Genomic DNA, 54,466 nt, shown 5'->3' with positions numbered 1-54,466 from the left:
TTCCGCGTCGTCGGCGCCGAGCTCTCCGCCACCGCGGCGAAGCTCGATGTGATCGGACGCGAGTGGGACCGCCGCCTCGCCGCGATCAAGGAGATCGCGGAAGGCCTGTAGGCCTCACTCCGCCTCGGGCGCCGCCTGGTCGCGCATCACGTCGCGCAGCTCCTCGTCGAGGTCGGATGCCTCTTCGATCGCGGCCGTCATCCCGGCGAGGAACCGCGTGACGACGGCCCGCTCCTGGTCGGAGAGCTCGTCCACGAGGGTGAGCATGCGATGATGCATCGCCCCGAGTGTGGCGCGCACCTCTTCGTCGCTGCTCACGGTCGGCACGACGACTCCGGCCCGCCGGTCGGTGGGATGCGCCTCGCGGCGGACGTGGCCACCCTTCTCGAGGCGGTCGATGAGCGTGGTCGTCGAGGCGGTCGAGATGTTGAGCATCCGGGCGATGTCGATCGCTCGCACGATCCGGCCGGCGCGCTGCTCGCGCAGGAGGAATCGCAGCGCCATGAGATCGGTCTCGTTCATGCCCATCGAGATGCGGGTGCGCTCGCGCATCGCGGTCTCCGCTGCCCGGTAGCGGCGCAGCATGTTCAGCACGTCGATGGTGCTCGCGCTCTTGCCGTCGGGGTACCAGTATCCGGAGCGGGCGTAGTCCTGAGGCTCGGCCATCATGCCACTCCCTCTTCGTCGCCGAGGGCGCGTGACGTGCTGAGTTCGAGCATCTCGGTCGCGCCCGTCGCCACCTCGGCGGGGACGACGAGGAGGAATCCGCCGGTGATGGCGTCGTTCTCGGCCTCGATGATGCGCGCAATGCGATCCCGCGAGACGGCGGGGAACCGCGTGTGGAGGTGATCCAGCAGATCGGCGAAGCCGATGTACCGCTCGTCCTTGAGGTCTATGGGCTCGACCATGACGTCCCTTCTCATCGTGATTCCATCCTCTCATCGACGGAAGGGCCTGATGGTCGGCCGATTTTGCTAGACGAACCGATAATCAGACGATCGAGGTAACATGGGCCGCCGGGGAAAGGCGAGGGTGTGATGGGCACGAAGCTGGAGATCGCGACGGCGCAACTCGCGCGCGAAGTCGAAGCTCTGCGCCGCGTGGACGCCAGGCTCGGACGCCGCCTTGCTGCGGAGCGCCAGCCCAACGAGACCGATCGCGCCGCCATGGGGTTCATCGCCGATGCGCCCGCCGACCGACCGGTCACGCCCGGCGATCTCGCCGCGCATCTGGGTGTGAGCACCGCGGCGGTCACCGCCCTGATCCGTCGGCTCACTGCGCGCGGGCATGTCGTCGTCTCCGTGCACCCGGACGACGCGCGGTCGAAGATCCTGCGCCCCTCGCTGCGCGACCTGCATTCGCCTGCCGGCGAGATCTCCCGGCGGGTGGCAGGCATCGAGAGCGAGTTCACGCCAGAGCAGCTCTCCGTGATCTCTCGGTTCCTCCGACGCCTCACGGAGGAGATCTCCGACCTCGCCGACTCGTCTCCGCGCTAGTACCGGCGTCCAGGAACCTCAGCCTCCGAAAGTCTCACCCAGCTGGAGAAACCCCGAAACCCTCGGCTATCATTTAGCTAGTTAAACTAGTAATCTAATCGTCGAAGTTATTTCTCGAGGGGGTGCCATGGGTCAGCTCAGCTACGCCAGTGAATCGCAGATCGTGGAGGTCGACGATCGGGTGCTCGCGCACCTGCGGCTCGTCACCGTCACCAAGCTGCGACGCGGAGAGTCGTTTCCGCTCACGCTGCGCACATCGCGTGCGGCGACCGAGACGCTGTGGATGCATGCGTCGATCCCGGTCCGCTTCACGCTCGATGAGGAGGTCGAGCTCGAGCGGCCGATGCTGGTCAAGATGATGGCTGCGGCGAGCACGGCCGGGGGGCTGGACCTCACTGACATCGACTTCGCGCCGCTGGGGTCCGCGCTCCCGGCCATGCACGCGGTCGCCTGACTGCAGACTCGCCTCCCTCGCCGGCGCATCCTGGGCAAAGCGGTGCGGCCCGCGGGCGGGAGGTGCACAGCGACGTTCCGGGGGGTACGTCGCTGTGGATGGCATCCGGTCACCGGGAATCGGGTCCCGGGACCGGATGCCATTCGATCAGAGAGCGGTGTATCCGCCGTCGACCAGGTGGTAGCTGCCGGTGACGAAGCTCGCGGCGTCGCTGGCGAGGAACACGATGAGGTTCGCGACCTCGTCGGCCTGGCCCAGACGTCCGATCGGGTGCTTCGACACGAGGAAGTCCTTCGCCTCGTCGCCCATGTTCGCCAGCAGCGGGGTGTCGATGAAGCCGGGGCCCACCGAGTTCACGCGCACGCCCTGCGCCGAGTACTCGAGCGCGGCCGACTTGGTCATGCCGACCACGCCGTGCTTGGCCGTGACGTAGGCGGGAGATCCGGCGAATCCGACGCTGCCGAGGATCGACGCGATGTTCACGACCGATCCGCCGCCGTTCGCGAGGATCGACGGGATCTGCGCCTTCATGTTGCGGAACACCGCGTTGAGGTTGATCGCGATGACCTTGTCCCAGGCCTCGTCCTCGTACTCCGCGGTGGGGGCGGATGCGCCGCCGATGCCGGCGTTGTTGACGCCGATGCGCAGCGGGGCGAGGGAGTTCGCGAGTTCGATCGAAGAAGCGATCCAGGCCGCATCCGTGGCATCGCCGACCGAGGCCTCCGCGATGCCGCCGGCCGCGCGGATCTCTTCGACGACCGCGTTCGCGTGCTCGGCGTTCAGGTCGTTGACCACGACGGATGCGCCGTTCTTCGCCAGCAGGAGGGCGGTCGAGCGTCCGATTCCGCTGCCTGCTCCCGTCACGATCGCCGAGCGGTTCGAGACGTCGTACTGAGCCACGAGTGACTCCACTTCCGGGCGGTCACGGTGCCGGGAGATCTTCTCGGACGGTCCGTCCTTCTCTCCAGCCTACGCCTGAATATCGGTGATGGATTCAGGTGAATGGATGCGGAGGATCTTCCGCCGCCCCTCAGACCAGCTCGCTCACCAACTGCTCGATGCGCGCCTTGATCTCGTCTCGGATGGGCCGGACCGCGTCGATGCCCTGACCGGCCGGGTCGTCGAGCTTCCAGTCTTCGTAGCGCTTGCCGGGGAAGAACGGGCAGGCGTCGCCGCACCCCATCGTGATGACGACGTCGGATGCCTGCACGGCCTCGGTCGTCAGCACCTTGGGCTGCTCGGCGGTGATGTCGATGCCGAGCTCGCCCATCGCCGCGACGGCGGTCGGGTTGATCTGGTCGGCGGGCATGGAGCCGGCGGAGCGGACCTCGATGCGGTCGCCGGCGATGTCGCGGAGGAATCCGGCGGCCATCTGCGACCGTCCCGCGTTGTGCACGCAGACGAAGAGCACGGAGGGCTTGGTGGTCGTGTCGGTCATGGCTGCTCCTTCGGAGAGGTGTGGTCAGGGAGAAGGTCGTCGACGAGTGCGCGTACGCGCCCGGCGATGTCGTCGCGGATGGCTTCGACGCCTTCGCGTGAAGCGAGGGCCGGGTCGCCGACGGCCCAGTCGTCGTACCGGACGCCGGGGATGATGGGGCAGACGTCGCCGCAGCCCATGGTGATGACGACATCGGCCGCGCGCACGGCGTCGTCGGTGAGCGGCTTCGGGAAGCGCTCGGCTGCGGCATCGCCCTCGATCTCGGCGAGCAGCGAGCGGACGTGCGGGTGGACGACGTCGGCGGGACTCGATCCTGCCGAGCGTGCGATGACCTTGCCGGCAGCGAGCTTGTTCACGAGCGCGGCGGCGAGCTGGGAGCGCCCGGCGTTGGCGACGCAGACGAACAGCACCTGGGGCACGGACGTGTCGCGGTCGCGGGTGAGATCGGCGAGGCGCTGGCGGGCGAAGCGCTCGGTGAGGGGCACGAGCGTCGAGGTGACGCGGGCGCTCCGTGCAAGGGCGGTGTACGACTCGCGCACGGTGGTGAGCACGACATCGTGATCGAGCTCGGGTACCTCTGCGGCGAGCTCATCCGCAAGACGGGTGACCCGGGCGTCGAAGTCGGGCCGTCGCTGATCGTCGTCAGTGGAGGCACTCCATGGCGCGATGCTGGCGGGAGCGAACGAATCGAGCAGCGCCGTGACGGCGTTGCGCCGGGACGGGTTGATCCGGTACCAGACCCAGGTTCCCCGGCGCTCCGAGGTGAGGACGTCGACGTCTTTCAGCACCTTGAGGTGGTGGGAGACCGTGGGTTGGGAGACCTCGGCGAGCTCGGCCAAGTCGCAGACGCACGACTCTCCGCGCGGGTCGGAGGCGATGGCCGACAGCATCCGCAGCCGCAGCGGATCCGACAGCGCCTTCAGCGTTGACGCCACGGACGAGGCTGCCTCCAGTCCGATGGCATGGGTGGCGACGGGGCTGCAGGTGTCATCCGTGGCGGTCAGCGTGACGTTCATGACGGCATCCTCTCGGCGGTGTACGGGGCGGCGGTGTACGGATCGGTGTGGAACCAGTGACGGGCCGCCCAGAGTGAGACGTAGACGAGTGCGACGAGGACGGGTACCTCGATGAGCGGGCCGACGACCCCCGCGAGAGCCTGGCCGGATGCCGCGCCGAAAGTGCCGATGGCGACGGCGATGGCGAGTTCGAAGTTGTTGCCGGCGGCGGTGAATGCGAGTGTCGACGAGCGGGCGTAGCCGAGCGCGAGCGCCTTGCCGGTGAAGAGTCCGATGAACCACATGACCGCGAAGTATGCGAGCAGCGGCAGCGCGATCCGCGCGACGTCCCACGGTCGGCTCGTGACCTGCTCGCCCTGCAGGGCGAACAGCAGCGCGATCGTGAACAGCAGGCCGTAGAGCGCCCAGGGTCCGATCCTCGGCAGGAAGCTCTCCTCGTACCAGTCGCGTCCCTTCGTGCGCTCGCCGATGAATCGCGAGGCGAAACCGGCGACGAGGGGGATGCCGAGGAAGATCAGGACGTTCAGTGCGATCTGCCCGATCGAGATGTCCAGCCCCTGCGCGTCGAGACCGAGCCAGCCGGGAAGGACCGTGAGGTAGAACCATCCGAGCAGTGAGAAGGCGATCACCTGGAAGACCGAGTTGATGGCGACCAGCACGGCCGCGGCCTCGCGGTCGCCGCAGGCGAGGTCGTTCCAGATGACGACCATGGCGATGCAGCGCGCGAGCCCGACGATGATGAGACCGGTGCGGTACTCCGGCAGATCGGGGAGGAGTGCCCACGCGAGGACGAACATCAACGCCGGGCCGACGAGCCAGTTGAGCACCAGCGACGAGACGAGCAGCCTCTTGTCTCCGGTCACGGCGGCGACCCTGTCGTAGCGGACCTTCGCGAGCACCGGATACATCATCACCAGCAGGCCGAGCGCGATGGGGATCGAGATGCCCCCGACCTCGAGGCTCGCCAGAAGTCCAGAGACCCCGGGGACGAACCGCCCGATGAGGATGCCGCCGACCATCGCCAGACCGATCCAGAGCGGAAGCCATCGGTCGAGGGTCGACAGGCGGCGTGCGGGCGGAGTGGCGGTAGGAGTGGTTCCCGTGCTCGCGAGGCCTTGAATCGACATGTGTCTATATTGACATCCGTCGATATCAGCCGCAACCGACGTGGGCGGAGTTCACCCGATGGTCACCTGCGCCGCGATCAGCCCACCGTGACGGGCCGTGCGCCGATCTGCAACACCGACGGCGCAGCGCAGCAGCTGCCCGCGGTGTCGCAGAACCCACCGGCTCCGCCGCACACCCCGGTGTCCGGGAGGGTCAGCTCGTTGCGGCCCGCGGCCTCGTGATCGCCGACGAGATGAGCGGCGACGCTGCGGACCTGCTCGTAGCCGGTCAGGGCGAGGAACGTCGGGGCGCGTCCGTACGACTTGGCGCCGACGACGAAGAACCCGGGCTCGGGCTGCGCGAGCTCCCGCGCTCCGGTCGCTCCCACCGATCCGCACGAGTGGATGTTCGGGTCGATCTCTGAGGCGATGCCCGCGACCGCTTCGAGGGCGGGATCGAGGTCGATCCGCAGCTCTCGCAGCATGCCGGTGTCGGGCCGGAAACCGGTGAGCGCGAACACGTGCGCGACTTCCGTCACCTCGCGCCCGTCTTCGGCGACGACCGTCAGGCCGTCGTCGCCGTTCCGGAACTCGGCGACGCGGAACCCCGTCACCAGCTCCACGACTCCCTCGTCGATCACCTTCCGTGCGCGGGAGCCGAGTGCGGCGCGCTCGGGAAGCTCGTCCCCGATGCCGCCTCCGAAGACGTTGGCGGCGCTGCCTCGGCGCAGCAGCCAGGTCACGCGCGTTCCCGGAGCCCGGCGCGCCAGCTCGCTCAGGCGCAGCACGGCGTGTGTGGCGGAGTGCCCGGCGCCTACGACGACGACGTGCGAGCCGGCGAGCTCGGACACGTCGGCCGGGATCCGGTACGAGATCCGATCGGATGCTGCGGCCTCGCCGAGCGCTGGGAAGCCGTCCGCCCCCGCAGGGTTGGGAAGGTCCCAGGTGCCGCTCGCGTCGATGACCGCGCGGGCGAAGAGGCGGCCCTCATCGCCGTCGGCATCGACGGTGTGCACGACGAACGGCTGGCTCTTGCGTCCGCCGTCGACGACCTTGTCCCGGCCCTGGCGCGCGACGCCGGTGACCGTGGTCGCGTAGCGGATCCGCTCGCCCAGAGCATCCGCGAGCGGCGCCAGATAATCGCTCACCCACTCCGCGCCGGTCGGGTAGCCCGACGCGGGTGCGGTCCATCCCGTCGGCTCGAGCAGGCGGCGCGCCGCAGCGTCAGTGAGCTCCGGCCATGCCGAGAACAGGCGCACGTGCCCCCAGTCGGCGACTGCGGATGCCGGTCCGTGTCCGCGTTCGACCACGATCACGTTCTCATCGCGTTCGACGAGGTGCGTGGCGGCGGCGAGGCCCTGCGGGCCTGCTCCGATGACGACGACGGGAAGCTCGGACATCACATCTCCTCAGATCGAAAAACTTCAATACGAAGACTGTCGCCCATCTATTGAAGATTGTCAATACGTGTCAGAATAGACCCATGAGCCTGCCGACGACCATCGAAGCGACCGCCTGCTGCGTCCCGCGCGTCACCTCCGCGCTGGCGGTCGAAGATGCCGAGCGTGTCGCGCGGGTGTTCAAGGCGCTCGGTGACCCCACGCGCGTGCGGCTGCTGTCGCTCATCGCGGCCGGCGCCGGGGGCGAGGCCTGCATCTGCGACCTCACCGAGCCGGTCGGTCTCTCGCAGGGCACGGTCTCCCACCACATGAAGCTCCTCGCCGACGCGGGCCTCGTCACGCGCGAGCAGCGCGGCAAGTGGGCGTACTTCGCGCTCAACGCCGACGCGATGGATGCCGCCGCCGACGCGCTTCGGGTGGCGGCGCCGGCGCGGTCGTAGAACCGGCTCGGCGGACCCCGGTCAGGGGCTCGGGTCGGGTCGGGCCTGGTTGCTGGAGGGGCCTTCGGCAGCGGGTCGCGCCGGGCTTCTTGCCTCGTCCGGACCCCCTTCGGCACTGCGGGTGGGGAAGAGGATGGGGCTGAGGAGGTGGCGACTCCGTGCGGCGGAGGGTTCGTGCCCCATGTGCGGGACGATCGCGTCGCGGAGGTCGTTGATCAGCTGTTCGCGCTCGTCGGGACTGAGCCAGATCGAGTGCTGGCGATAGCCCACGAGGTCGGCTGTGGGATCGGCGTCCGGGCGATCGAGATAGGCGTTGAACTCCGTCAGCAGCACGGCGGCCGCGGCGGCGAATGCGCGACGATGTTCGGCGATGGAGGTAGACGCCGCCATGGCCGGATCGATGACGGAGGCGGCACGGTTGAGGCGGTATCGACGCTCCACCGCGCCCCGCACCCGCTGCTCGGAGTCGACCTCGAGAACGCCTCCGTCCGTGAGTAGCGCGAGGTGCCGATACAGCGTGGCCTTGGGAACGTCGGCGAGCGCGGCTCGGATCTCGGAGCCGGTGGCGGAACGCCCTCCGGACATGGCATGGATGATACGGAGGCGCACCGGGTGCGTGAGCAGATCGCGCTTGGTCACGAGTCCATGGTCTCATGGTTTAGATTAGTCTCAGAAATGAGACTAAGGAGTCCATGATGGGAACCATTCCGATGGATGACAGGCGCCAGCGTCCGCCGCTCGGCGCGCTTCATGAGTACGATGGCCGCCGGCTGATGCTGCACCGATCCGGGGTCGAGGGGCCGGCCGTGGTCTTCCTTCCGGGAGCCGGCCTCATCGGCTACGACTTCCTCAACCTGCATCGGGAGGTCGGGAGAATCACGACGAGTGTGCTCTACGACCGTGGCGGCACGGGCTGGAGCGACCCGGTCGACCTGCCCCGCACTCCGACCGATGTGGCCGAGGAGCTCCGTTCGCTGCTCCACGCGGCCGGTGTCCCCGGGCCGTACATCTTGGTCGGGCACTCCCTGGGTGCCTTCTACGCCCGCCGCTATGCCCAGCTGCATCCGGAGGAGACGGCAGGCCTCGTGCTGCTCGACCCCGGGCACGAAGACATCATGTCGTTCATGCCCCCGCAGGCGGCTGAGCTGAATGACCAGATGACATCGGGTCTCGACGAGCTCCCGGACCTGACGGCCGAGCAGGTGCAGGAAGCCCGTGAACAGTACGCCGAGATCTATTCGGCGTGGCCGGAGGAGGTTCGCGTCCCGCTCATCGAGGAGCATCTCCGATCGTGGCGCACGCAGATCGCCGAGACGAAGAACTTCGAGACGACGGTCTACGACGAGCTGCGCGCCGGCGGGCCTCTCTCGGACATTCCCCTGATCGTCCTCACCGCGGGCGGCGCGAACCCCTATTGGGCGAACTTCATGACCGATGCGCAGATGCGAGAGGCGCTGGACGGGGTGCGTCGTATGCAGGCCTCGATCGCTGAATCGGTGCCGCGGGGTGAGCAACGCGTCCTCGAAGGCACCTCTCATCAGTACCTGCACATCGAGCGCGAGGATGCCGTGATCCGAGCCATCCGCGACGTCGTCGGACGCTGAGCGCCCGGGCGCTCGGCTCGGTCACTGAGCGCCCGGGCAGTCGGGGCGGGTATGTCACCGGCGGTGGATGTCGAGATCGGTTCGCCCGGGAAGGATGTCGGCGCGCAGCGCCCGCGTGCCCCGGTAGTCGCCGTCGCGCAGGGCCCGGTACGGCTGAGACGGCACTTCGTCTTGGATGCTCGCGAGCCTCGTGGTCAGCCGATTCTGCTCCGAGGCGACGGCCTCGGCGTCGAGGGCGTCGGCGTCGTGGATGACGTGCAGATCGAGTGATTCGATCCCCGTGTACCAGAGCGTGCCGTGCGTGATCGGGAACATCAGCGCATCGATGTCGCCGCTGACCCCTCGTGAGCCGATGCTCCGCGCATCCTCGCCCGCCGTCACGATGATGAGCGCGCGCTTGCCCTTCAGGCCGCCCTCGCCGTAGCGGAGCGGCAGCCCCGTCTCCGCGTCGACGCCGCCGTAGGCGAAGCCGTTGGTGAACACTCGATCGAACCAGCCTTTGAGGATCGCCGGTGCGCCGTACCACCAGAGCGGGAACTGGAACACGAGCAGTTCGGCGGCTTCCAGCTTTTGCTGTTCGAGGCGCACGTCGTCGGGGATGAGTCCGCTCTCGTAGACCTCGCCCATCAGGTCGACGATGTTGCCCTCGCGTCCGCCGACATCGCGCTGCGCGAGCAGGGGGTCGAAGCCCTGCGCGTAGAGATCCGAGGTCTGCACGTCGTAGCGCGGGGCGAGCGCCTCGGCCCCCGCTTGGAACAGCTGCCGGTTCAGGGATCCCGCTTGCGGGTGCGCGTAGATCCAGTGCGCGGTGGGCCGGAGGTCGGCGGTCATGTCTCTCCTCGGGGTGTGGCGTGCCGGTGGCATGCGGGATAGGCTGGTTACCTACCAACCGTAACTTACTCATAGTAGGTATGGGTCGCAAGGGGTGAGAGTGACGAAGGCGAAAGAGGGTGCGCGACCGCGGCTGTCCAAGGCGGACCGCCGTGCGCAACTGCTGGGCGTCGCGCGGGAGATGATCCGCGCCGAGGGTGCCGATGCGCTGACCCTCGGTGCCCTGGCAGACCGGGCGGGCATCACGAAGCCCGTCGTCTACGAGCACTTCGGCGACCGTTCGGGACTCTTCGCCGCGTTGTATCGTCAGTTCGACGAGCGCCAGGATGCCTCGCTCGAGACCGCGCTGGCGAGCGCCCGACCCGACGTGGACGGGGTCGTGGACGTCATCGCCACGAGCTATGTCGCCTGTGCGCGCGCCGAAGGCGTCGAGATGGCGGGCGTGGTCGCGACTCTCGCCGGCACGCCGGTGCTCGCGCGGATACGGCAGGAGTCGGTAGTGGCGTACGTGGAACGCTGCCGCACCGCGCTCGCCCGAGTGGTCGGCAGCGAGAACATCGATCCGATCGCGCTGGAGGCCGCGTTCGCCTCGGCGGACGTGCTCGCGGGCGCGGTGCTCGCCTCCCGCATCGACGAGGACGACGCGCACGAGACTCTGGTGCGGATCCTCCTCGCCTCGATCAGGGAGTGAGCCGAGGGGCGTTCCGAACGCAACGCGACTCCGAGATCCGATGTCGGATTCCGGCCGGAACGCACGACGGACGTGTCACTCGCCGAATGCCTTTCGGGAGAGGTATCGGGATTCGGGTTCGTTCGTCGTCATGTCGGCCGCAGCGAGGAAGTCCTCTCTCGCCGCAGTCGGGTCCCCCTCCGCTTCGCGGAGATGTGCGCGGATCGCGTGGGCACGGTGTCGGGTCAAGGGATGTTGGAGCAGTCCGTGCTCGCGATCCAGTTCCTCGAGCAAGGCGGTGGCGCGCGCGGGCCCGAAAGCGTGCGCCACGGCGACGACTCGTGCGAGCCGGACGGGTCCGCTGGGTTCGACCTGCTCGAGCGCCAGGTAAAGAGCAGCAATCTGTGCCCAGTCGGTCTGCTCGGCGACGGGAGCGGAGGCATGGACGGCGGCGATCGCGGCCTGCAGCCGGTAGGTTCCCACGTTCCCCTGGGACCACGCGGCACGGATGAGGTCGGATCCCTCTCGGATGGACTCCAGATCCCATCGAGCGCGGTCCTGGTCACGCAAGGGGATGAGGTCGCCATTCGAGGTGGAGCGCGTCGCGCGTCGCGAATCGATCAGCAGCATGAGCGCGAGAAGTCCGGTCGATTCCGGGTCATCGGGAACGAGGGCGTGGAGGAGTCGCGCGAGTCTGATCGCCTCGCCGGTCAGGTCGGTCCGGGTGAGCTCGGTTCCGGTGGTCACCGTGTATCCCTCGTTGAAGATCAGGTACAGAACCCGCATCACCGCGGACAGGCGGCCGGAGAGATCGTCATCGGCCGCGAACTCGAAGCGGGCGCCGCTCTTGCGGATCTGCTGCTTCGCGCGGCTGATCCGCACGGCCATCGTCTGCTCGGTCACTCCATAGGCATGCGCGATCTCCGCGGTGGTCAACCCGCCCACAGCCCGCAGCGTCAAGGCGATGCGGGAGGCGGACGACAGGGCGGGGTGACAGCACAGCAACAGCAGGTTCAGGCTGTCGTCGTGGTCGGCCGGGGCGGCGTGCGAGAAGGACGCGTGCGGTTCGGAGGCCACGTACTGCTCTTCGCGGCGGCGGTCGGCCGATTCGGCGCGCAGCGCGTCGACCATGCGGCGGTAGGCGACGCGGATCAGCCAGGACCGGGGCTGATCGGGGATGGCGTCCCGGCGCCACTGCTGGCTTGCGGCGAGCAGTGCGTCCTGCGTGGCTTCCTCGGCGATGTCGAAGTGACCGAAGCGGCGAACCAGAGCCCCGAGGACCTGCGGCGCTTCCATGCGCAGCAGGTCCTCGATCGCGTCAGGTCGAGCCGTCACGCGAAGTCGTCACCCATGATGGGACGGATCTCCATCGGTTCGCCGAGCATCTCGACCATCCGTGCGACGATGTCCTTCGCGCGCTCCACGCTGGACACCTCGATGACTGCGAACGACGCAAGGACCTCCTTCAGCTCGACGAACGGACCGTCGGTCATCACGATCGTTCCGTCGACCTTGCGCACGGTCGTCGACACGGCTGGGTGTCCGAGCCCTTCGGTGCTGACGAACTCCCCGGTCGCGCGCAGTTCCGCTTCGAACTCCTGATATGCAGCGAATGCAGCGAGCGCATCCTCGGTGGGGGCATCCGCGGTGGCGGCGTCCCAACTGCTGCTCGGCGTGTAGCCGAGAATGAGGAACTTCACGGTCTCATCTCCTTGAGTCGGCGAGTGTCCAGGCTAGCGAGACACACGCGGTGACTTCAGCAGGGAGATGGCCGTCGCGGTGCACCATCCGAAGGCGAAGAGCCCCGTGATCGCCACCTGGATGCTGGCGATGTCGGGAGCGACGGGAGCGAGGAGCGCGATCGCGACGATGCCGCTCCCGGTCGCTGCGGCCGCACGCCGCTCGCGGACGGCGCGGATGAGCGCGATGACGGCCGCCACGGCCAGGGCAGTGAAAGCGACGATCGCCGCCGCCATGTGGACGACAGCGTGCCAGGTGGGTTCGGCCGCGGGGCCGTCGGCCACGCCGAGCGGAAAACCGTTCGCGGGGTCCTGCGGGAAGAGGCCGGCGGCGATGAAGCCTGCCCCGCTGATGGTGATGAGGACCGGGATGGCGGCGCGGCCGAGCCCGTCGGTCACGACCCGCCGGTGACCGACCGCCAGGCAGATCAGTCCCAGTCCGACCAGGACGAAGGTGAGGATCTGGATCCAGCCGAAATCTCCCGTGGAGAGTTGGCTGAGGGGGTGGATGCGGATGTCGAATCCGGGGCGCGTGAGCATCTGCACGAGCGCGGACAGATAGAACAGCGGTCCCGCGAATGCGCCCGCGAGCAGCAAAGGGCGGGTCGAACGAGGGAGTGCGCTGATCTCCCTGTGCGCGAGGCGTGGTGCTGAGTTCGTGGTCACTGTGAGCTCCTCTTCTGGGTCGAGTGTTTCTGCACTGATACCTCGGAGCCGCGCGACGAATCTTGACATCGTGCGTTCGCGACGTGTGAGGGGGGCGCCCGGCGGATCGCTTCCGACGGATTCGCGCGCAGATGTCAATCCGCAGCGTTCGGCTCCGAGGTATCTGCAAGAGCGGCCCGCCGGGCTGCACGAGAAAGGACACCTCATGAACGAGAACGCGCTGGAGAACGTCACCGCCGAGCAGATCGACGGCTACGGCCTCGGTGAGCAGCCCACGCCCAGCAGCGCCGTCACGGCGCTCGACAGGCTCGTCGGGGAATGGACGGTGACGGGTGGCGCCGAGGGAGTCGTGCGGTACGAGTGGATGGGCGGACGGTTCTTCCTGCTCCAGCACGTCGAGCTGGAGCAGTTCGGTCAGGCCATCACCGGCATCGAGGTCATCGGTCAGCTCCGCCCGTTCGGCGAGCCCGCCGGCACGGATGTCGCTTCCCGGTTCTACGACTCGATGGGCAACACCCTCGACTACGTCTACGAGCTGGAGGGAGACACGCTCACCATCTGGGCCGGAGCCAAGGGAAGCCCGGCCTCCTTCACCGGCACCTTCAGTGACGACGATCGTGTACTCGACGGCGCCTGGGTCTACCCGGGTGACGGCGGATACGCGTCCACGATGACTCGCCGCTGACACCACCCACTTCTCGAAGAGAGCGGAATCATCATGCCGACGAAGACCCCTTCTCCCGTTCCCTCCCTGCACCAGGTCGTGTCCGCGGATGGCACGGAGATCTCGTATGAACGCCACGGAGACGGGCCGGTCGTCATCCTCGTCGCGCAGGCGCTGTCCGACCTCCGCGACAACCGTCGCCTCGCGGCCCTGCTCGCCGCGAGCCATACGGTCGTGAACTATGACCGTCGAGGGCGCGGCGACAGCGGGGACGTCGGCTCCTGGCGCATCGCTCGCGAGATCGCGGATATCGAGGCGCTCATCGATGCGCACGGAGGCAGGGCTGCTCTCTTCGGAGCGTCATCCGGCGCGATCCTCGCGGTGGACGCCGCGGCGGCTCTTCCCGAGAAGGTCGCGGGCGTCATCGCCTTCGAGCCCCCGGTGATCGTGGACGATCGACGCGCACCCGTCCCCCGCGACCTCGCCGACCACCTTCAGCAGCTGGTCGACGAGGGGCGGGGGTCGGACGCGGTTCGCGAGTTCCACCGTGTCGCCCTCGGTGCATCCTCCTTCATGATCCACGCCATGCGACTCATGATCGGCCCGTGGCGGACCATGGTCGCGATGGCCCAGACGGCCGTCTATGACACGCGCCTCTGCGTAGGGTTGCAGGACGGGACGCCTCTCACCGGCGACCGGTGGAGCGGGCTCCGGGCGCCCTCTCTCGTGCTCCTCGGAAGCAAGAGTGCGCCGTTCATGGACAGCGGGACGCGAGAGCTGTCGACGCTGATCGGAGCCCGACACGCGACGATCGAGGGCGCACATCACGCGACGCCGATGATGAAACCGGTCGCGCTGATGCCTTCGATCGTGCCCTTTCTCGGCGAGGTCCTCCCGTGATCGCCACCTGCGCGGAGCGCCGATGTCCGTGATTCCCGACGAACTCGGTCGCAGCGAGACGGACCGGGTCTTCCGAGCGCTGGGAGACGCCACTCGGCGCGACATCCTCGCCCGCACGCTCGTCGAGGGGCAGTCCGTGACCGAGCTCGCGCGTCACTATGACATGGGTTTCGCGGCCGTGCAGAAGCACGTCGCGGTGCTCGAGCGTGCGGGACTCATCGTCAAGTGCGCGCGCGGGCGGGAGCGGCTCGTGCGCGCAGATCCGGAGATGATCCGGCGGGCGTCTCGGCTGCTTCGCGCTTTCGACGACAGGTAAGAGTGCGCCAAGCCGCACCTCTGATGCGCCGCAGAGTCATTCCCGGGCTGACGGCGAACGCGGCGATGTTCGCAACCATGACCAGGCGGACGTTCGTCCGGATCTGTGCAGTAGATCGCGTCGAAACGGGAGGCTGAGAGGGGCGCGCGGGCGGCTAAGCGACCGGGTCGCTCGGTGCTTCGTCGTCCATCATCGGGTAGGCACCGGACTCGAGTCGGGCGATGAGGCCCTCCGTCCAGGCGATGGCGCTGTCCGCCGAGTGCGCCCAGAACTGGATCGCCTCGACGTGGTGGCCCCAGTCTTCGTCCTGGTGGTTCTCGTATTCGCGGACCACCCGCGCGCGCCGCGCCCGGAATGTCTCGATGCGGAGCCGGAGCAGTTCGACGGCTCGGTCGCGAGTGAGGGTGGTGATGAATCCGATTCCTGCCATCGTCTCGGCGATGTCGCGACCGTCCGAGGAGAGTGCGCGTTCGAGCAGGGTGACGAACTCCGCGCGCCCCGCGCTCGTCACCGTGTACTCCACGCGCGCGGGACCTTCGGTGCCGTGGCCGGAGTCGGTTCTGTCGATCAGCCCATCGTCCGCCAGGCGACGTAGCGCGTGATACACGGATCCCTGGCCGATGTTGCCCCAGAGGTCGACCTGCCAGGATTCCAGGTCTTTGCGTACCTGGTAGCCATGCGCGCTTCCGCGTTCGATGATCGCGCCAAGGATCAGTAGTCGCGTCGCTGACACAGCATCCTTCCTTCGGTCCGTTCCTGTCGTTGACGTCACTCTATCGTGCTAGTACAGTTGTACTAGCTGAGGTCATGCTCAGTGTTCAAGTCGTTCGAGGCGAGGGATGTGTACATGCACGTCGTGGTTGCAGGCGCGTCCGGCAGAACCGGACGATTCGTCGTCGAGCAGGCCCTTGCCGCCGGTCATCGAGTGACCGCGATCGTGCGCGACTCCGGCCGGTACGACCGGCCGCCGGGCGTCGTCGTGCAGCGGGCTGAGGTGGTGACCGATGCGGAGCTGACGTTGCCGGCCGACGCCGACGCCGTGATCTCGACGCTGGGCAAGCGTTCGAATCAGGATCCCGCGCCCGTGTGCGCGGCAGGCACGGCGAACCTGGTCGACGCCATGCGGCGCCACGGCGTGCGACGCCTGGTCGTCGCCTCGGCGGTGCCGGTGCTCACATCGGGTGCGGGCGAGCCATGGTGGTTCCGCCACGTGGTGCGCCCGCTCGTCCGCCGCAGTGCACCTCGCATCTACGACGACCTCGAGGCGATGGAGCAGATCGTCCGCGGCGGCGGACCTTCCGTCGACTGGACGATCGTGCGGCCCGGTTATCTGATCGACACGGAGGCGACCGACTATCAGCTCGTCCCTGAGGCGAACGGGTCCACGAGCGTGTGCCGCGCCGATCTGGCCAGTGCTCTGGTGGCTGCCGCCACCGATCCATCAGCGATCGGCCGGTCGTACGGACTCAGGCGAGGTCGGATCCCGCAGCGCATGACAGCGCGGGTAGCGACATGAGCCGCGACGCCCGGCCGCGCCGCGTCAGCTGGCTCCGGGTCGGGTTTCTCGCCGACGGCGTCTTCAAGCTGCTCGTCGCGTCGATATACGTCGTGTTGCTCCAGGTGATGACCGATTTCCTGGATGCGCCGCCCTGGCTGCTCGTCGCTACGGCGGCGCTCGTGGCCACCAGCGGTATCGCCGAGATCACCTTCGCGCTCCGGAGCGGCGCCGGTTCGCACACCCGCTACCTCGTCGCCTACGACAGCGGATGGGTCATCGTCACCTTCATCGCGGCGCTTCTGGCGTTCAACGATGTCCTCGGTGCGGGCACGTTCTGGCTCGCTTACCAGTTGCTCGCCTCGCCGCTCGTCGCTGCGGTGTTCGCCTTCGGTGCCCGGCGCGCCCAGACTGACTGATCGTCACCTGCGCCACTCGCGGCGGACATGTGTCCTCGCACACCATCTCGACAAGAAGAGGACAAGAAGAACCGACCCCTTGACATCCCCTCCGCGCAGGAATAACGTACAACCAAATGGTTGCACAAAGAGAACTGAGCGAAGCGGAGGTCGACCGTGTCTTCCACGCACTGGCGACGTCGACCCGGCGCGACATCCTGCGTCGGACGATCGAGCGTGAGCAGTCCGTCTCGACCCTCGCCGCCGATTACGAGATGTCGTTCGCCGCGGTGCAGAAGCACGTCGCCGTGCTCGAGGCCGCGAACCTCATCGTCAAGCGCGCCGAGGGACGCGAGCGGCTCGTCCGCGCGAACCCCGAGATGATCGCCCGCGCCAGGGCGCTTCTCGCCCGATACGAAGAGCTGTGGCGGTCGCGCATCGCCCGACTCGACGACCTGCTGGCCGAGACCCCTCGGCCCGGCTCATCCGACAACAGCGACACCAAGAAGAACGAGCAAGGAGACTGAAATGCCTGTCACCGACGTCACCACCGATGCCGATAACCTCACGATGACCGTGGTCGCCGACTTCGCGGCCCCCATCGAGCGGGTCTGGAGCGCCTACAGCGACCCGCGCCAGCTCGAGCGCTTCTGGGGTCCTCCCGGATGGCCGGCCACCTTCACAGCCTGGGACCACACCGTCGGCGGACGCGCGGTCTACTCGATGAACGGTCCCCGCGGCGAGAAGTCGTCCGGGTCGTGGGAGTTCCTCTCCATCGACGCGCCGAACTCCTTCGAGGTCATCGACTCGTTCGTCGACGAGTCCGGCAAGCCTCTGGAGGGCTTCCCCGCGCAGCGGATGTCGTTCTCCTTCGAACCCACCGCCGAGGGCACGCGCATGGTCACGACCAGCCACTTCGACTCGGTCGATGCACTCGAACAGGTCGTCGAGATGGGTCAGGTCGAGGGCATCAAGATGGCGATGGCACAGCTGGATGCCGTGTTGCAGGACCTCCGCGAGTACGCGCAGGGCAAAGGCACGCGGGTCGAGCTGCTCGACGACACGCACGTGCGCATCACGCGCCTGGTCGAAGGACCGCGCGAGCTGGTCTGGCGTGCGCACTTCGAGCCCGAGCTCATCCGCAAGTGGATGCTCGGCCCCGACGGCTGGGAGATGACGGAGTGCGTCGCCGCCACCGAGGTCGGCCAGTCGTACCGGAACTCCTGGGCGCCGGTCGGTGACACCGAGGGCGAGCCGTTCGGCTTCGAGGGGGAGGCGCTCCTGATCGACGCCCCGCGCCGCGCGGTCACCACCGAGCGGATGCAGGGCCTGCCGACCGAGACCCTCAACGACCTGAACCTGTACGAGGAGGACGGCGCGACCCTCGTCACGGTGCTCATCGAGTACCCCGACAAGGAGACGCGCGACATGATCCTCGCCACCGGCATGGCCGACGGCATGGAGTCGTCGTTCGCCCGCCTGGAGCGGGAGCTGCTCGCCGTCTGACCGCGGCGCCGCGTTCACAACTCCTCAAGAACTGGCCGGATCCGCTCGGATCCGGCCAGTTCTCGGCGTTCTGCATCCGTTTCTGAGGAGTTGTGCGCGAGTCGGGCACCGCACCGCACCGCCCCCCGAGCCAGAACAGGCCCGCTCGGGACAGAAGAACGGGCCGGCTCGGGATAAAGTGGCGACACGATGAGGATCACGCGCCGCACTCTGCTCCTCGGCGCCGGAGCCGGCGTCGCTTCGGTGCTTCTCGCCTCCTGCACCCCCGAACCCGCGCCCACGCCGACGCCCACGCGCACCCGCGAGCCCGAGCCTCCGCCCGGAGTTCCCGCGCCGGCCGGCAGTATCCGCAGCACCTGGAGCACCGACCCGTTCGCCCTGGGCGCCGCCAGCTTCACCCCCGTCGGTGTCGTCGCCGGCACCCGCACCGCGCTGGGTCTGCCCATCGACGACCGCGTGTTCTTCGCGGGTGAGGCGACCGACGAGGATGCTCCCGGCACGGTGCGCGGCGCGATCGCCTCGGGTGTGCGTGCCGCGGAAGAGCTCATGATCCCGTCGAGCTCGGGCGAGCGGGTGGCCGTCGTCGGCGCCGGACTCGCGGGCGCGACCGCGGCGGCACTGCTCGCCGAACGCGGGGTGCAGGTGACCGTGTTCGAGGCGCGCGACCGCGTCGGCGGACGCGTCCACTCGCAGGTCGACGACTCTTGGCCGGTGCCGGTGCAGCTCGGCGCCTGGCTCTTCGGCGAAGACGACTCCGAGGTCCTCGATCAGCTGACCAGCGGCGATGTCGGCATCGACGAGCTGACGGGCGAGCTCTGGCGCACACCGGATGCCGACATCGACCCGGTCGACCCGCAGCCGTTCGACGCGGCGATGGCTACGGCGCAGGCGGCCCCCGAGGACTCCTCGGTCGCCGACGCCCTGACCGCGGCGGGCGTCGATCCCGCCGATCCCGCGACCGCCGCCCTGCTCGCGATCCTCGCCACCCGCACCGGAGCCGATGCCGACGCGCTCTCCAGCTGGCTGGCCCCGCCCCTGCCGACCGGCGATCCGAAGGCGGCGCGCGACGACCTCACCCCGTTCGTGGAGCACGCCCTCGACGGCGTGCAGGTGGGGCTGAGTTCCCCGGTCGCGCGCATCGCGTACGACGACTCCGGCGTCAGCATCCGCCTCGGCACCGGCGAGGCCCTGTCGTTCGACCGGGTCGTGGTGACCGTGCCGCTGGGTGTGCTCCAGAAGCGCAGCATCGAGTTCGAGCCGGCGCTGCCGTTCTCGCAGCGCGGTGCGATCGCCGCTCTCGGCATGGGTGCGATCGAGACGGTCTGGCTGCGGTGGGACGAGCCGTTCTGGGAGAACGAGGAGTCGGTCTGGCACGCCGTGGGAGCCGACGTCCTGATCCCGACGTGGATCAACCTGCAGCCGACCACCGGCGAGAACGTGCTCGTGGGGCTCATCGGAGGAACCGCCGCCGCGGACTTCGCAGCGCTCGACGAGAAGGCGGCGCTCGAAGCAGCCCTCGCCTCGCTCACGCTCTGGATCTGACCGCCGCTCCCAGACTGCGACTAGCTTCGCGCGGTCGCCGTCTCCCGCTCGGATTCCTCCGGCACACGCTCGCCGTTGGCCGCCGGTGACCCGTCCGGCGCATCCTCATCGTCATCGGCATCCGTCCGCAGGCGTCTGGGCAGCGGCATCCGGCTGATGAGCACGAGCAGGGTCGAGACCACGGCGAAGCTGCCGAGTGCGATCGCCGACGAGGCGAGGAACTCCAGCGGCCCGCTCACCTGCCGCGGGTCGAGGAAGTAGTAGGGGTACCAGCCGATCATCGGCCCGCGGATCATCGTCGCGATCCCCCACAGCACCGGATAGGCGAGCGTCACCGGGACCACTCGCCACGGCGCCGAGCGGTGGCCGGGCGCCAGCGCCCACGCGGCCACGGTCAGCGCCGGCAGCCAGAAGTGCAGCACCTGATCCGACCATGGGACATCGATGCGGATGCCGCGGATCCCGGCCTGCCAGACGAGGATCGCGAAGACCAGTCCGGCCGTGATCGTCCAGGTGAGCACGAGCGCCAGCGCCACCGTGAGCCATCGCGGATCCCGCGCGGTGCGCAGGGCGATCACTCCCGCGATCGAGAGCAGCACGACGAACGCGATGTTGGACTGGTTGGTCAGATAAGCGAAGAAGTTCTGGCTCGCGATCGTGTGCGACGCGAGCCCCCAGCTCAGCCGGTGGATCAGCGCCGCGAGGCAGACGGCGGCAGCGCCGAGGCGGAGCAGGCCGAAGACGGTACGCGCCTTCACCGCTGCGTCACCCGCCGTTTCCTCATCCGCCGAGTCTACGGATCGGATCTCGGCGCATCCGGCGCACCGCAGAGGGCGCCCGTCCTGACAGGTGTGGATCCGTGCTGGTGATTCGGCGTCGGCGTATCAGCGCCGGGGTTCGCGGGTCGACCACAGCGCGAGTGCGACGAGCGCCGGCTGGAAGAACAGCCGGACGAAACGCTTCATGTCCGTGTCGAGGCCGAAGCCGTCACGGTGGTGCATCCACTGCGCCACGTTGCCGGGGAACACGGCGACGAAGAACAGCGCAGCGATCGTGCCGACGGTGCGCCGACGGCGTCGCGCCAGCAGCAGGGCAGAGCCGAGCGCGACCTCGGCCACGCCGGAGGCGAGCACGGTCGTGTCGGGGTCGAGCGGGAGCGACTCGGGGACCTGGGCCTGGAATTCCTCACGAGCCACCGTGAGGTGGGAGACGCCCGCGAAGACGAGGGAGGCGCCGAGGAAGATGCGGCCGATGGTGCGGGCAGGAGTCGACATGGTGCGAGCTTACGCCTCAGCCACCCGGCTCAGATCAGGCGGCGGAGCGCTTCTTCGAGCGAGACGCCCTGGGCCTCGGCGCGGTCGCGCAGGCGGGCGTGCTCGTCCGACGAGAGCGGGATCCGCAGCTCGATCGGGTCATCGGCGGGGGCGTCCAGGCCGTCGAGCAGGTCGGAGGCCTCGGCCCAGAGCGGTTCCGCGAGCGACGCCGCTGCGGCGGGAGAGGGGGCGGATGATGCTGCCGCTGCCGCCGTCGAGCGGGCGCGGTCGTCGGTCGCGACTGCGCCACCGTCGCGTGCGGGCGCGGAACCTGACTCTGCCGCCGGCGATGGTGCGGCCGACGATGGTGCCGCCGGCGATGTTGCGGCCGACGCCGGTGCCGAGGCAGCGACGGAGGCCGATCCGGCGACGGCGGCACCGCCATCCGTCCCCATCGTGAAGCCCGGTCCTCGCCGCGGTTCCTGCTTCGCCTGGTAGGCCTTGGCGGCGGCGTTCGCGCGTTCGTCGGCCGCCTCGTTGAGGGGGTGTCCCGCGTGCCCCTTGACCCACGAGAACTCGACGTCACGGCCGCGGATCGCCTCGTCGATGCCCTCGAGCAGGTCGCGGTTGAGCACCGGCCCGCCGTCGGACTTGCGCCAGCCCTTGCGCTTCCAGCCCGGCATCCACTTGGTCACGGAGTCGATCACGTAGCGGCTGTCGCACTCGATCAGCAGCTTCTCGTCGGTGCCGGCCGTGGCGAGCAGCAGCTCGAGCACCGCGCGAAGCTCTCCCTGGTTGTTGGTGCCGTGCGGGGAGCCGCCCGCCGCCCAGTTCGCGTCGTCGATGTACCAGGCCCAGCCGTTGGGGCCGGGGTTGCCCAGGGCGGAGCCGTCTGCGGCGGCGGTGATCGTCATCCCTCAACCGTAGCCGCGCGGCGCTTCGTCGATTCGCACTCAGGGCGCCGGGAATCGATGCCTGCCATCCGTTGCCGTGGTGATCCCGCGACGGCGTGCCGGTGGGTCAGTCGTCTTCGGGTTCGTCTTCGGGCTCGGGCTCGCCGCTCTTGGTCGTGACGGCCTCGGGGGCCGGTGGTGCGACCGGGAACAGGACCGAGCTCAGGTCGCCGCTGGTCTCGGCGCCGAGACCGATCGACAGCGGATCGACGACGGGCGCCGTATCGAGCACATCCGCCTCCGTGCGCTCGAGCGGCTCAGAGGGCAGCACCCACTGGTTCTCTTGTTCTTCCGGCTTCTGCTGGAACAGTCCCATGGTCTCCATTGTGAACCTGCGCGTCGGCGGCAGGGCCGGATTCACACCGGATTGATCGGATGCCGGAGCGTGCGGGTTCAGCGCCGGGCGGCCGTGCGCACCGCTTCGACGAGCGTGCGCCACGGTCCGTCGAGTGCGGAATCGGGCAGGTCTCGCTCCCGGCGTTCGGAGGGTGTGCGGGCCCGGATGCTCCACACGTAGCGGTCGGCGCCGGTGCCGGCATCCGTTTCCTCGTCCCACGGGCAGCCGTCGATGAGGTCGATCCACTCCCCGGCGTCGTCGGGCTCGGCTTCCACCCGCCACTGACGGCGGATGCCGGCGATGCCGCCCGAGCGCACCACCGCGATCACGACGCGCGCGTCAGTCGGTGGAGGGGACTCGCTCATCCTCATAGACTCCCACGGCGCTCCAGGCGCGTCGAGCCGCTTCGGCTGTGGCATCGTCGATCGAGGTGGCGGCGGACACCGTGGCGTCGGCGAATTCCGTGAAGGTCGCCGTGCTCGACAGGCCTCCGGTGAGAGCCCGGTACCAGACCGTGCCGGCGCGCTCCCAGGCGTTGCCGCCGAGGTCGGTCGCGAACACGGCGAAGGCGCGGTTGGGGATGCCGGAGTTGATGTGCACCCCGCCGTTGTCTTCGGTCGTGCGGACGAAGCCGCTCATGTGGTCGGGCTGCGGGTCTTTGCCGAGCTCGTCGTCGTCGTAGGCGGTGCCGGGCGCGATCATCGAGCGCAGCGCCGCACCCTCGACGGCGTCGGTGAAGATCTCGGCGCCGATGAGCCAGGTCGCCTGGTCGGCCGTCTGCCCGAGCGCGTACTGCTCGGTCAGGGCCCCGAACACATCGGCGATGGACTCGTTCAGCGCGCCGGGCTGCCCCTGGTACTCGAGGTTCGCGGTGTGCTGCACGACGCCGTGCGCGAGCTCGTGTCCGATGACGGTGAGCGACCCGGTGAACCCCTGGAACACTTCGCCGTCGCCGTCGCCGAACACCATGCGCTCACCGTCCCAGAACGCGTTGTCGTAGTCGATGCCGTAGTGCACGGTCGCATCGAGCGGGGCGCCGGCATCGTCGAGGGAGTTGCGCTGGAACGCGGCGAGAAGCATCTCGAACGTGGCGCCGAGCCCGTCGAAGGCCTCGTTCACCGCGGTGTCTTCCACGGGGCCATCGTCTTCCCCGCGCACCACCGCGCCGGGGAGCTGCTGCGTATTGCCGGCATCGCTGATCGTGCGGTTCGGGGCATCCGACAGCTGCGCGACGAGGTCGCCGTTCTCGTCGATCGAGAGGTCGATGCGCGCGCGGAAGGGCGGCCGGCCCGCCGTGAGCGTCTGCCGGGCGGCGGCTGCGGCCTTGGGGAAACGCCCCGACTCGGCCAGGCGCGCGAGCAGGTAGGAGGGGACCACGCCATGACGTTCTCGGGATGCTGTGCTGCTCATGCTGCGACCCTACGCCGGGGTGCCGACGTTCGGACACTTCGTCCGTGGCTATGACGCGGAACGAAGGAGTTCGCCCGGAAGGAAGGAGTGATCTGCCTTGAGGCTCCTTCATGTCGAGATTTCTCCTTCATTCCGTGTGGCCCGTTCGGGAAGACCGCCGCGACTTGATAACGAGAATCGTTCTCAATAAAGTGACAGAGTCATGAACTCTCGCTCCCCTCGCGCCCCAGCCCGCACTGCATTCGCATCCCGGGCTGCATTCGCATCCCGCGCTGCATCCATCGCCACAGCCTCCCTCGCCGCCGCGGTCGCGCTGCTGCTGGGCGTCACCGCGTGCGCGCCGACGACCGCGTCCGCTCCGGCACCGGCGACATCGGCGGCCCCCGACGCGCACGGCATCGACGCGGGCGACGCCGCCGAGGTCGCCGCCCCGGCCCGCGCCCTCGTGATCGGCGACCGGCACGGCGAGCTCACTCTCCTCGACCTCGACACCGAAGAGCGTTCGACCCTCGCGCCAGGCCACGACGATGTCACCGGCCTCTTCGGCGACGGTCGCCTCCTCTACCGTGTGCACGACGCGCAGGGTGGCACCGCGGTCGAGGTGATCGACTCCGCCCGCTGGACCGTGCCGCACGGCGATCACACCCACTCCTTCCGCGGCGAGCCCCGCTCCCTCGGAACCCTCGAGGGCGAAGGAGACGTCCGGGTCGTCGCAGGGGAGCAGCGGGCGACGGTCGCCCTCGCGAGCGGGGAACTGATCCTGCTCGCCCACGACGCTCTCGCGGATGGACTGGATGCCGCCCCACGCGCGACCGTCGATGCCTCCGGCCCCGTGGCGTTCCTCGCCGACCATCTGCTCGTGCCGACAGCCGGCTCGACGATCGAACTGCTCGACTCCGCGGGCTCCCCGGTCGCCGACGCTGCGACCCCGTGCACCGACCCCTCGGACGCCGACATCACTCGCGTCGGCGCCGTGTTCACCTGCACCGAGGGGGCCGCGCTCTTCACCCGCGAGGTGGGCGGCGCCATCTCTGCCGAGACGATCCCGTACCCCGCGACGGCCGCCCCCGTGACCGGCCTCGCCGGCCGCCCCGACCGCCCCGACCTCGCGGGTGTCACGGGCGCGCAGGGTGCCTGGCTGCTCGATGTGCGACAGCGGCAGTGGATGCTGCTTTCCTCGGACGTGCCCCTGTTGCAGGCTGCTGCCCTCGGTGACGACGACAGCCGCACGGTCGCGATCGATGCCGACGGTCGCGTGCGGGTGCTCGCGCCGGACGGAACGGTACTCGCCCGCACGGAGCCGCTGCTGGCAGCATCCGTCACCGACCCCGCGCTGCGCGACCGCGTGCAGTTGCTCGTCGACGCCCAGCATGCCTACGTGACCGACCCGGCGACCGGGGCCGTGCACGAGATCGACCACGGTGACGGCACCGTCACCCGAACCTTCGCCGACCTCGACCCCCGGTTCGTGCAGCAGGTCGGCTGATCCCTCGACGACTCCGTCGTCGTCGCGCATCCCGCGCACCCACCCAGAAGAAAGAGAGACGATCCATGTCCCGACCCCGCAGCCGCCTCGCGATCGGCGCCCTCGGCGTGATCGCCGCCGTGGCGCTCGCCGGATGCGCGACCTCAGGTCCCGCCGCCGAGAACAGCGCAGGCGCCGCACCCGACGACCACCACGAAGGGGACACCCGCGTCGCCGTGACCTATGACGGTGGCGTGCTCGTGCTCGACGGCGAGACCCTCGACACCATCGGGCAGGTCGAGCTCGACGGCTTCCTGCGCGTGAACGGCGCCGGCGACCACGACGGCCACGTCTTCGTCACCGCCGAAGACGGGTTCCATGTGCTCGACTCCGGCCTCGCGTCCGGCGCGGTCGAGTTCACCGGCGAGGTGTTCGATGCCGAAGCCGCTGGCCACGCGGTCCCGCACGCCGGACGCACGGCCCTCTTCGACGACGGCACCGGCGAGGTGCGGATCTTCGACACGGATGCCGTCGGCACGGGCACGCTTCCCGAGGTCGACACGATCACCTCGGAGGCGGCCCACCACGGTGTGGCGCTCGAGCTCGCCGACGGCAGCATCCTCTCGACGATCGGCACGGCCGATGCCCGCAGCGGAGTCCGCCACCTCGCGGCCGATGGGGCCGAGCTCACTCGCAACGAGCAGTGCCCGAGCGTGCACGGCGAGGGCGCGCTCAAGCACGAGGTCGTGATGTTCGGCTGCGAAGACGGGGTGCTGCTCTTCGACGACGGGGCCTTCACCAAGATCGACGCCCCCGACGAGTTCGGTCGCACGGGCAACGCGTACGTGAGCGACACCAGCGCGATCGCCTTCGGAGACTACAAGACCGACCCCGACCAGGAGGGATACCTGCTGTCGCAGCTCGCGCGCATCGACACCGCGGCGCAGACGATGTCGATCGTCGACCTCCCGGAAGGCGTGGAGTACACCTGGCGCGGGGTCGGGCGCGACGCGCATGACAACGTCGTGGTGCTCGGCGCCGACGGCAGCCTGTCACTGCTCGACGAGTCGGGCGACCTCGTCGACACCTGGGATGTGATCGACCCGTGGGAGAGCCCGATCGAGTGGCAGCAGCCGCACCCGGGCCTGCACGTGGTCGGCGACATCGCCTACGTGACCGAGCCGGCGAAGGACCGCATCCTCGCGGTCGACCTGCACACCGGTGAGGTCTCGGCCGACGCGACCCTCGACGTCGTGCCGAACGAGTTCGTGGTGGTCGGCGCCGCCGGGCACTGAGCATCCGTTCGGCGTGACGATCCGCCGACGAGATGACGATGAACCGAGGGTTCGGTGCGGGAACCTCGGTGATTCGTCATCCCGTCGGCGAATCGTACGTCCCACCGGCGAGTACTGCCGGGCTCAGTCGGACTCGATGCTCAACACGGTCGTGCGCATGCCGTCGGCCTCGTACTGCACCGGCATTCCGGGGTGATCGACCGAGAACCAGAAGACGCCGTCATCCGTGTCGTATCGACGGCACGTGAGCTGCCCGAGCGGCGTCGTCAGCGTCACCGTCGACACGCTCGTCGTCCCCGCGTCGAAGGCCGCGTGCCCCTGCAGCTCCACCCAGGTCACCCGGTTCGAGACCACGGCCTTCGGGTCGGCGGCGGCCCACCGGTCGAGGGTCGCGCCCTCGTCGTCGGTGTCGTGGAAGCGGTTGACGTGTTCCCCCAGCGGGCCGTCCGGTCCCTCCAGGAGCAGCCGGATCGTCTTCCCCGATCCGGTGGCTTCGCGGATCTCGGCGGCGGTGAACGGCGTCGGCAGGAGTCCGGGGCCGAGCAGGTACGGGTCGGGTTCGGTCATGGTGCCAGTCTGCGCCCTGCGCGGTGCGCACGTCACATGCCGACTCCCGTACCCTGACCGGGTGAGCACCCCCGACGTCGCCGAGTTCCTGGACCACCTGGCTCCGCGAGACGAACCAGCGGCCTGGTTGGCGCGCCGCCTGCTCGAGAGCGGATGGTCGGTGTGCGAGCTCACCGGTCCGGTGCAGATGGACGTGTGGCAACTGCTGCTCGAGCGCGGGACGCACCGCGTCCGGTTCGGGATCGAGCGTGGCCGATCGGACGGAGTGCTCGTGAGAGACGACGCGGGCGCCTACCGCCCGATCCTCGACGCGATGTCGGTGAACGGGGAGGCACCCGGCTCCCTCGCGGACGACCGGACCGCTGTCCTCCGATGGCTGGATGAGGAGTCGGACGGTGACGAGGAGTGACGCGCAGGGGGTGACACTCCTCCAGTCCTAGGGCTATCTTTGTTTGACTACCGAAACAAGATGATTCGAGGACACCGTGGCACCGGCTACCCAGACCGTACATTCCGAGGGTGAGATCTTCCGGCTGGTGCGCACCGGGGCGGCGCAGTCCCGCGCCGATCTCGCCCGCCTGACCGGGCTCTCCCCCTCGACCGTCGCGCTCCGCGTCGAAGAGCTGATCGCCCACGACTACATCGAGGAGAACGGCGAGGGCGAGTCTCGCGGCGGCCGCCGCCCCCGCGTGCTCACGGTCAAGGCCGGTGGCAGAGTGGTCGCGGGCGTGGAACTCGGCGAGAAGCACGCCACGGTCGCGCTCTTCGATCGTCGCGCCGAGGTCGTCGCCTCTACCGTCGCCCAGGTGTCGCTCCTCGACGGGGTCGAGAGCGTCGTGAGCCAGGTGTGGGAGTGCGCACAGAAGCTGGCGAAGGACAACGGCGGCCTCACGGTCGAGGGCATCGCGATGAGTCTGCCCGGCCCGGTCGACTCGCGCACCTCGCGTCTGCTGGCGCCCATGCGCATGCCCGGCTGGAACGGCGTCGACGTGGGCGAGGTGCTCGGCTCGGTCACCGGGCTGCCGTTCCTCATCGACAACGACGCGAACGCCATGGCCGTCGGCGAGTTCATCGAGCGCGGCGGTGAGCAGGAGCAGCTGGTCTTCGTGAAGGCGGGCAGCGGCATCGGCTGCGGCATCATCCTGGACGGCGCCGTCTATCGCGGGTACCGCGGGGTCGCCGGCGACATCAGCCACGTCGCCCTGCACAACGCCCCGCCCATCATCTGCTCGTGCGGCCGTGTCGGCTGCCTGGACGTGGTCGCCAGCGGTGCGGCGATCGTCGACGCGCTGCGTGAATCGGGTGTGGCGGTGGAGACCCTCGACGACGTGCTCGCGCTGGCGCAGGATGCTCACCCCAAGGCGACGTCCGCACTGCGCGAAGCCGGAGCCCGCACGGGAGAGGTGCTCGCGACGATCATCAACTTCTTCAACCCGCAGGCGCTCGCGCTCGGCGGGCGCCTGGCCACGGCCGACGCGTTCGTCGCGGGCGTGCGGCAGGCGCTGTTCACCCTCTGCCTGCCGATGTCGACGGATGCCCTCGAGATCGGCGTGAGTCGGGCCGGCGCGCTCGCCGGTGCCCGCGGTGTGGCCTGGGAGCTGCTGGAGCGGATGCTGGACCCCGCCCGGATCGACGAGGAACTGCGCACCACCGCTGCGTAATAGCTTCGATTATCGGCTCAAGTTCGCGACCATGCGGAACAAGATGGCGGTTTTGCTTCGAGGTCCGATCTAGACTCGAAGTATGACCGAGACGTCTCCGCTCCCGCGCATCGCCATCGCCGGCATGGCCATCGAGTCCAGCACCTTCTCCCCGCACCGCGCCGGTGAACGCGACTTCCTGCGCGTGGAGGGCGAAGAACTCATCACGCGCTACGACTCCCTGCGCGACGGCGAGCTGCGCGACCGCGCCGAGTGGCTGCCGGTCTACTACGCCCGCTCGATCCCCGGCGGCGCGGTGCTGCGCGAGGTGTACGACAGCATCAAGGCGCGCATCTGCGACGGCTTGCGCGCACTCGTGGCCGACGGCGAGAAGCTCGACGGCCTGTTCTTCGACATCCACGGGGCGATGAGCGTCGTGGGCATGGACGACGCCGAGGGCGACCTGATCACCGCCATCCGCGAGGTGGTCGGAGCCGACGTCGTGGTGTCGGCGTCGATGGACCTGCACGGCAACGTCTCGCGCACCCTGATCGAGAACGTCGACATCATCACGTGCTACCGCCTGGCTCCGCACGAAGACACCTGGGAGACCCGCGACCGCGCGATCCGCAACCTCGTCGAGGCGCTCGAGAGCGGCGTCACCCCGCGCCGCGCCTGGGTGCGCGTGCCCATCCTGCTCCCGGGCGAGAAGACCAGCACCCGTGTCGAGCCGGCCAAGAGCCTGTACGCCCGCATCCCCGAGATCGAGGCACGGCCCGGCGTCACCGATGCGGCGATCTGGATCGGCTACGCCTGGGCCGACGAGCCGCGCTGCCACGCGACCGTGGTCGTGACCGGCACCGACGATGAGGCGACCGCGCTCGCCGCGGAAGAGCTCGGTCGTGCGTTCTGGGATGTGCGGGACGACTTCGAGTTCGTGGGCCCTCCCGGCACCCTCGACGAGGGGGTCGCGGCCGGCCTCGCCGCCACCGACACCCCGTACTTCATCAGCGACTCAGGCGACAACCCCGGCGCCGGCGGCACGGGTGACGTCACCTGGACGCTCGCGCAGCTGCTCCAGAAGCCCGAGCTCACGTCCGACGACGCCCCGGTCACGCTGTGCGCCTCGGTGTTCGACAAGGGCGCCCTCGACATCCTCCGCGGCCACGCCGTGGGGGAGCGGGTGTCGGTCGAGGTCGGCGCACGCGTCGACAGCGGCCCGCACGGACCGGTCCTCGTCGAGGGCGTGCTGCACAGCCTGCACGAGGGCGATGTGGATGCCGGCGGCATCGCGGTCATCCGCGTCGGCGGCCTGCACGTGATCGTCACGGAGTTCCGCAAGGCGTACCACGACGTCTCCGACTTCACCTCGATCGGGCTCGACCCCGTCGCGGCGCAGATCGTCGTCACGAAGATCGGCTACCTCGAGCCGGAGCTCTACGCGATCATGCGCGGCTGGACGCTGGCCCTCACCCCGGGCGGGGTGGATCAGGACCTCGAGCGCCTCGGCCACCACCGCATCCAGCGGCCGATGCATCCGTTCGACGCGTTCGATCAGGCGCCGGATCTCGCCGCCGAGATGGTCGGCTGACGCGACTCCGCGGCTTTTCGCCGCAATCGAAGAAAGTTAGTTACTTAAACGTAACAAGACCGACTTTTGCCCTGAACTTAGTTCGGGCATGATTCAAAGTACGTCATCAATCGGACGAACGCCTTGGGTGACGAGGCGTTGAACAAGGAGGTTTACATGCGATCTCAGTCGCTGCGCCGCCGGCTGCTCGCCCCCCTGGGTGCGCTCGCCGTCGCGACGCTCGCCCTCACCGCCTGTCAGGCCGGCGCCAACGGCGACACCGGCTCGGGCGAGAAGGACACCGTCAGCTTCGCGCTGCAGGTCGGCACCGGACCCAACTGGATCCTGCCGATCTCGTCGCCCGACAAGATGGCCACGCACAACAGCGCCATCAAGGCGACGATGTGGCCGCGCCTGTTCGAGTACAACGGCGTCGACGGCGAGATGGGCTGGGACGAGCTGGCCTCCGCCGCCAAGTCCTACGAGTTCTCCGAGGACCGCAAGACCATCACCATCACGCTGAACGACCTCGACTGGTCGGACGGCGAGCCCGTCACCTCGCGCGACGTGGAGTTCTGGTACAACCTGGTGCGCTTCAACGGCGAGAAGACCGGTGGCTACTCCGCCGGCCTGATGCCGGACAACATCACCGAGTTCACGACCATCGACGACAAGACGTTCTCGTTGACGATGGACAAGGTCTACAACGAGGAGTTCCTCCTCGGCAACCAGCTCAGCCTCATGTACCCGATGCCGCAGCACGTCTGGGACAAGACCAGCGCCGACGGCGAGATCGGCGACCACGACCGCGACCAGGCCGGCGCGACCGCGGTGCTCGACTACCTCTTCTCCGAGGCCGAGGACATGAAGACCTACGCCACCAACGACCTGTGGAAGACCGTCGCCGGTCCCTACACGGTCAAGAGCTGGTCGGACTCGGGCCTGGTGGAACTCACCGCCAACAAGGAGTACACCGGCGAGGACAAGCCGAGCATCGAGAACGTCGAGTTCCTGCCGTTCACCTCGGCCGACGCCGAGATGAACGTGGTGCGCTCAGGTGACGTCGACTACGGCTACGTCACCAGCTCGCAGCTCACGAACGAGAAGCAGTTCACCGACCTCGGCTACAGCATCGAGCCGTGGGCCGGCTGGTCGATCACGTACATGCCGTACAACTTCGCCAACCCGGAGAAGGGCTCCTTCTACAAGCAGCTCTACGTGCGCCAGGCACTGCAGCACGCCATCGACCAGGAGACCATCTCCGAGGTCGTCTGGCACGGTGCCGCGACGCCCGACTACGGTCCCATCCCGCAGACCGCGGACTCCAGCGGACTGTCCGACGTGCAGAAGGACAACCCGTACCCGTTCGACCTGAAGAAGGCCGAGAAGCTGTTCACCGACAACGGCTGGGTCAAGGGATCCGACGGCACGCTCGAGTGCGCCGAAGCCGGTGCGGCCGAGGGTCAGTGCGGCGAGGGCATCGCTGCCGGTGACAAGGCGGAGATCGTCGTCACCACGCAGAACGGCTCGCAGGAGACCGACAACATGATGGCGGAGATCCAGTCGTCGCTCGGCAAGATCGGCGTCAAGATGACGATCGACTCCAAGCCGCTCGACACCGTCCTCACGCAGGCGCAGGAGTGCAAGACCGGCAGCGCGTGCACATGGGAGCTCGTCTTCTTCGGTACCGCGGGCAGCTGGTACTTCCCGCCGTACGCCACCGGTGAGCGCGTCTTCGCGAAGGACACCAAGTGGAACGCCGGACAGTACGACAACCCCGAGGCCGAGGAGCTCGTCCAGGCGATGGCGTTCTCGACCGACCCCGAGATCGCGAAGAAGTACTCCGAGTACCTCGCCACCGACCTCCCGGTCATGTGGATGCCGAACCCGGTGTACCAGGTCTCCGTCGTCCGTGACGGACTCGACATCGCCCACCAGGACCCGGGCGCGTCGTTCCTTCCCCAGCGTTGGTCCTGGACCAAGTAACGAGCAGGTGACATGAGCGTGGTGGAAGCAGCGCAGAACGCGCAGCAGAAGAAGGAGAGGGCCGGCGGCCCGCGGTTCTGGTGGTACCTGTTGCGACGGGTCGGCCAGGGCGGGATCGTCATCCTCATCGTGACGCTGATCGTGTTCGCGCTGCTCCACCTCGCGATGCCGCAGGGGCCGGCCGCCGGCATCCTCGGCATGCAGGCCTCGCAGGAGCAGATCGACGCCTTCAACAAGGAGAACGGCTTCGATCTGCCCCTGTGGCAGCAGTACTTCAACTTCCTGCTGCAGCTCGTCCAGGGCGACCTGGGCGACTCCTTCAAACTGAACCGCCCCGTGGCGGATGCCATCGGCCAGCGCCTCCCGAAGACGCTGATCCTGGCCCTCATCTCGATGCTCTTCGCGCTGATCATCGCGATCCCGATGGGCATCTTCCAGGCGGTGCGCCGCGGCAAGGCTGCGGACTACGCGCTGACCACCTGGAACTTCATCGTCTACTCGACACCGTCGTTCTTCCTCGGGCTGATCCTCGTGATCGTCTTCGCCCAGTGGCTGCGGCTCGTGCCCGCCCAGGCACCGCAGGGCGAGACGGTCGGCGATGTGCTGTCGAACCCGGCCGGCCTCGTGCTGCCCGTGCTCACCGCGGCACTCGGCATCATCGCGACGTTCTCGCGGTACATGCGCTCCGCCACGATCGACAACCTCTCGGAGGACTACGTCCGCACCGCGAGGGCCAAGGGCACCTCGGTGCCCGTGGTGATCACCCGCCACGTGGTGCGCAACTCCCTGACCCCCGTGATCGCCATGCTCGGCTACTACCTGCCGGTCATGTTCGGCGGCATGATCGTCGTCGAATCGCTCTTCAACTACCCCGGCATGGGGCTGCTGTTCTGGACCTCGGCTCAGACCTCCGACTACCCCGTGCTGATCGGCTGCATCCTGGTGATCGCGCTCGCGACGGTCATCGGATCGCTCCTCGCCGACATCATCCAGGCGCTGCTCGATCCGCGCACCCGAGAGGAGCTCTCGTGAGCACGACCACCATCGTGATGCGCACGCTGACCCCGCGTCAGCGGGGCACGCGCCGCTTCCTGCAGAACAAGCTCGCGGTCTTCGGCATCGTGACCATCGTGTTGTTCCTGCTCTTCTGCTTCCTGGGTCCGCTGATCCACCCGACGGATCAGGTCCACACCGACCTGCGCGCCACCATGCTGCCGCCGGGCAGCCCCGGACACCCGCTCGGCACCGACGACGTCGGCTACGACGTGCTCGGACGCCTCATGGTCGGCGGTCAGATCTCGATCCTGATCGGCCTCGCCGCCGGCATCCTCGCGACCGTCATCGGCACCCTCTGGGGCGCGATCGCGGGCTACGTCGGCGGTGCCGTCGACACCGTGATGATGCGCGTCGTCGACGCCGGCATCGCGATCCCCGCGACCTTCCTGCTGCTGATCCTCTCGGCGATCCTGCGCCCGAGCGTCCCGCTGATGATCTGCGTGATCGGCCTGGTCTCCTGGCTGGTCCCTGCCCGTCTCGTGCGCGCCGAGTCGATCTCGCTGAAGTCGCGCGAATACGTGCTGGCGCTGCGGGCCATGGGCGGGACGCACTCGCGGGCCGTGCTCAAGCACATCGTCCCGAACACCGTCGGCACGATCGTCGTGAACGCCACGTTCCAGGTCGCCGACGCCATCCTGCTCGTCGCCTACATCTCTTTCCTCGGGATGGGGCTGCAGAAGCCGGCGACCGACTGGGGCGCCATGCTCACCAGCGGCATCACCTACACGTACGCGGGCGCCTGGTGGCTGATCTTCCCCGCCGGATTCTGCATCGTGCTGACCGTCTGCGCCTTCAACAGCATCGGCGACGGCCTGCGCGACTTCTTCGACGTGAAGGGGCGTGCCGCATGAGCGACGCACTGCTGTCGATCTCCGACCTCTCGGTCACCTTCCGCACCGAGGACGGATCGGTCGAGGCCGTGAAGGGCATCGACCTCGAGGTCCGACCCGGAGAGGTGCTGGCACTCGTCGGTGAATCCGGTTCGGGCAAGTCCGTCACCGCGATGGCCATCCTCAAGCTGCTGCCGCGCTCGGCCACGGTCGCCGGTTCGATCCGTCTCGCCGGGCGGGAGCTCCTGCCGCTCGCCGAAGCCGAGATGAACGCCGTGCGCGGCGCCGAGATCTCGATGGTGTTCCAGGAGCCGATGACCGCGCTCAACCCGAGCATGCGGATCGGCGACCAGATCACCGAGGCGATCCTCAACCACCGCAAGATCACCAAGGCCGAGGCCTGGGAGCGCGCGGTCGAGATGCTCCGTCGCGTGGGCATCCCCGAGCCCGCCCGTCGGGCGAAGAGCTACCCGCACGAGCTGTCGGGTGGCCAGCGTCAGCGCGTGGTCATTGCCATCGCCCTCGCCTGCGAGCCGCAGCTGATCATCGCCGACGAGCCGACGACCGCGCTCGACGTGACCGTGCAGGCCGAGATCCTCGACCTGATCCGCGGCCTCGCGGCCGAGTCGGGCACCGCGTTCCTGCTCGTGACGCACAACATGGGCGTGGTCGCCGACATCGCCGACCGGGTCGCCGTGATGTTCCGCGGCACCATGGTCGAGGTGGGCGACACCCGCACCGTGCTCACCGCGCCGCGCGAGGACTACACGAAGAAGCTGCTCAGCGCCGTGCCGTCGCTCCCCGACATCGCGAGCGTGATCGAGCGGGAACCCGAGACCGAGATCCCCGCTGCGGTGCTCGAACTGGATGCCGCCAGCGTCACGTATCGCCGCGGCGGACGGCCGTTCCTCGCACTCGACGGCGTGAGCCTGCGCATCGCGCCAGGAGAGATCCTCGGCCTCGTCGGCGAATCCGGATCGGGCAAGTCGACCCTCGGACGCGCGGCACTGGGACTCCTGCCCCTGTCGAGCGGCGGCATCACCCTGTTCGGCGAGAAGGTCGGGCGCGGCGGTGTCTCCGGGCGACGGGAGCGTGCGCTGCGCGGTCGCGTCGGCGCGATCTTCCAGGACCCGGGTTCCAGCCTCGACCCGCGTATGACCGTCGGCGAGGCCATCGCCGAACCGCTGCTCGTGCAGCGCCGGCGCTTCCCGACCTCGGCGAGCACCCGTCGCACCCGCGTGGCGGAACTGCTGGATGCCGTCGAGCTGCCCACGAACTACGCCTCCCGCTACCCGCACGAGCTCTCCGGAGGACAGCGTCAGCGCATCGGCCTGGCCCGCGCCATCGCCCTGGAGCCGGAGCTGATCATCGCCGACGAGCCGACCTCGGCGCTCGACGTCTCGGTGCAGGCCGCGGTGCTCGAGGTGCTGCGCACCCTGCAGGAGAAGATGCACTTCGCGTGCCTCTTCATCAGTCACGACCTCGCCGTCGTGCACGAGATCTCCGACCGCGTGGCAGTGATGCTCAAGGGCGAGATCGTCGAGACGGGCTCCGCCGACGACGTGCTCCTGGCGCCGCAGCATCCGTACAGCCGACGGCTGCTGGCCTCGGTGCCGGTTCCCGATCCCGACAAGCAGGCGCTGCGGCGGGAGGCCCGTGCGGCCGCCCGGGTGATGGCCCCGTGACCGGGGGAGAGCCGACCCGATCGACCCTTTTGCGCGGTGCGGGCCCTGTCGTGCTCGGGCTCGACGTCGGCGGATCGAGCGTCAAGCACCTGCTCGCGCCCGCGCGCATCTCGCTGGAAGCGCCGCCGACACCCCTCGCACGCGGCCGGCACGCGACCCCCAAGGACTCGCCCGTGGAGGGGCTGGCCGCGATCGCCGGTGTACTCCGCGGTGATGCCGACCTCGAACGCGTGGTGCTGTCGATCCCCGGGCTCGTCGACGAGGCGGCGGGGGTGGTCGTGCGTTCGACCAACATCCCCGCGCTCGACGGTCGTGCGCTCGGAGCAGAGCTGAGTGCCGAACTCGGCATCCCGGTCGATGTCATCAATGACGGTCACGCCGCCGCGGTCGCCGAGGCCTCCTGGGGCGCGGGTGCCGGTGTGGACGACGTCTTCGTGCTCGCGCTGGGCACCGGGATCGCGGGCGCACACGTGGCGCACGGCCAGGTGGTCCCCGGCGCGCACGGTTCGGCCGGCGAACTCGGACACATCACGATCGAGCCAGACGGCAGCATGTGCTCGTGCGGGCGCCGTGGCTGCCTGGAGACCATCATCGGCGCACCCGCGCTGCGGCGGGCGTGGGCCGCGGTCGGAGGCGCGGGTGGCCCGGAGGGGCTGCTGGCGGCGAGCAGCGAGGGGGACGCCGTGGCCACCGCGATCGTGGAACGGGCGTCGTCGGCGCTCGCGGAGGCGATCCTCACCCTGTGTGCGCTCGTGGACCCCGGCTGCATCGTGATCGGTGGCGGCCTCGCGCAGGCCCCGCATCAGCTCGTGACGCTGGCTGAGCGCTACGTCGGCGAGCGGGCGTCGTTCCACCGGGTTCCGCCCATCGTGCCGGCCACGCTGGGCGAGTGGGCCGGGGCCAACGGCGCCGTGCTGACGGCGCTCCGCCGCCAGCGCGCCCTCGTCTGACGCGTCGCGCTGCCGCGCGTCGCGCTGCCGCGCGCGTCGGTCCGGGTCGCGTCTAGGGCGTCGAGTGCACGGGTTCGTGTCGAGTGCACGGCTTCCCTGCGTCGACAGCCCGTGCGCTCGGCACCAAGCCGTGCACTCGGCGGCGGGGCATACCCCCAGGACACTCGCGTAAAATCGGCACAATGACCGACGCCCCCTCCGACGCAGCACCCGACCTCGGACCGGGCGTCGACCCCGACGATCTCGCCACGACTCTTCGCGTGCTGGCCGAGTTGCACCAGATCGACAACGAGCATCCGGACTTCGTCGCCGTTCGTCATGCGACCGCAGCGATGTTCAAGGCCGTCAAGCGCGTGCGCCGCAAGGAGATCCGCGACGCGATCGCCGAGGCCGACAAGGCCGTGGTCGCCCGCACGGCCACGGGAGCGCCCGACCGCATCGACGACGAGACCCGCGGCAACGACCTCGCCACCAGTGTCGTCGACGCCCCGATCGCGGGCGAGCTGCTCAAGCCCCGCAACTGCTACATCTGCAAGCAGCCGTACACGCAGGTGGATGCCTTCTACCACCAGCTCTGCCCGGACTGCGCCCGTTTCAGCCACGGCAAGCGCAACGCCCGCACCGACCTCACCGGCAAGCGCGCCCTGCTCACGGGCGGCCGCGCCAAGATCGGCATGCACATCGCGCTGCGGCTGCTGCGCGACGGCGCGCACACGACCATCACGACCCGGTTCCCGCGAGATGCCGTGCGCCGCTTCTCTGCCCTTCCCGACTCGGCCGATTGGCTGCACCGCCTGCGCGTCGTCGGCATCGATCTGCGTGACCCGGCCCAGGTGATCGGGCTCGCCGACTCGGTCGCGGCTCAGGGCCCGCTCGATATCCTGATCAACAACGCCGCGCAGACCGTGCGCCGCTCGCCCGGTGCCTACTCGCTGCTGGCGGATGCCGAGCTGCAGCCGCTTCCCGACGGTCCGCTGCCCGAGATGGAGACCTTCGGGCACACCGCCGACCCGCACCCGCAGGCGCTGCAGGCCTCGGTCGACGCGCATCCGCTGCTCTCGGTCGCGGCCCTCGGCGGCACAGTCGCCGAGCAGGGCGGCCAGGCGCTCACGGCCGAAGACCTCGCACGCCTCGCGATGGCTCCCGGATCGTCGTCGCTCGAGAAGCACGCCGACGGCACGGCCATCGACGCCGGCGGACTCGTGCCCGACGTGAACCGCGTCAACAGCTGGGTGCAGTCGATCGAACAGGTCGATCCGCTGGAGATGCTCGAGGTGCAGCTGGCCAACACGACCGCACCGTTCCTGCTGATCAGCCGGCTGCGCGCGTCGATGGCGGCATCCGACTCGCACCGCAAGTACGTGGTGAACGTGTCGGCCATGGAGGGGCAGTTCTCCCGCCGCTACAAGGGCCCCGGGCACCCGCACACGAACATGGCGAAGGCCGCGCTCAACATGCTCACCCGCACCAGCGCCGGCGAGATGCTCGAGAAGGACGGCATCCTGATGACCGCCGTCGACACCGGATGGATCACCGACGAGCGCCCGCACTACACGAAGGTGAGACTCGCTGAGGAGGGCTTCCACGCCCCGCTCGACCTTGTCGACGGCGCGGCTCGCGTGTACGACCCGATCGTGCGCGGCGAGGCCGGCGAAGACGTGCACGGCGTGTTCCTGAAGGACTACGAGCCCAGCCCCTGGTGAGGCGGCCGTGCTGCGGCGCCGGCCGTGCCGCGGTGGCGGCTGTGTCGTGCCGTGCGGGGATTGGTGAGGGGCCGCAGAACGCCGCATCTCCGATCCACGACACGGCGTGTCTTGACCTCTCGCCAAGATTGGTGCGGGCGCGCTTGCGGGGTGTGCGTGCGCGGTGAGACGTCCGCCGTCAGTGCGCGCGTGCGGCGAGGTTGGCGGAGGCCCAGCGGCCGAGGTCGTCGAGGATCGGCAGCAGCCCCTCGCCGCTGGCGGTAAGCGCGTACGACACCGTGATCGGTGGGCCGGCGTCGACCGTGCGCGCGACGAGACCGGCATCGGCGAGTTCGGCAAGGCGGTCGGACAGCACGGTGTCGCTGATTCCCGCGACCGCGCGGCGCAGCGCGACGAAGGTCGAAGGGCCACCGCCGAGCGTCGACACGATCATCCCGTTCCACCGCTTGCCGAGCACGCTGAAGGCCAGGGTGACGGCGGCGTCACATACCTGACGTTCTTCCTCGACCTCGGCCATGCACACATCCTACCCGTGCTACGTTAACCGGTGTTGCTAATAAAAACATAGCGACTACGAAAACGAGAGGTAGGCCCATGTCCCTGTTCCGCCTGGATGCCAGCATCCTTCCCGCGTCGTCCGCCAGCCGCGCGCTCGCCGACCTCGTCGAGGCCGAGTGGACCGCGTCCCACCCCGACTCGACCGTCACCCGCCGCGACCTCGCGAGCGACCCCGTACCCGCGACCGCTTGGGCGGATGCCGTCACCGGCGGTTTCGTCGACGAGGCCCAGCGCACTCCCGCGCAGAACGACGCCCGCGCGCTCGCGACCTCGTTCGCCGATGAGCTGATCGGCGCCGACGCCCTGCTGTTCGCCGTGCCGCTGTACAACTACGGCGTCTCGCAGCACTTCAAGACCTGGTTCGACCTGGCCTACACCGACCCGCGCATCGACCCGACCGGCACCGCGCTGAACGGCAAGCCCGCGACGCTCGTCACCGTGCTCGGCGGCAACTACGCGCCCGGCTCGCCCAAGGAGGGCTGGGACCACTCGACCGGCTGGCTGCGCCGCGTGCTCGAAGACGTCTGGGGCCTCGACCTGCGCGTCGTGCAGCGTCCGTTCACGCTGGTGGGCGTGAACCCGGCGCTCGACGCCTTCGCCGACACCGCACGCGAGCTCAAGGAGAACGCGGAGGCCGACGCCCGCACCTTCGGCCGCGAGCTCGCCGCGACGCGCGACCCCCGCGTGGCCTGAGCCGCGGCATCCGGGCCCTCGGGTTCCGGCCTCCCAGGGTCCGGCACTCGGGTCCAGCCGGCCTGGGTCCACTTGCCCGGGTCCACTTGTCGGGAGAATGTCCGGTTGTCGGACCGGAAACCGCGTTCCGGTCCGACAACCGTGAAAACTCCCGACAGGTGAACCTCGGGATACGCGACGGACCGGGCGGGACGGATGCCGGGAGAGCCCGAAGTCAGGCGGGTACGGCCGCCGGGTACGGATGCGGCAGCCACACCGTCACGATCAGGCCGCCATCCGGGCGCGGGGTGAGCACCAGGGTGCCGCCGTGCGCCTGGGTGATGCGGTCGACGATCGCGAGGCCGAGCCCCGCCCCGGCATGATCGTCGTCGCGGGTGCGCTCGCCGCCGCGCTGGAACGGCTCGACGAGGGTCGCCACGAGATGCGCCGGCAGCACCTCGCCGGTGTTCTCGACCACCAGCGCGACCGCCTCGGGCATCGCGTGCGTGCGCACGGCCACGGCCCCACCGGACGACAGGTTGTGCACGATCGCGTTGAGCACGAGGTTGGTGACCAGCTGCGGCAGCAGTGCCGCCGACCCGAGCACCGGCGCGGGCGCACCGCCCACCTCGACGGCCACGCCACGTCGGTCGGCGAGCGGCAGCAGTGCCTCCACCGCCCCCTCGGCGAGGAGGGAGAGGTCGACGATCTCGCGTGGGAACGTCCGGCGGTCGGCGCGGCTCAACAGCAGCAGGGCCTCGGTGAGCTCGATCGCCCGGGTGTTCACCTCCCGCAAGCGCGCGATCAGGGCGTCGACATCCCGGTCGGGATCGGCTTCGGCCACCTCGAGCAGGGTCTGCGAGATCGCGAGCGGGGTCCGCAACTCGTGCGAGGCGTTCGCGGCGAACCGCTGCTGCTCGGCGACGTGCGCCTCGAGCTGCTCGAGCATCGAGTCGAAGACGTCGGCCAGATCGCGGAACTCGTCGCGGGTGCCCGCGAGCGCGACCCGGTGCGACAGCGACCCCTGCGCGGCGAGCCGGGCCGCGTCACCGATGCGGTCGAGCGGCGCCAGCATCCGTCCGGCGAGCAGCCACCCCGCACCGAGACCGAACGCGAGCAGCACCAGCATGACCATCGACGCCACCGGCACGAAGGCCCGGCTGAGGTCGCCGCGATTGGGGAAGAAGTCGACGGTGTCCGGCACGTAGCGCAGCAGGAACAGCCCGACCGCCGCGAGGAGCAGACCTCCCGACACCACCACGATCACCGCATAGCTCAGCGTGAGTTTGAGGCGGGCGCTCATCCCGCGGCGCCTAGGCATCGGCATCCGTCCCGATCCGGTAGCCCACTCCGGGCACCGTCAGGATCAGCCACGGCTCGCCCAGGCGCTTGCGCAGCGACGACACCGTGATGCGCACGGCGTTCGTGAACGGGTCGGCGTTCTCGTCCCAGGCCCGCTCCAGCAGCTCCTCGGCACTGACCACCCCGCCTTCGGCGTCGACCAGCACCTCCAGCACGGCGAACTGCTTGCGGGTGAGGGCGACGTAGCGGTCGTCGCGGTAGACCTCGCGGCGGAACGGGTCGAGGCGGAGCCCGGCGACCTCGAGCACCGGCGGCCGGCTGCGCTGACGGCGGCGGTCGAGGGCGCGCAGCCGCAGCACCAGCTCCCGCAGCTCGAACGGCTTGGTCAGGTAGTCGTCGGCGCCGATCTCGAAGCCGCTCGCCTTGTCGTCGAGGCGGTCGGCGGCGGTGAGCATCAGGATCGGGATGCCGCTGCCGGAGGCGACGATCCACCGGGCGATGTCGTCGCCGGACGGGCCGGGCACATCGCGGTCGAGTACGGCGAGGTCGTAGGAGTTGATGCTCAGCAGCTCCAGGGCGGTGTCGCCGTCGCCGGCGATGTCGGCCGCGATCGCCTCCAGGCGCAGCCCGTCGCGGACCGCCTCGGCGAGGTAGGGCTCGTCCTCGACGATCAGCACACGCATGGCTCAGATCCTACGCAGTGCGACATATCGGGAGCATATGGAAAAGCGCATACGCCCTCGCAACCGGCGGGATCCTTCACTGGAAGCATGAACACCCGCACCATCCCCCGCCTCCCGAGAGCGCGGCGCCGCCGTCGGTTCGTCGTCGTGGCCGTCGCCCTCGCCCTCGCCGTGATCGTCGTGTTCGCGGTGCAGCAGTCGCTGTCCGTCGCGTTCGCCGACGCCGCACGCACCGGTCCGCTGCCGGGCCTCACGCCCGTGCCGAACGGAGGTGTCACCGGCTCGGTCATCGCCCCGAGCGAGGCCGACGGGGCGATCCGCGACGGCGATCAGCCGACCGTGTTCGACGTGGACAGGGTGGCGGTCGGCAACCTCGATCCCGCCCTCCTCGAGGCGCTGCAGCGGGCGGCATCCGATGCCGAGGACGACGGCATCACGTTCCGCGTGAACAGCGGATGGCGCACGCCCGCCCTGCAGGAGCGGATGCTGCAGGACGCGATCGTGCAGTACGGATCGGAGGCCGAGGCCCGGCGCTGGGTGGCCACGCCCGAGACCTCGGAGCACGTGACGGGCGACGCCGTCGACCTGGGCCCGCTGCCCGCGCTCGACTGGCTCGCGCAGCGCGGGTGGCGCTACGGGCTCTGCCAGATCTACGCCAACGAGACCTGGCACTACGAACTGCGTCCGGATGCCGTCGACGAGGGCTGCCCCGAGATGCTCGCCGACCCGACCGCCGACCCGAGGACGAAGCGATGACCACTCTTCTCGCCCCCGAGCGCGTGACGCTCTCGCGCCTGCACGCACCGACCCTCCAGACGATCCCGGATGCCGTCGCCGGGAATCTGCGGCGGGTGCGGGCCACGACGTCCGCGGGCATCATGGCCGTGGTCAAGGCCGACGGCTACGGGCACGGTGCCGTCACCGTCGCGCGGGCCGCGGTCGATGCCGGCGCCGAGTGGCTCGGCGTCACGGATGTGGCCGAAGCCGTCGTGCTCCGCGAGGCCGGCCTCACGGTGCCGATCCTCTCCTGGTTGAACCCCTCCGGTGTGGATGCCGCCGCCGCAGCCGCGCACCGCGTGGACATCGCGGTCGGCTCGATCGAAGAGCTGCGTCAGCTGATCGCGGATGCCACGGACCCGGTGCGCGTGCACCTGCAGCTCGACACGGGGATGGCCCGTGGGGGTGCTCCGCTGGAGGAGTGGCCGGAGCTGCTCCGGCTGGCGCGCACCGGTCGGGGGCGGGTGGACGTCGTCGGAGTGATGGGCCATCTGCCGCGGGCGGACGAGGCCGATCCCGCGGCGAACGCGGCGGCGGTGCGGCGCATGCGGCACGGGCGGGATGCCGTGCTGCGGGCGGGCTTCGGCCCGGTGCTCGTGCATCTCGCCGCGACGTCGGGGGCGCTGACGGATCCGGCGACGCACTTCGATCTGGTGCGGGTCGGCGCGGGTCTCGTGGGGATCGACCCCTCCGAGACGACCGTGCTCGCCGGGGCGTCGCGGTGGACAGCACCCGTGGTGCACAGCGCCCTCGTGCCGGCGGGAACGGCGGTCGGCTACGGCGGTGCGCACACGACCGATCGGGAGACGCACCTGAGCGTGGTCGGGGTCGGGTACGCCGACGGCATTCCGCGCGAGCTCGCCCCTGGTGCCGTGGTGGAGATCGGCGGGGTGCGGCATCCGATCGTGGGGAGGATCTCCATGGACCAGATCGTCGTCGACACCGGTTCCGCGCTGTTCCCGCGCGGTGCCGTCGCGACCGTGTTCGGGCCGGAGGGTGGGGCGGTGCCGTCGGTGCAGGAGTGGGCGCGGTGGGCGGGCACCATCCCGCACACCATCGTCACCGGCATCGGCGCACGCGTGCAGAGGAGTGTGGCATGACGACGAAGGTGCTGGTCATCGGGGGCGGACAGAACCCCGAGCACGAGGTCTCCCTGGCATCCGCGGCGGCGGTGGCCGCCGCGCTGCGGATGGGCGATCACGACGTGACGACCGTGACGATCGACCGCGACGGGATCTGGCGCGTCGACGGGCGCCCGAACGGGGGATCGGCGGCCGAGTCGCTCGCGCTCGCGCTGCCGCTGCTCACCCGCACCGACGTGGTCTTCCCCGCGGTGCACGGTGCTCTCGGCGAAGACGGTGCCCTCGCGGCCCTGTGTGCGCTCGCCGGAGTGCGTGTGGTCGGGTCGGGGCTGCGGGCGGGAGCCATCGGCATGGACAAGTGGACGACCAAGCTCGTGGCGGATGCCGTGGGCCTCGGCACCGCCCGCGGTCGACTGGTCGCGGCCGACGACATCGGCGATGTGGAGTTCGAGGGGGCGGTCGTGGTCAAGCCCGTGTCGGCGGGGTCGAGTCACGGAGTGGGTCTCGTGACGGAGGAGGGTCAGCTGCTCGCGGCGCTGCGGGAGGCGGCGCGCTTCGATCGTCGCATCCTCGTCGAGGAGGTCGTGCGGGGGCGGGAGATCGACGTGGCGGTGCTGCGCGAGAAGGGCGGCATCCGGTGGGCGGCGCCGCCGCTGGAGATCCACGCGACCGGGCTCTTCGACACGGCCACGAAGTACGACGGCAGCGCGCGGTTCACGGTGCCGGCGCAGCTGGGGGCCGCCGAGGCGGGCGCGCTCAAACGGGCCGCGATCGCCGTGTTCGATGCTCTCGGGTGCGACGGCGTCGCGCGCATGGACTTCTTCCTCACCGACCGCGGTCCGGTGCTGAACGAGGTCAACACCATGCCCGGCCTCACCGCCGCCTCGCAGGTGCCGCGCATGTTCGACGCGGCGGGCGTGACGTACGTCGACCTGGTCTCGCGCCTCGTGCGCGCGGCCTCGTGACCACGTCGGCGCCACGGGTCGGATGGCCGGATATCGCGAAGGGCATCTGCATCCTGCTCGTCGTGCTCTGGCACGTGGTCACGAAGGTCGCGGTCGGCATTCCCGGTGCGGGTCCGGTGACGGATGCCTGGGTGATGCTCAACGCGCAGTTGCTGCCGTTGCGCATCCCGCTGTTCTTCCTGGTCTCCGGGATGTTCGCCGCACGGGCGGTCTCCGCGGCGAGCGGCGGCTCCTGGCGACGACGGGCCGGGCGGCTCGCGTTGCTCTACCTCGTGTGGGTGCTCATCCAGACGGTCGTGCTCGCGCTGGCGCCGGAGTTCGACACGGCTCGGGCGACCAGCGGGTGGGAGCTGCTCGCGCAGCTCACCATCAGTCCGACGAACCTCTGGTACCTGCTCGCGCTCGCCGTGTACCTGGCGGTCGGGCGGGCGACGCGCGTGCTCCCGACCGCCGTGGTGCTGCCGGTCGCGTTCGTCATCGCGGCGGTCGCCGGTGCAGGCGTGCTCCCCGATCTCGGCAACCTGTGGCAGCTGGTGCAGAACCTGTTCTTCTTCCTCGTCGGGCTGCGACTGCGGGCCGTCGTCGAACGCTTCGCGATGAGGAGCGGAGTCGGGGTGCTGCTCGCGCTCGCCGCCGGGTACGCGGGAGCGCTCGCGGTGGTCTCGGTGCTCGGCATCCGCCTCGTGCCCGGCACATGGCCGCTGCTCTGCCTGGTCGCGGTGGCGTTCGGGGTGGCGCTCAGTGTGCTCCTCGACCGGCACGTCGGGGCCGTCGCGCGACCGTTGCGCTGGATCGGGCGGCGGACCCTCCCGATCTATGTGCTGCACATGATGCCCCTCGCGCTGATCGATGCGGGGCTGCACGCTGCCGGATGGCGGACGACGCCGGTGCTCGAGGCCGTCGTCCCGGTCGTGCTGACCGCGGTGGTGATCGCGATCTGTCTGGGAGTGCATGTGCTGCTCGTGCGCTGCGGCCTCGGAGTGCTGTTCGATCCGCTGCGGGCGACCGACCGGCTCACGGCCCGCGTCCGTCGATGACCCCTCGACAACCGCCGGGCGACGGCGGACCATGGAGTCATGGCGGCCTTCACAGCGGACAACGCATTCAGCGGATTCAGCGTCGACGACATCGACGCGGCGAAAGAGTTCTACGGCACGACCCTCGGCCTCGATGTCGAGGTCAACACGATGGGGTTCCTCGACCTGCGGCTGCCCAGCGGCGGGTCGATCCTCGTGTACTCGAAGCCGAACCACACGCCGGCGAGCTTCACGATCCTGAACTTCCCGGTGGCGGATGTCGACGCCGCGGTGGACGAGCTCATCGCGCGGGGCGTGCAGACGAAGATCTACAGCGACGAGGAGTTCCCCTCCGACTCCCGCGGCATCGTCCGCGGCAACGGGCAGGGGCCGGACATCGCGTGGTTCCGCGACCCGGCCGGCAACGTGCTCGCGGTCATGCAGGCCTGACGCAGGCGGCGTGCGCTGAGAGGTGTCACCTCCGGGCGGAGAACTCCGCGTCGGGAGGTGATTCGCGCGCGAAGCATCCGCACGTGAGGGAGATCTCCGCCCGCGGCCCCGGTCCCGGCGACAGGCGGCCGTCACGTTTCGGTAACGGAACGGGACCGTTGTTGCGCGCATGATTCCCTGCTGTTTCACTCCTATTACAACTTTCAATTTCTACTGAAGTTTCATTGATTGTTGAACGTCCGCGATCTAGCGTGCTGGACAAGCCCCTGCGACACCCGCGCAGGAACGACCCAGCCCACACCCGTCGCGGTCCCGTCAGGTGTGGCTCAAGGAGGAGTTATGCGCAGCACTGCAAGACTGATGATCGCCGCCTCGGCGGTCCTCGCACTGTCCCTCGCGGGTTGTTCCGCGTCGCCGACGGATGCGGACGATCCGGCCGACGCCGAGCCGATCCGCTTCGCCGTGGAGAAGCCCGACAGCCTCGTCCCGGCCAACCAGTTCAGCTCGTACAACATCGTGATCGCGATGTTCTCGCCGCTCACCGCGATCGACGACGAGGGCGAGATCACCTACGTCGCCGCCGAGTCGGTCGAGTCGGACGACGCGACGCTCTGGACGGTCAAGCTCCGCGAAGGCTGGACCTTCCACGACGGCACGCCCGTCACCGCGCAGGACTACGTCGACACCTGGAACCACGCCGCCTACGGCCCGAATGCCTGGGTCAACGGCGCGCAGCTCGCAGGTGTGGCCGGGTACGCCGACCTCAACCCCGGCGAGGGCGCCGAGCCGACTGCGACCGAGCTCTCCGGCCTGAAGGTAGTCGACGACCTCACCTTCACGGTCGAGCTCGACGCCCCCGACCGGCAGTTCCCCCTGCAGCTCACCGCGGGGCAGACCGGCCTTTACCCGCTACCCTCCGCTGCTCTCGACGACATCGCGGCGTGGGAGGAAGCGCCGATCGGCAACGGACCGTTCGCGCTGGTCGACGGCTGGTCCGAGACCGATCCGATCGACGCGGTGGCCTACGAGGACTACGCCGGCACCGAGCCCACCATCGGCTCCGTCACCTTCGTGCCCTACCTCGACACCGCGACCGCCTACACTGACGCGCTGGCCGGGGAGATCGACATCGTCGCGATCGCCGGATCGCAGGTGGATCAGGCACGCACCGACTTCGGCGAGCACGTCTACGAGCTGGATGCGCCCGGCGTCGACTTCCTCGGCTTCGACCTGAGCGACCCCCGCTTCGCGGACCCGCGCGTCCGACAGGCCATCTCGATGGCGATCGATCGCTCCGCCATCAACGACGCCATCTTCGGCGGCTCGCAGGTGCCGGCCACCTCCCTCACCGCGCCGAGCATGCCCGGCGACCCCGAGGGCGTGTGCGGCGAGTACTGCGAGTTCGACCCGGATGCCGCGCAGGCGCTGCTCGCGGAGGCCGGCGGCTTCGAGGGCGAGCTGGAGGTGCACTACATCGCGAACTGGGGCCAGGAGGACCTGTTCGGAGCGATCGCCAACCAGCTGCGCCAGAACCTCGGCATCGAGAGCGTCGTCGCGACACCGTCGGCCGACTTCGCGGCCTTCGTCGCGAGCGTCGAGGCGCATGAGGTCAACGGCCCCTACCGGGCACGCTGGGGTGCGCTGTACCCGAGCCAGCAGAACACGCTGACCGCGGTCTACACCGCGAGCGGCGAGGGCAACTTCGGCGCCGGCGGCTACTCGAACCCCGAGGTCGACGCGCTGCTGCAGGAGGCGAACGCGGCCGACACGTTCGAGGAGTCCAGCGAGGGATACGTCAAGGTGCAGGAGCGCATCCTCGAGGACTTCCCGACGGTCCCGCTGTTCGGCAACCGCTACCTGTACGTCACCTCGGACCGCATCTCCGAGCTCTCCACGGTGTCGGGGAGCGTCGATCTGAACAAGGTCGTCTCGTCCGCGGCATCCTGATCCGATCCAGAGAGAACCACACCTCGTGCACGAAATCTCCGCGGCACCGACCGCCGGCACGACGGAGGACATCCTCCGTCGTGCCGGCGGCGCGCCGGACCACACCGCCTTCCCGACCGTCGACCAGCTGAACCGACAGCTGGAGGCACTGCGTTCGCAGCATCCAGACCTGATCCGGGCGCAGCGGATCGGCACCAGTCGGCTCGGGGAGCCGATCCCGTTCTACTCGATCGGCGAGGGCGCGCGATCGGCACTGGTCGTGGGCGGAGTGCACCCGAACGAGCCGATCGGCTCGCTCACGATCCTGCACCTCGTCGAGCAGCTCGTGACGGATGTCGCCTTCCGCGAGCAGCTCGACACCACCTGGCACATCGTGCCGTGCGCCGATCCGGACGGGATGCGGCTCAACGAGGGGTGGTTCGCCGAGCCCGCCGACCGCGAGCGGTACGCGCGGGAGTTCTTCCGCCCGGCCCCCGACGAACAGGTGGAGTGGACGTTCCCCTTCTCGTACAAGAAGGCCTACTTCGACGCGATGATGCCCGAGACACAGGCGCTCGCACGCGCGATCGACATCGCCCGGCCGCACCTCTACGTCCCGCTGCACAACAGCGAGGGCGGCGGTGCCTACTTCTACCTCTCGCGTCCGGTCCCCGCGCTCTATCCGCTGCTGCACGCGCTGCCCGCCGCACTCGGCGTTCCGCTGCACACGGGTGAGGCGGAGGGTGCCCACTTCACCGTGCTCGCCCCGGCGATCTACGAGATGGGCACGCTGCAGGACGCCTATGACTGGACCGAAGCGTATGGCCTCGATCCCTACCCGCCCGGCTCGGCTGGTGACGCGTCGACCTCGTATGCGCAGAAGTACGGCACGCTGTCGCTGATCGCGGAACTCCCGCAGTTCAGCGATCCCTTCGCCGATGACACGAGCGAGACCGCGACCCGCTACCCCGATGCGCTGCGGGAGTCGGGCGAGCGCCTGCAGGCCGCGGGCACCGCCCTCACGACTCTCATCGCGCGGGTGGAGCCGCACCTGCGACTCGACACCCCGCTGCTGCGGGCGGCCCGCGTCTTCGCGCCGGCCGCGAGCGCAGCCGGCAGCGAGCACCTCGCGCGGGCGGATCAGGAGGCCGACCGTCCGGCCACGGTCTCCGAGCTCGAGGCGCTGTCCGGTGTCGTACGCCTGCACCGACTGCGCTGGGGTGGGATGCTCGCCCGTGCTCTGCGTGCCGAGGTCGACGCAGGCACGGCAGCACCCGAAGTCCGCCGGGTCGCGGTCGAGGCGCAGGAGCTGTTCGACGGCTGGCTGGCTGAGGCGCTGCAGGCCGGGACATCGATCCCCTTGCCGCTGAGCGCCGTGGTCGGCGTGCAGTACGGGGCGATCCTGGCGGCGCACGGGCAGCTCGAAGGGGCCGGCCGGTGGGTCTCGGACTGAAGCTGCTGCAGCGGCTGGTGGGGTTCGCGATCGTCTTCTTCGGAGTGACGTTCATCATCTACTTCACCGTCTTCAGCATGCCCGGCGACCCGATCCGCGCGCTCGCGGGCGACCGCCAGCTGCCGCAGTCCGTGATCGATGCGCTCAACGCCCGCTACCTGCTCGACCAGCCGCTGTGGGCGCAGTACACGAACTACATCGGCAACCTGCTCTCCGGTGACCTCGGCATGGACCTGCGCGGCCGTCCGGTTGCCGATCAGCTGGCCTCACGGTGGGGCGTGACGATCACGCTCGCGCTCACAGCCTGGACGATCCAGATCGTGCTCGGGCTCGCCGTCGGCATCGTCTCGGCGCTGAAGCGCGGCACCGTGATCGATCGGGGGCTGCTGGTGATCTCGATCGGCCTCAGCTGCATTCCCGTGTTCGTGCTCGGCATCACCGCGCAGATCGTGTTCGGCGTGCGCCTGGACTGGCTGCCGGTCGCAGGCATCCGCGAAGGCTGGCCGATCGCGTACCTGCTGCCGTCGCTCGTGATCGCGCTGTTCGGGCTGGCGTCCGTCTCGCGCCTCGTGCGCGGATCGATGATCGAGAACCTCGACGCCGACTACGTGCGGACGGCGCGGGCGAAGGGCCTCGGCGAATCGCGGGTGATCGGGCTGCACGTGATGCGCAACTCCCTCATCCCCACCGCCACCTTCCTCGCGACGGACCTCGGCTTCCTGCTCGGCGGTGCCGTGGTGATCGAGGGCATCTTCAACCTCCCCGGCGTCGGCAACCTGCTGTTCCTCGCGATCCGCGATCACGAGGCGACGCTGGTCGTCGGGATCTCCACCGCGCTGATCATCATCTTCCTGCTCACCTCGCTGATCGTGGACGCCCTCCACGCGCTGCTCGACCCGAGGATCCGTCGTGGCTGACCCCCTGAACCCCACTCCGGGAACCGCGAAGGTCACGGTGCCGAAGACCACGAGCCTTCCGGTCGCCACCCGACGCGAAGGCGCCTGGCGGATGCTGGTGCGACGGCCGCTGTTCTGGATGGCCGCGGTCGTGCTCCTGGTCATGGCGGCTTTCGCCGTGGCTCCTGCGCCCTTCGCGGCCCTGTTCGGCAACGGCGACCCCCGCGCGTGCGACCTCGCCGACAGCGCGAAGACCGGGCGGGAGGGGCATCCGTTCGGCTTCGACCTGCAGGGCTGCGACATCTGGGCCAATGCCGTCTACGGCGCGCAGAGCTCGCTCGCGGTCGGCTTCCTGGCGACTGCGATCGCCCTGGCTGTCGCCCTGGTGCTCGGCACGCTGGCCGGTATGGGCGGCTCGGCCGCCGATTGGGTCGTCTCCCGCGTGACCGAGGTGTTCCTCGGTTTCCCGTTCCTGCTCGCTGCGATCGTCGTGCTCAACATGCTCGGCGCGCGCAACGTCCTGACCGTCGGCCTCGTGCTGGGGATCTTCGGCTGGCCGATGATGGCGCGGCTGATGCGCGGTTCGGTGCGATCGGTGGCCAAGGCCGACCACGTGCTGGCCGCGCGCACGATGGGGCTGAGCACCGGACGGATCGTCTCGCGCTACGTGCTGCCGAACGCCGTGCAGCCGGTGCTGCTGCTGGCGACCCTCACGATCGGTGCGGTCATCGTCGCCGAGAGCACCCTCACCTATCTCGGCGTCGGACTCTCCGCGCCGGCGATCTCGTGGGGACTGCAGATCGCCGCCGGATCCCGGGTGTTCCAGGCGGCGCCGCACGTGCTGGTGCTGCCGAGCGTGATGCTCGCCCTGACCGTGCTCGCGATCGTCGCGATCGGCGAGGAGCTGCGCAGCGTCTTCGATCCGAGGGAGCGACGGTGAATGGCATGCTGATCGGAACGCCGCCGAAAGGGGAGAGACCATGACCGAGGACAACGCCGCCGCACAGCGCGAGGAGTACCGCCGCCAGTTCGCCGAGGAGATCTCGCTCATCTGGGAGATGGCCGGCACCTCCCGCATGGACGGGCGGGTGCTGGGCTACTTGATGATCATGGATCGCCCCTACATCTCGTCGTCCGACCTCGCCGCGGCACTCGGCGCCAGCACGGGAGCCGTGTCCATGGCGACCCGGCGGCTGATCGACACGAACTTCATCCGTCGCCACTCCTTGCCCGGCGACCGGAACCACTACTTCATGGCCGAGGAGGACCCGTGGGGCAGCTTCCTGGCCAACGAGCGCCGCTACTTCGACAGGCAGATCCGCTCCCTCGACACGGCCCTGCGCTGGCTGAGCCCGAACGAGACCGACGCCGCCGTGCGTCTGCGCAACGGCCGCGACTACCTGGAATGGGTGCAGGACTACCACCACAAGATGCTCGCCGACTGGCACGAGCACAAGCGCGCTCGCGACGCGGGCGAGGACGAAGCGTGATCGATGGATGCCACTGAATCCGTTCTGCGGGTGCGCGACCTGCGTGTGACGTTCGGCACCCGCGATCGCGTCGAGATCGTGCACGGCCTCGACCTCGACGTCGCTCCCGGCGAGGTCGTCGCGATCGTCGGCGAATCCGGGTCGGGGAAGTCGGTCACGGCGTTGTCGGTCATCGGCCTGCTGCCCGACGGCGCACGGGCCACCGGCTCGGTGCAGCTGCACGGGCGCGAGCTGCTCGGGCTCACACCGCGGGAGCTGCGCCACGTGCGCGGTGCCGAGATCGCGCTGATCTCGCAGGACCCGGTCGCCTCGCTGAATCCGGTCTTCACGATCGGGTTCCAGGTGGTCGAGGCGGTCCGGGCCCACGATCGCTCGCTGAGCACGCGGGCGGCCCGCCGCCGGGCGATCGAACTGCTCGAGCTGGTCGACATCCCCGACCCCGCCCGGCGCATGAAGCAGTACCCGCACGAGCTCTCCGGCGGGCAGTGCCAGCGTGTCGGCATCGCGATGGCGCTGGCATCCGACCCGCAGCTCCTCATCGCCGACGAGCCGACGACGGCGCTCGACGTGACGGTGCAGGCCGAGGTGCTCGACGTGCTCTCCCGGCTCGGGCGGCGCGAAGGTCGGGCGATCCTGCTGATCACGCACGACATGGGTGTGGTGGCCGAGCTCGCCGACCGCGTGGTGGTCATGCGTCACGGAGCACTCGTAGAGGAAGGCTCGGCGCGCAGCGTGCTGCTCGCGCCGTCGGAGGGCTATACCCGTCAGTTGCTGGAGGCGGTGCCGAGGATCGGATCGCGCGGGCCGGCCGCCGCGCCGGATGCCGCGGCCGCCGTGCTCGAGATCGACGACCTCGTAGTGACCTACGGCAACCGCCTGCGGGGCACCTTCCGCGCTGTCGATGGCGTGAGTCTGCGCGTGCAGCAGGGCGAGATACTCGGGCTGGTGGGCGAATCGGGGAGCGGCAAGTCCACGATCGGCCGCGCCGTGATCGGCGCGGCCCTGGTGCGCGAGGGCCGGATCCTGATCGAGGGTGTCGACCTGAGCACGGCGTCGCGGTCGCAGCGGCGGCGCACCCGTCGACGCGTCGGCGTCGTGTTCCAGAACCCGGCGCTTTCCCTCAACCCCCGCTACACCGCGCGCCAGAGCATCGAAGAGCCGCTGCACAGCATCACGGGGCTCCGCGGGCGCGCGTTGAGCGAGCGAGTCGACGAGCTGTTGGAGTCGGTCGGGCTCGCCGACCGCGCCGACCGCTACCCGCACGAGCTCTCCGGAGGGCAGAAGCAGCGCGTCGCGATCGCCCGCGGGCTGTCGCTCGACCCGGCACTGCTCATCGCAGACGAGCCGACCAGCGCGCTCGACGTGTCGGTCCAGGCGCAGGTGCTGGACGTCTTCCGCGAGCTGCAGTCGCGGCTGCGGTTCGCCTGCGTGTTCATCAGCCACGACCTCGCCGTGATCGACGAGCTGTGCGACAGCGTGATGGTGCTCCGGGAGGGTCGCGTGGTGGAGGTGGGCTCGCGGACGCAGGTGCTGGAGCATCCGCAGGATCCGTACACGCGCCGATTGCTCGCCGCTGCTCCGGTACCCGACCCCGATGCGCAGCAGGTACGCCGTGCCGAGCGGCTCGCGCTGCTCGGAACGGACTGAGGAGAGCCAGATGCGGCATAACCCCGACTACGCCCTCGATGACGTCGAGACCGTCCGCGCGCTCGTGCGCGAGAACCCGTGGGCGACCATCGTCAGCCACGTTCCCGGTGAGGGGCTCGTCGCCTCCCACTACCCGGTGCTCCTCGACGAAGACGCCGAGGGGCTTGTGCTGCTCAGCCACGTCGGTCGCCCCGACGAGCGGCTGCACCGGTTGGGAGAGCACGAGACGATGGTCATCGTCTACGGACCGCACGGCTACGTGTCACCGGGCTGGTACGACGCGTCTCCGGCGGTACCGACCTGGGACTTCGCCGTCGCGCACCTGCACGGAACCCCCGAGATCCTCTCCGACGAGGAGAACCTCGCGGTGCTCGACCGCCTCGTCGCCTGGTTCGAGAGCCCGCTGCCGGACCCGTTCCTGATGCGTCGCACAGTGGAGAACACGGCCTATGCGGAGCGCATCGTGCACGGCACGGTGGGGTTCCGTCTGCGCGTCGACCGCATCGACGCGAAGGAGAAGATGCACCAGGACAAGCCGGCCGAGGTCATCTCCCGGGTGATCGACGCACTGCGCCGACCGGGCCCGTACGAGAATCCGCGGCTGGCCGATCGGATCGCCGCCGTCAACCGCGAGGCGCTGGACGGAAAGCAGGTGACGGTATGACCGCGTTCGTGGGAGTGCACGACATGGTGCAGTGGATCTCGCGCCGCGGCGCCGAGACCATCATGACCGAGATGGCCGAGACGATCGAGGCCGACTTCCTCCGCTGGGAGTCCTTCGACAAGAGCGAGCGGGTCGCCAACCACACGCCGTTCGGGGTGATCGAGCTGATGCCGATCAGCGACCCCGACCTGTACGCGTTCAAGTACGTCAACGGACACCCGTTCAACCCGGGCCGCGGGTACCAGACCGTGACGGCGTTCGGCGTGCTCGCCGACGTGCACAACGGCTACCCGGTGTTCGTGGCCGAGATGACGATGCTCACAGCTCTGCGCACGGCGGCGACCTCGGCGATGGTCGCGCGGCGCCTCGCCCGCCCGGACTCGGCCGTCATGGCGATGATCGGCGCGGGCAGTCAGGCCGAGTTCCAGGCGCTGGCGTTCCGCGGGGTGCTCGGCATCTCGCGGCTGCGGATCTTCGACGTAGATGCAGCGGCGTCCGCCAAAT

At 69.5% G+C, this 54,466-nt stretch carries 62 protein-coding genes (2 of these 62 cut by a window edge); 39 read left to right on the top strand and 23 right to left on the bottom strand.

Going from position 1 to position 54,466, the window contains the following annotated elements:
* A protein-coding gene (locus tag AC6CHX_RS18650) for an ArsR/SmtB family transcription factor (RefSeq protein WP_308737263.1) crosses the window boundary here: on the top strand, positions 1–111 show its final stretch. 207 nt of this gene lie to the left of the window's left edge; only the last 111 of its 318 coding nucleotides appear in the window; the start codon falls outside the window, past its left edge; it ends in the stop codon at positions 109–111.
* Between the two features lie 3 nt (positions 112–114).
* On the opposite strand, the gene AC6CHX_RS18645 is transcribed toward AC6CHX_RS18650, so the two are convergent.
* Both AC6CHX_RS18645 and AC6CHX_RS18640 read right to left on the bottom strand, forming a co-directional pair.
* Positions 115–666, bottom strand: coding sequence for a MarR family winged helix-turn-helix transcriptional regulator (locus AC6CHX_RS18645; RefSeq protein WP_498274133.1), 552 nt, complete (start codon positions 664–666; stop codon positions 115–117).
* Positions 666–908, bottom strand: a complete 243-nt coding sequence (locus AC6CHX_RS18640; protein ID WP_498274087.1) for a hypothetical protein — start codon at positions 906–908, stop codon at positions 666–668. Before AC6CHX_RS18640 ends, AC6CHX_RS18645 begins: the two co-directional genes overlap by 1 nt.
* Before the next feature lie 129 nt (positions 909–1,037).
* Between AC6CHX_RS18640 and AC6CHX_RS18635 the strand changes: the two genes are divergently transcribed.
* Positions 1,038–1,496, top strand: a complete 459-nt coding sequence (locus AC6CHX_RS18635; protein WP_498274085.1) for a MarR family winged helix-turn-helix transcriptional regulator — start codon at positions 1,038–1,040, stop codon at positions 1,494–1,496.
* Positions 1,497–1,623: 127 nt separating this feature from the next.
* Positions 1,624–1,950 (top strand): DUF7882 family protein, encoded by a 327-nt coding sequence (locus AC6CHX_RS18630; protein WP_498274083.1) that lies wholly within the window; start codon positions 1,624–1,626, stop codon positions 1,948–1,950.
* Positions 1,951–2,097: 147 nt separating this feature from the next.
* On the opposite strand, the gene AC6CHX_RS18625 is transcribed toward AC6CHX_RS18630, so the two are convergent.
* The 5 genes from AC6CHX_RS18625 to AC6CHX_RS18605 form a co-directional block, all read right to left on the bottom strand.
* Complete coding sequence (locus AC6CHX_RS18625; RefSeq protein ID WP_029264029.1) at positions 2,098–2,850, bottom strand: SDR family NAD(P)-dependent oxidoreductase; 753 nt, start codon at positions 2,848–2,850, stop codon at positions 2,098–2,100.
* 130 nt (positions 2,851–2,980) lie between these two features.
* Positions 2,981–3,388: an arsenate reductase ArsC gene (locus AC6CHX_RS18620; RefSeq protein WP_498274081.1), complete on the bottom strand. Its 408-nt coding sequence runs from the start codon at positions 3,386–3,388 to the stop codon at positions 2,981–2,983.
* The gene (locus AC6CHX_RS18615; protein ID WP_498274079.1) at positions 3,385–4,404 is read right to left on the bottom strand and encodes a metalloregulator ArsR/SmtB family transcription factor; all 1,020 of its coding nucleotides are present in this window, start codon (positions 4,402–4,404) and stop codon (positions 3,385–3,387) included. The genes AC6CHX_RS18620 and AC6CHX_RS18615 overlap by 4 nt, the downstream gene beginning before the upstream one ends.
* Complete coding sequence (arsB, locus tag AC6CHX_RS18610) at positions 4,401–5,531, bottom strand: ACR3 family arsenite efflux transporter (RefSeq protein WP_498274077.1); 1,131 nt, start codon at positions 5,529–5,531, stop codon at positions 4,401–4,403. The genes AC6CHX_RS18615 and arsB overlap by 4 nt, the downstream gene beginning before the upstream one ends.
* Before the next feature lie 77 nt (positions 5,532–5,608).
* A complete protein-coding gene (locus AC6CHX_RS18605; protein ID WP_498274075.1) occupies positions 5,609–6,910 on the bottom strand; it encodes an FAD-dependent oxidoreductase in 1,302 nt (433 codons plus the stop codon).
* 83 nt (positions 6,911–6,993) lie between these two features.
* Between AC6CHX_RS18605 and AC6CHX_RS18600 the strand changes: the two genes are divergently transcribed.
* Positions 6,994–7,350: an ArsR/SmtB family transcription factor gene (locus tag AC6CHX_RS18600; protein WP_136042651.1), complete on the top strand. Its 357-nt coding sequence runs from the start codon at positions 6,994–6,996 to the stop codon at positions 7,348–7,350.
* Positions 7,351–7,371: 21 nt separating this feature from the next.
* Here the strand turns inward: AC6CHX_RS18600 and AC6CHX_RS18595 are convergent, their stop codons facing one another.
* Positions 7,372–7,989: a helix-turn-helix domain-containing protein gene (locus tag AC6CHX_RS18595; protein ID WP_498274073.1), complete on the bottom strand. Its 618-nt coding sequence runs from the start codon at positions 7,987–7,989 to the stop codon at positions 7,372–7,374.
* A gap of 56 nt (positions 7,990–8,045) precedes the next feature.
* Between AC6CHX_RS18595 and AC6CHX_RS18590 the strand changes: the two genes are divergently transcribed.
* Positions 8,046–8,954: an alpha/beta fold hydrolase gene (locus AC6CHX_RS18590; protein WP_498274071.1), complete on the top strand. Its 909-nt coding sequence runs from the start codon at positions 8,046–8,048 to the stop codon at positions 8,952–8,954.
* Positions 8,955–9,008: 54 nt separating this feature from the next.
* Here AC6CHX_RS18590 and AC6CHX_RS18585 read toward each other — a convergent pair whose 3' ends face one another.
* On the bottom strand, positions 9,009–9,785 hold the full coding sequence (locus AC6CHX_RS18585) for an NAD(P)H-dependent oxidoreductase (RefSeq protein ID WP_498274070.1): 777 nt from the start codon (positions 9,783–9,785) through the stop codon (positions 9,009–9,011).
* A gap of 100 nt (positions 9,786–9,885) precedes the next feature.
* Between AC6CHX_RS18585 and AC6CHX_RS18580 the strand changes: the two genes are divergently transcribed.
* A complete protein-coding gene (locus tag AC6CHX_RS18580) occupies positions 9,886–10,476 on the top strand; it encodes a TetR/AcrR family transcriptional regulator (RefSeq protein ID WP_498274069.1) in 591 nt (196 codons plus the stop codon).
* A 75-nt stretch (positions 10,477–10,551) separates the two neighbouring features.
* On the opposite strand, the gene AC6CHX_RS18575 is transcribed toward AC6CHX_RS18580, so the two are convergent.
* The 3 genes from AC6CHX_RS18575 to AC6CHX_RS18565 are packed head-to-tail and all read right to left on the bottom strand — an operon-like array spanning position 10,552 to position 12,860.
* Entirely contained in the window at positions 10,552–11,790 is a 1,239-nt protein-coding gene (locus AC6CHX_RS18575; protein WP_029264052.1) for an RNA polymerase sigma factor, read from the bottom strand.
* Positions 11,787–12,155: a YciI family protein gene (locus AC6CHX_RS18570; RefSeq protein ID WP_029264053.1), complete on the bottom strand. Its 369-nt coding sequence runs from the start codon at positions 12,153–12,155 to the stop codon at positions 11,787–11,789. Before AC6CHX_RS18570 ends, AC6CHX_RS18575 begins: the two co-directional genes overlap by 4 nt.
* A gap of 33 nt (positions 12,156–12,188) precedes the next feature.
* Complete coding sequence (locus AC6CHX_RS18565) at positions 12,189–12,860, bottom strand: DUF998 domain-containing protein (RefSeq protein WP_498274067.1); 672 nt, start codon at positions 12,858–12,860, stop codon at positions 12,189–12,191.
* A gap of 205 nt (positions 12,861–13,065) precedes the next feature.
* On the opposite strand from AC6CHX_RS18565, the gene AC6CHX_RS18560 reads away from it, so the two are divergent.
* From AC6CHX_RS18560 to AC6CHX_RS18550, 3 genes are read left to right on the top strand one after another with little or no spacing between them, the layout of a single operon-like run.
* Entirely contained in the window at positions 13,066–13,545 is a 480-nt protein-coding gene (locus AC6CHX_RS18560; RefSeq protein WP_167633815.1) for a hypothetical protein, read from the top strand.
* A 33-nt stretch (positions 13,546–13,578) separates the two neighbouring features.
* Positions 13,579–14,424, top strand: coding sequence for an alpha/beta fold hydrolase (locus AC6CHX_RS18555; RefSeq protein ID WP_498274065.1), 846 nt, complete (start codon positions 13,579–13,581; stop codon positions 14,422–14,424).
* Positions 14,425–14,446: 22 nt separating this feature from the next.
* Complete coding sequence (locus AC6CHX_RS18550) at positions 14,447–14,740, top strand: ArsR/SmtB family transcription factor (RefSeq protein ID WP_498274063.1); 294 nt, start codon at positions 14,447–14,449, stop codon at positions 14,738–14,740.
* Between the two features lie 154 nt (positions 14,741–14,894).
* Here AC6CHX_RS18550 and AC6CHX_RS18545 read toward each other — a convergent pair whose 3' ends face one another.
* Positions 14,895–15,473 (bottom strand): PadR family transcriptional regulator, encoded by a 579-nt coding sequence (locus AC6CHX_RS18545; RefSeq protein ID WP_498274061.1) that lies wholly within the window; start codon positions 15,471–15,473, stop codon positions 14,895–14,897.
* A 114-nt stretch (positions 15,474–15,587) separates the two neighbouring features.
* On the opposite strand from AC6CHX_RS18545, the gene AC6CHX_RS18540 reads away from it, so the two are divergent.
* The 5 genes from AC6CHX_RS18540 (at position 15,588) to AC6CHX_RS18520 (ending at position 19,681) form a co-directional block, all read left to right on the top strand.
* Positions 15,588–16,256, top strand: a complete 669-nt coding sequence (locus tag AC6CHX_RS18540; protein WP_498274059.1) for an NAD(P)-dependent oxidoreductase — start codon at positions 15,588–15,590, stop codon at positions 16,254–16,256.
* Positions 16,253–16,654 carry a hypothetical protein gene (locus tag AC6CHX_RS18535; RefSeq protein WP_051662428.1) on the top strand — a complete coding sequence of 134 codons (402 nt, stop codon included), beginning with the start codon at positions 16,253–16,255 and terminating at the stop codon, positions 16,652–16,654. Before AC6CHX_RS18540 ends, AC6CHX_RS18535 begins: the two co-directional genes overlap by 4 nt.
* Before the next feature lie 116 nt (positions 16,655–16,770).
* A complete protein-coding gene (locus tag AC6CHX_RS18530; RefSeq protein WP_498274057.1) occupies positions 16,771–17,160 on the top strand; it encodes an ArsR/SmtB family transcription factor in 390 nt (129 codons plus the stop codon).
* A 1-nt stretch (position 17,161) separates the two neighbouring features.
* Positions 17,162–18,139, top strand: coding sequence for an SRPBCC family protein (locus AC6CHX_RS18525; RefSeq protein ID WP_498274055.1), 978 nt, complete (start codon positions 17,162–17,164; stop codon positions 18,137–18,139).
* A gap of 189 nt (positions 18,140–18,328) precedes the next feature.
* A complete protein-coding gene (locus tag AC6CHX_RS18520) occupies positions 18,329–19,681 on the top strand; it encodes a flavin monoamine oxidase family protein (RefSeq protein ID WP_498274053.1) in 1,353 nt (450 codons plus the stop codon).
* A 20-nt stretch (positions 19,682–19,701) separates the two neighbouring features.
* Here AC6CHX_RS18520 and AC6CHX_RS18515 read toward each other — a convergent pair whose 3' ends face one another.
* The 6 genes from AC6CHX_RS18515 to AC6CHX_RS18490 all read right to left on the bottom strand — a co-directional run bounded on the left by AC6CHX_RS18515 (position 19,702) and on the right by AC6CHX_RS18490 (position 23,634).
* The gene (locus AC6CHX_RS18515) at positions 19,702–20,439 is read right to left on the bottom strand and encodes a Pr6Pr family membrane protein (protein WP_498274052.1); all 738 of its coding nucleotides are present in this window, start codon (positions 20,437–20,439) and stop codon (positions 19,702–19,704) included.
* 126 nt (positions 20,440–20,565) lie between these two features.
* Positions 20,566–20,955, bottom strand: coding sequence for a DoxX family protein (locus tag AC6CHX_RS18510; protein ID WP_136042666.1), 390 nt, complete (start codon positions 20,953–20,955; stop codon positions 20,566–20,568).
* 29 nt (positions 20,956–20,984) lie between these two features.
* The gene (locus tag AC6CHX_RS18505; RefSeq protein ID WP_498274050.1) at positions 20,985–21,848 is read right to left on the bottom strand and encodes a ribonuclease H family protein; all 864 of its coding nucleotides are present in this window, start codon (positions 21,846–21,848) and stop codon (positions 20,985–20,987) included.
* Positions 21,849–21,954: 106 nt separating this feature from the next.
* The gene (locus AC6CHX_RS18500) at positions 21,955–22,203 is read right to left on the bottom strand and encodes a hypothetical protein (RefSeq protein ID WP_498274048.1); all 249 of its coding nucleotides are present in this window, start codon (positions 22,201–22,203) and stop codon (positions 21,955–21,957) included.
* 77 nt (positions 22,204–22,280) lie between these two features.
* The gene (locus AC6CHX_RS18495) at positions 22,281–22,589 is read right to left on the bottom strand and encodes a protealysin inhibitor emfourin (RefSeq protein WP_498274046.1); all 309 of its coding nucleotides are present in this window, start codon (positions 22,587–22,589) and stop codon (positions 22,281–22,283) included.
* Positions 22,564–23,634, bottom strand: a complete 1,071-nt coding sequence (locus AC6CHX_RS18490; RefSeq protein WP_498274044.1) for a M4 family metallopeptidase — start codon at positions 23,632–23,634, stop codon at positions 22,564–22,566. Before AC6CHX_RS18490 ends, AC6CHX_RS18495 begins: the two co-directional genes overlap by 26 nt.
* 202 nt (positions 23,635–23,836) lie before the next feature.
* Here AC6CHX_RS18490 and AC6CHX_RS18485 point away from each other — a divergent pair, with 202 nt between their 5' ends.
* Positions 23,837–25,120 carry a hypothetical protein gene (locus tag AC6CHX_RS18485; RefSeq protein ID WP_498274042.1) on the top strand — a complete coding sequence of 428 codons (1,284 nt, stop codon included), beginning with the start codon at positions 23,837–23,839 and terminating at the stop codon, positions 25,118–25,120.
* 65 nt (positions 25,121–25,185) lie between these two features.
* Entirely contained in the window at positions 25,186–26,394 is a 1,209-nt protein-coding gene (locus AC6CHX_RS18480) for a hypothetical protein (RefSeq protein WP_498274040.1), read from the top strand.
* A gap of 123 nt (positions 26,395–26,517) precedes the next feature.
* On the opposite strand, the gene AC6CHX_RS18475 is transcribed toward AC6CHX_RS18480, so the two are convergent.
* Positions 26,518–26,961 carry a hypothetical protein gene (locus AC6CHX_RS18475; protein ID WP_498274039.1) on the bottom strand — a complete coding sequence of 148 codons (444 nt, stop codon included), beginning with the start codon at positions 26,959–26,961 and terminating at the stop codon, positions 26,518–26,520.
* Positions 26,962–27,022: 61 nt separating this feature from the next.
* On the opposite strand from AC6CHX_RS18475, the gene AC6CHX_RS18470 reads away from it, so the two are divergent.
* The 9 genes from AC6CHX_RS18470 to AC6CHX_RS18430 all read left to right on the top strand — a co-directional run bounded on the left by AC6CHX_RS18470 (position 27,023) and on the right by AC6CHX_RS18430 (position 38,381).
* Complete coding sequence (locus AC6CHX_RS18470) at positions 27,023–27,370, top strand: hypothetical protein (RefSeq protein ID WP_498274038.1); 348 nt, start codon at positions 27,023–27,025, stop codon at positions 27,368–27,370.
* A 76-nt stretch (positions 27,371–27,446) separates the two neighbouring features.
* Positions 27,447–28,622 (top strand): ROK family transcriptional regulator, encoded by a 1,176-nt coding sequence (locus AC6CHX_RS18465; protein ID WP_498274036.1) that lies wholly within the window; start codon positions 27,447–27,449, stop codon positions 28,620–28,622.
* 82 nt (positions 28,623–28,704) lie between these two features.
* Positions 28,705–30,192, top strand: coding sequence for a M81 family metallopeptidase (locus AC6CHX_RS18460; protein ID WP_498274034.1), 1,488 nt, complete (start codon positions 28,705–28,707; stop codon positions 30,190–30,192).
* Between the two features lie 156 nt (positions 30,193–30,348).
* Positions 30,349–32,157, top strand: a complete 1,809-nt coding sequence (locus AC6CHX_RS18455; protein ID WP_498274032.1) for a peptide ABC transporter substrate-binding protein — start codon at positions 30,349–30,351, stop codon at positions 32,155–32,157.
* 12 nt (positions 32,158–32,169) lie between these two features.
* Complete coding sequence (locus AC6CHX_RS18450) at positions 32,170–33,189, top strand: ABC transporter permease (RefSeq protein ID WP_136041373.1); 1,020 nt, start codon at positions 32,170–32,172, stop codon at positions 33,187–33,189.
* Positions 33,186–34,064 carry an ABC transporter permease gene (locus AC6CHX_RS18445; RefSeq protein WP_498274030.1) on the top strand — a complete coding sequence of 293 codons (879 nt, stop codon included), beginning with the start codon at positions 33,186–33,188 and terminating at the stop codon, positions 34,062–34,064. Before AC6CHX_RS18450 ends, AC6CHX_RS18445 begins: the two co-directional genes overlap by 4 nt.
* Positions 34,061–35,728, top strand: a complete 1,668-nt coding sequence (locus AC6CHX_RS18440; protein ID WP_498274028.1) for an ABC transporter ATP-binding protein — start codon at positions 34,061–34,063, stop codon at positions 35,726–35,728. The genes AC6CHX_RS18445 and AC6CHX_RS18440 overlap by 4 nt, the downstream gene beginning before the upstream one ends.
* The gene (locus AC6CHX_RS18435) at positions 35,725–36,678 is read left to right on the top strand and encodes an ROK family protein (protein ID WP_498274026.1); all 954 of its coding nucleotides are present in this window, start codon (positions 35,725–35,727) and stop codon (positions 36,676–36,678) included. The genes AC6CHX_RS18440 and AC6CHX_RS18435 overlap by 4 nt, the downstream gene beginning before the upstream one ends.
* A gap of 182 nt (positions 36,679–36,860) precedes the next feature.
* Positions 36,861–38,381: an SDR family NAD(P)-dependent oxidoreductase gene (locus AC6CHX_RS18430; protein WP_498274024.1), complete on the top strand. Its 1,521-nt coding sequence runs from the start codon at positions 36,861–36,863 to the stop codon at positions 38,379–38,381.
* Between the two features lie 178 nt (positions 38,382–38,559).
* On the opposite strand, the gene AC6CHX_RS18425 is transcribed toward AC6CHX_RS18430, so the two are convergent.
* A complete protein-coding gene (locus AC6CHX_RS18425; protein WP_136041418.1) occupies positions 38,560–38,898 on the bottom strand; it encodes a winged helix-turn-helix transcriptional regulator in 339 nt (112 codons plus the stop codon).
* A gap of 77 nt (positions 38,899–38,975) precedes the next feature.
* Here AC6CHX_RS18425 and AC6CHX_RS18420 point away from each other — a divergent pair, with 77 nt between their 5' ends.
* Positions 38,976–39,632, top strand: a complete 657-nt coding sequence (locus tag AC6CHX_RS18420; protein ID WP_136041417.1) for an FMN-dependent NADH-azoreductase — start codon at positions 38,976–38,978, stop codon at positions 39,630–39,632.
* A 214-nt stretch (positions 39,633–39,846) separates the two neighbouring features.
* Here the strand turns inward: AC6CHX_RS18420 and AC6CHX_RS18415 are convergent, their stop codons facing one another.
* A complete protein-coding gene (locus tag AC6CHX_RS18415) occupies positions 39,847–40,914 on the bottom strand; it encodes a sensor histidine kinase (protein WP_498274022.1) in 1,068 nt (355 codons plus the stop codon).
* A gap of 10 nt (positions 40,915–40,924) precedes the next feature.
* Positions 40,925–41,596, bottom strand: coding sequence for a response regulator transcription factor (locus AC6CHX_RS18410; protein WP_136041415.1), 672 nt, complete (start codon positions 41,594–41,596; stop codon positions 40,925–40,927).
* A gap of 87 nt (positions 41,597–41,683) precedes the next feature.
* Here AC6CHX_RS18410 and AC6CHX_RS18405 point away from each other — a divergent pair, with 87 nt between their 5' ends.
* The 13 genes from AC6CHX_RS18405 to ocd form a co-directional block, all read left to right on the top strand.
* Positions 41,684–42,352, top strand: a complete 669-nt coding sequence (locus AC6CHX_RS18405; RefSeq protein WP_498274020.1) for a M15 family metallopeptidase — start codon at positions 41,684–41,686, stop codon at positions 42,350–42,352.
* Positions 42,349–43,473: an alanine racemase gene (gene alr, locus AC6CHX_RS18400; RefSeq protein ID WP_498274018.1), complete on the top strand. Its 1,125-nt coding sequence runs from the start codon at positions 42,349–42,351 to the stop codon at positions 43,471–43,473. The genes AC6CHX_RS18405 and alr overlap by 4 nt, the downstream gene beginning before the upstream one ends.
* Complete coding sequence (locus tag AC6CHX_RS18395; protein WP_498274016.1) at positions 43,470–44,420, top strand: D-alanine--D-alanine ligase family protein; 951 nt, start codon at positions 43,470–43,472, stop codon at positions 44,418–44,420. The genes alr and AC6CHX_RS18395 overlap by 4 nt, the downstream gene beginning before the upstream one ends.
* Positions 44,417–45,457 (top strand): acyltransferase family protein, encoded by a 1,041-nt coding sequence (locus tag AC6CHX_RS18390; RefSeq protein WP_498274014.1) that lies wholly within the window; start codon positions 44,417–44,419, stop codon positions 45,455–45,457. The genes AC6CHX_RS18395 and AC6CHX_RS18390 overlap by 4 nt, the downstream gene beginning before the upstream one ends.
* Positions 45,458–45,496: 39 nt before the next feature.
* Positions 45,497–45,886 (top strand): VOC family protein, encoded by a 390-nt coding sequence (locus AC6CHX_RS18385; protein ID WP_498274012.1) that lies wholly within the window; start codon positions 45,497–45,499, stop codon positions 45,884–45,886.
* 339 nt (positions 45,887–46,225) lie between these two features.
* Positions 46,226–47,833: a peptide ABC transporter substrate-binding protein gene (locus tag AC6CHX_RS18380; protein ID WP_498274010.1), complete on the top strand. Its 1,608-nt coding sequence runs from the start codon at positions 46,226–46,228 to the stop codon at positions 47,831–47,833.
* A gap of 25 nt (positions 47,834–47,858) precedes the next feature.
* Positions 47,859–49,265 carry a M14 family zinc carboxypeptidase gene (locus AC6CHX_RS18375; RefSeq protein WP_498274008.1) on the top strand — a complete coding sequence of 469 codons (1,407 nt, stop codon included), beginning with the start codon at positions 47,859–47,861 and terminating at the stop codon, positions 49,263–49,265.
* Complete coding sequence (locus tag AC6CHX_RS18370) at positions 49,250–50,182, top strand: ABC transporter permease (RefSeq protein WP_498274006.1); 933 nt, start codon at positions 49,250–49,252, stop codon at positions 50,180–50,182. Before AC6CHX_RS18375 ends, AC6CHX_RS18370 begins: the two co-directional genes overlap by 16 nt.
* A complete protein-coding gene (locus AC6CHX_RS18365) occupies positions 50,175–51,101 on the top strand; it encodes an ABC transporter permease (RefSeq protein ID WP_498274004.1) in 927 nt (308 codons plus the stop codon). The genes AC6CHX_RS18370 and AC6CHX_RS18365 overlap by 8 nt, the downstream gene beginning before the upstream one ends.
* 40 nt (positions 51,102–51,141) lie before the next feature.
* Entirely contained in the window at positions 51,142–51,651 is a 510-nt protein-coding gene (locus AC6CHX_RS18360; protein ID WP_051662391.1) for a GbsR/MarR family transcriptional regulator, read from the top strand.
* Between the two features lie 3 nt (positions 51,652–51,654).
* The gene (locus AC6CHX_RS18355; protein ID WP_498274002.1) at positions 51,655–53,298 is read left to right on the top strand and encodes a dipeptide ABC transporter ATP-binding protein; all 1,644 of its coding nucleotides are present in this window, start codon (positions 51,655–51,657) and stop codon (positions 53,296–53,298) included.
* 10 nt (positions 53,299–53,308) lie between these two features.
* Complete coding sequence (locus tag AC6CHX_RS18350) at positions 53,309–53,962, top strand: FMN-binding negative transcriptional regulator (RefSeq protein WP_498274001.1); 654 nt, start codon at positions 53,309–53,311, stop codon at positions 53,960–53,962.
* Positions 53,959–54,466: the 5' end (the start) of an ornithine cyclodeaminase gene (gene ocd / locus AC6CHX_RS18345; RefSeq protein WP_498274000.1), read on the top strand. Its footprint extends 521 nt past the window's final position; the window shows 508 of its 1,029 coding nt (coding positions 1–508); it begins with the start codon at positions 53,959–53,961; its stop codon lies beyond the right edge, outside the window. Before AC6CHX_RS18350 ends, ocd begins: the two co-directional genes overlap by 4 nt.

Source organism: Microbacterium sp. GQ128 (assembly GCF_059758615.1).
Note: the sequence above shows the minus strand (reverse complement) of the source record. Positions and strands in the feature narration are given on the sequence as shown.

Bases quoted from the DNA above. Each gene is read 5' to 3' on its own strand.
- AC6CHX_RS18475 (WP_498274039.1), bottom strand. From the start codon at position 26,961: ATGACCGAACCCGACCCGTACCTGCTCGGCCCCGGACTCCTGCCGACG.
- AC6CHX_RS18520 (WP_498274053.1), top strand. From the start codon at position 18,329: ATGAGGATCACGCGCCGCACTCTGCTCCTCGGCGCCGGAGCCGGCGTC.
- AC6CHX_RS18535 (WP_051662428.1), top strand. From the start codon at position 16,253: ATGAGCCGCGACGCCCGGCCGCGCCGCGTCAGCTGGCTCCGGGTCGGG.
- AC6CHX_RS18525 (WP_498274055.1), top strand. From the start codon at position 17,162: ATGCCTGTCACCGACGTCACCACCGATGCCGATAACCTCACGATGACC.
- AC6CHX_RS18440 (WP_498274028.1), top strand. From the start codon at position 34,061: ATGAGCGACGCACTGCTGTCGATCTCCGACCTCTCGGTCACCTTCCGC.
- AC6CHX_RS18415 (WP_498274022.1), bottom strand. From the start codon at position 40,914: ATGAGCGCCCGCCTCAAACTCACGCTGAGCTATGCGGTGATCGTGGTG.
- AC6CHX_RS18480 (WP_498274040.1), top strand. From the start codon at position 25,186: ATGTCCCGACCCCGCAGCCGCCTCGCGATCGGCGCCCTCGGCGTGATC.
- AC6CHX_RS18640 (WP_498274087.1), bottom strand. From the start codon at position 908: ATGGTCGAGCCCATAGACCTCAAGGACGAGCGGTACATCGGCTTCGCC.
- AC6CHX_RS18555 (WP_498274065.1), top strand. From the start codon at position 13,579: ATGCCGACGAAGACCCCTTCTCCCGTTCCCTCCCTGCACCAGGTCGTG.
- AC6CHX_RS18605 (WP_498274075.1), bottom strand. From the start codon at position 6,910: ATGTCCGAGCTTCCCGTCGTCGTCATCGGAGCAGGCCCGCAGGGCCTC.
- AC6CHX_RS18560 (WP_167633815.1), top strand. From the start codon at position 13,066: ATGAACGAGAACGCGCTGGAGAACGTCACCGCCGAGCAGATCGACGGC.
- AC6CHX_RS18410 (WP_136041415.1), bottom strand. From the start codon at position 41,596: ATGCGTGTGCTGATCGTCGAGGACGAGCCCTACCTCGCCGAGGCGGTC.
- AC6CHX_RS18460 (WP_498274034.1), top strand. From the start codon at position 28,705: ATGACCGAGACGTCTCCGCTCCCGCGCATCGCCATCGCCGGCATGGCC.
- AC6CHX_RS18425 (WP_136041418.1), bottom strand. From the start codon at position 38,898: ATGGCCGAGGTCGAGGAAGAACGTCAGGTATGTGACGCCGCCGTCACC.
- AC6CHX_RS18530 (WP_498274057.1), top strand. From the start codon at position 16,771: ATGGTTGCACAAAGAGAACTGAGCGAAGCGGAGGTCGACCGTGTCTTC.
- AC6CHX_RS18485 (WP_498274042.1), top strand. From the start codon at position 23,837: ATGAACTCTCGCTCCCCTCGCGCCCCAGCCCGCACTGCATTCGCATCC.
- AC6CHX_RS18645 (WP_498274133.1), bottom strand. From the start codon at position 666: ATGGCCGAGCCTCAGGACTACGCCCGCTCCGGATACTGGTACCCCGAC.
- AC6CHX_RS18590 (WP_498274071.1), top strand. From the start codon at position 8,046: ATGGGAACCATTCCGATGGATGACAGGCGCCAGCGTCCGCCGCTCGGC.
- AC6CHX_RS18450 (WP_136041373.1), top strand. From the start codon at position 32,170: ATGAGCGTGGTGGAAGCAGCGCAGAACGCGCAGCAGAAGAAGGAGAGG.
- AC6CHX_RS18505 (WP_498274050.1), bottom strand. From the start codon at position 21,848: ATGACGATCACCGCCGCCGCAGACGGCTCCGCCCTGGGCAACCCCGGC.
- AC6CHX_RS18420 (WP_136041417.1), top strand. From the start codon at position 38,976: ATGTCCCTGTTCCGCCTGGATGCCAGCATCCTTCCCGCGTCGTCCGCC.
- AC6CHX_RS18490 (WP_498274044.1), bottom strand. From the start codon at position 23,634: ATGAGCAGCACAGCATCCCGAGAACGTCATGGCGTGGTCCCCTCCTAC.
- AC6CHX_RS18540 (WP_498274059.1), top strand. From the start codon at position 15,588: ATGCACGTCGTGGTTGCAGGCGCGTCCGGCAGAACCGGACGATTCGTC.
- AC6CHX_RS18500 (WP_498274048.1), bottom strand. From the start codon at position 22,203: ATGGGACTGTTCCAGCAGAAGCCGGAAGAACAAGAGAACCAGTGGGTG.
- AC6CHX_RS18360 (WP_051662391.1), top strand. From the start codon at position 51,142: ATGACCGAGGACAACGCCGCCGCACAGCGCGAGGAGTACCGCCGCCAG.
- AC6CHX_RS18510 (WP_136042666.1), bottom strand. From the start codon at position 20,955: ATGTCGACTCCTGCCCGCACCATCGGCCGCATCTTCCTCGGCGCCTCC.
- AC6CHX_RS18620 (WP_498274081.1), bottom strand. From the start codon at position 3,388: ATGACCGACACGACCACCAAGCCCTCCGTGCTCTTCGTCTGCGTGCAC.
- AC6CHX_RS18350 (WP_498274001.1), top strand. From the start codon at position 53,309: ATGCGGCATAACCCCGACTACGCCCTCGATGACGTCGAGACCGTCCGC.
- AC6CHX_RS18550 (WP_498274063.1), top strand. From the start codon at position 14,447: ATGTCCGTGATTCCCGACGAACTCGGTCGCAGCGAGACGGACCGGGTC.
- AC6CHX_RS18355 (WP_498274002.1), top strand. From the start codon at position 51,655: ATGGATGCCACTGAATCCGTTCTGCGGGTGCGCGACCTGCGTGTGACG.
- alr (WP_498274018.1), top strand. From the start codon at position 42,349: ATGACCACTCTTCTCGCCCCCGAGCGCGTGACGCTCTCGCGCCTGCAC.
- arsB (WP_498274077.1), bottom strand. From the start codon at position 5,531: ATGTCGATTCAAGGCCTCGCGAGCACGGGAACCACTCCTACCGCCACT.
- AC6CHX_RS18455 (WP_498274032.1), top strand. From the start codon at position 30,349: ATGCGATCTCAGTCGCTGCGCCGCCGGCTGCTCGCCCCCCTGGGTGCG.
- AC6CHX_RS18430 (WP_498274024.1), top strand. From the start codon at position 36,861: ATGACCGACGCCCCCTCCGACGCAGCACCCGACCTCGGACCGGGCGTC.
- AC6CHX_RS18630 (WP_498274083.1), top strand. From the start codon at position 1,624: ATGGGTCAGCTCAGCTACGCCAGTGAATCGCAGATCGTGGAGGTCGAC.
- AC6CHX_RS18600 (WP_136042651.1), top strand. From the start codon at position 6,994: ATGAGCCTGCCGACGACCATCGAAGCGACCGCCTGCTGCGTCCCGCGC.
- AC6CHX_RS18380 (WP_498274010.1), top strand. From the start codon at position 46,226: ATGCGCAGCACTGCAAGACTGATGATCGCCGCCTCGGCGGTCCTCGCA.
- AC6CHX_RS18495 (WP_498274046.1), bottom strand. From the start codon at position 22,589: ATGAGCGAGTCCCCTCCACCGACTGACGCGCGCGTCGTGATCGCGGTG.
- AC6CHX_RS18385 (WP_498274012.1), top strand. From the start codon at position 45,497: ATGGCGGCCTTCACAGCGGACAACGCATTCAGCGGATTCAGCGTCGAC.
- AC6CHX_RS18405 (WP_498274020.1), top strand. From the start codon at position 41,684: ATGAACACCCGCACCATCCCCCGCCTCCCGAGAGCGCGGCGCCGCCGT.
- AC6CHX_RS18615 (WP_498274079.1), bottom strand. From the start codon at position 4,404: ATGAACGTCACGCTGACCGCCACGGATGACACCTGCAGCCCCGTCGCC.
- AC6CHX_RS18635 (WP_498274085.1), top strand. From the start codon at position 1,038: ATGGGCACGAAGCTGGAGATCGCGACGGCGCAACTCGCGCGCGAAGTC.
- AC6CHX_RS18395 (WP_498274016.1), top strand. From the start codon at position 43,470: ATGACGACGAAGGTGCTGGTCATCGGGGGCGGACAGAACCCCGAGCAC.
- AC6CHX_RS18585 (WP_498274070.1), bottom strand. From the start codon at position 9,785: ATGACCGCCGACCTCCGGCCCACCGCGCACTGGATCTACGCGCACCCG.